The sequence below is a fragment of the Escherichia sp. E2586 genome (assembly GCF_005781105.1).
Classification (GTDB): domain Bacteria; phylum Pseudomonadota; class Gammaproteobacteria; order Enterobacterales; family Enterobacteriaceae; genus Escherichia.
The window spans coordinates 1-57,441 of record NZ_VATN01000035.1 but is presented as its reverse complement, the minus strand read 5'-3'; the positions used below and the strand labels follow the sequence as shown (position 1 = coordinate 57,441).

At 42.9% G+C, this 57,441-nt stretch carries 47 protein-coding genes; 30 read left to right on the top strand and 17 right to left on the bottom strand.

Annotated features, from left to right (window positions below):
* From FEK50_RS22855 to FEK50_RS22820, 8 genes are all read right to left on the bottom strand, one after another.
* A partial coding sequence (locus tag FEK50_RS22855; RefSeq protein ID WP_138211682.1) for a hypothetical protein occupies nt 1–2,013 on the bottom strand: 2,013 nt, incomplete at its 3' end.
* 305 nt (nt 2,014–2,318) lie between these two features.
* Complete coding sequence (locus FEK50_RS22850) at nt 2,319–3,227, bottom strand: hypothetical protein (protein WP_131162597.1); 909 nt, start codon at nt 3,225–3,227, stop codon at nt 2,319–2,321.
* Nucleotides 3,228–3,231: 4 nt separating this feature from the next.
* Nucleotides 3,232–5,835 carry a fimbria/pilus outer membrane usher protein gene (locus FEK50_RS22845; RefSeq protein ID WP_130209581.1) on the bottom strand — a complete coding sequence of 868 codons (2,604 nt, stop codon included), beginning with the start codon at nt 5,833–5,835 and terminating at the stop codon, nt 3,232–3,234.
* 2 nt (nt 5,836–5,837) lie between these two features.
* Nucleotides 5,838–6,392 (bottom strand): hypothetical protein, encoded by a 555-nt coding sequence (locus FEK50_RS22840; RefSeq protein WP_130209579.1) that lies wholly within the window; start codon nt 6,390–6,392, stop codon nt 5,838–5,840.
* Between the two features lie 95 nt (nt 6,393–6,487).
* The gene (locus FEK50_RS22835; protein ID WP_130236387.1) at nt 6,488–7,216 is read right to left on the bottom strand and encodes a fimbria/pilus periplasmic chaperone; all 729 of its coding nucleotides are present in this window, start codon (nt 7,214–7,216) and stop codon (nt 6,488–6,490) included.
* A 12-nt stretch (nt 7,217–7,228) separates the two neighbouring features.
* Nucleotides 7,229–7,942, bottom strand: a complete 714-nt coding sequence (locus tag FEK50_RS22830) for a molecular chaperone (RefSeq protein ID WP_130209575.1) — start codon at nt 7,940–7,942, stop codon at nt 7,229–7,231.
* A 1-nt stretch (nt 7,943) separates the two neighbouring features.
* On the bottom strand, nt 7,944–8,666 hold the full coding sequence (locus FEK50_RS22825; protein ID WP_130236386.1) for a molecular chaperone: 723 nt from the start codon (nt 8,664–8,666) through the stop codon (nt 7,944–7,946).
* A gap of 18 nt (nt 8,667–8,684) precedes the next feature.
* Complete coding sequence (locus FEK50_RS22820; RefSeq protein WP_130209571.1) at nt 8,685–9,302, bottom strand: fimbrial protein; 618 nt, start codon at nt 9,300–9,302, stop codon at nt 8,685–8,687.
* A 1,099-nt stretch (nt 9,303–10,401) separates the two neighbouring features.
* Here FEK50_RS22820 and FEK50_RS22815 point away from each other — a divergent pair.
* From FEK50_RS22815 to FEK50_RS22805, 3 genes are all read left to right on the top strand, one after another.
* Nucleotides 10,402–10,773 carry a winged helix-turn-helix domain-containing protein gene (locus FEK50_RS22815; RefSeq protein WP_130209569.1) on the top strand — a complete coding sequence of 124 codons (372 nt, stop codon included), beginning with the start codon at nt 10,402–10,404 and terminating at the stop codon, nt 10,771–10,773.
* An 827-nt stretch (nt 10,774–11,600) separates the two neighbouring features.
* Nucleotides 11,601–12,053, top strand: coding sequence for a hypothetical protein (locus tag FEK50_RS22810; protein WP_130236385.1), 453 nt, complete (start codon nt 11,601–11,603; stop codon nt 12,051–12,053).
* 510 nt (nt 12,054–12,563) lie between these two features.
* The gene (locus tag FEK50_RS22805; RefSeq protein WP_130209565.1) at nt 12,564–12,908 is read left to right on the top strand and encodes a hypothetical protein; all 345 of its coding nucleotides are present in this window, start codon (nt 12,564–12,566) and stop codon (nt 12,906–12,908) included.
* Between the two features lie 418 nt (nt 12,909–13,326).
* Here FEK50_RS22805 and FEK50_RS22800 read toward each other — a convergent pair whose 3' ends face one another.
* Entirely contained in the window at nt 13,327–14,538 is a 1,212-nt protein-coding gene (locus FEK50_RS22800; protein ID WP_167850505.1) for a conjugal transfer protein TraF, read from the bottom strand.
* Between the two features lie 844 nt (nt 14,539–15,382).
* On the opposite strand from FEK50_RS22800, the gene FEK50_RS22795 reads away from it, so the two are divergent.
* The 3 genes from FEK50_RS22795 (at nt 15,383) to FEK50_RS22790 (ending at nt 17,047) form a co-directional block, all read left to right on the top strand.
* A complete protein-coding gene (locus tag FEK50_RS22795) occupies nt 15,383–15,922 on the top strand; it encodes a C40 family peptidase (RefSeq protein WP_130209563.1) in 540 nt (179 codons plus the stop codon).
* A gap of 482 nt (nt 15,923–16,404) precedes the next feature.
* A complete protein-coding gene (locus tag FEK50_RS24620; protein ID WP_240730454.1) occupies nt 16,405–16,665 on the top strand; it encodes an Ig-like domain-containing protein in 261 nt (86 codons plus the stop codon).
* A complete protein-coding gene (locus FEK50_RS22790; protein ID WP_240780290.1) occupies nt 16,625–17,047 on the top strand; it encodes a hypothetical protein in 423 nt (140 codons plus the stop codon). Before FEK50_RS24620 ends, FEK50_RS22790 begins: the two co-directional genes overlap by 41 nt.
* 334 nt (nt 17,048–17,381) lie before the next feature.
* Here FEK50_RS22790 and FEK50_RS22785 read toward each other — a convergent pair whose 3' ends face one another.
* From FEK50_RS22785 to FEK50_RS22775, 3 genes are all read right to left on the bottom strand, one after another.
* The gene (locus tag FEK50_RS22785; protein ID WP_165382768.1) at nt 17,382–17,909 is read right to left on the bottom strand and encodes a polymer-forming cytoskeletal protein; all 528 of its coding nucleotides are present in this window, start codon (nt 17,907–17,909) and stop codon (nt 17,382–17,384) included.
* 1,187 nt (nt 17,910–19,096) lie between these two features.
* Complete coding sequence (locus tag FEK50_RS22780; protein WP_130236384.1) at nt 19,097–20,518, bottom strand: hypothetical protein; 1,422 nt, start codon at nt 20,516–20,518, stop codon at nt 19,097–19,099.
* Between the two features lie 2,362 nt (nt 20,519–22,880).
* Nucleotides 22,881–23,873, bottom strand: coding sequence for a RepB family plasmid replication initiator protein (locus FEK50_RS22775; RefSeq protein ID WP_130236391.1), 993 nt, complete (start codon nt 23,871–23,873; stop codon nt 22,881–22,883).
* 1,018 nt (nt 23,874–24,891) lie between these two features.
* Between FEK50_RS22775 and FEK50_RS22770 the strand changes: the two genes are divergently transcribed.
* The 3 genes from FEK50_RS22770 (at nt 24,892) to flhC (ending at nt 27,543) form a co-directional block, all read left to right on the top strand.
* Nucleotides 24,892–25,524: a response regulator transcription factor gene (locus FEK50_RS22770; RefSeq protein ID WP_130209557.1), complete on the top strand. Its 633-nt coding sequence runs from the start codon at nt 24,892–24,894 to the stop codon at nt 25,522–25,524.
* Between the two features lie 1,109 nt (nt 25,525–26,633).
* On the top strand, nt 26,634–26,981 hold the full coding sequence (gene flhD, locus FEK50_RS22765; protein WP_130209555.1) for a flagellar transcriptional regulator FlhD: 348 nt from the start codon (nt 26,634–26,636) through the stop codon (nt 26,979–26,981).
* A gap of 10 nt (nt 26,982–26,991) precedes the next feature.
* A complete protein-coding gene (gene flhC, locus FEK50_RS22760; protein WP_130209553.1) occupies nt 26,992–27,543 on the top strand; it encodes a flagellar transcriptional regulator FlhC in 552 nt (183 codons plus the stop codon).
* A 122-nt stretch (nt 27,544–27,665) separates the two neighbouring features.
* Here the strand turns inward: flhC and flgN are convergent, their stop codons facing one another.
* From flgN to flgA, 3 genes are all read right to left on the bottom strand, one after another.
* Complete coding sequence (gene flgN / locus FEK50_RS22755; RefSeq protein ID WP_130236383.1) at nt 27,666–28,112, bottom strand: flagellar export chaperone FlgN; 447 nt, start codon at nt 28,110–28,112, stop codon at nt 27,666–27,668.
* Between the two features lie 15 nt (nt 28,113–28,127).
* Nucleotides 28,128–28,421 carry a flagellar biosynthesis anti-sigma factor FlgM gene (flgM, locus tag FEK50_RS22750; RefSeq protein ID WP_130209549.1) on the bottom strand — a complete coding sequence of 98 codons (294 nt, stop codon included), beginning with the start codon at nt 28,419–28,421 and terminating at the stop codon, nt 28,128–28,130.
* Nucleotides 28,422–28,489: 68 nt separating this feature from the next.
* On the bottom strand, nt 28,490–29,188 hold the full coding sequence (gene flgA, locus FEK50_RS22745) for a flagellar basal body P-ring formation chaperone FlgA (protein ID WP_130209547.1): 699 nt from the start codon (nt 29,186–29,188) through the stop codon (nt 28,490–28,492).
* 277 nt (nt 29,189–29,465) lie between these two features.
* Here flgA and flgB point away from each other — a divergent pair, with 277 nt between their 5' ends.
* From flgB to cadA, 21 genes are all read left to right on the top strand, one after another.
* Nucleotides 29,466–29,879 carry a flagellar basal body rod protein FlgB gene (gene flgB, locus FEK50_RS22740; RefSeq protein ID WP_130209651.1) on the top strand — a complete coding sequence of 138 codons (414 nt, stop codon included), beginning with the start codon at nt 29,466–29,468 and terminating at the stop codon, nt 29,877–29,879.
* 8 nt (nt 29,880–29,887) lie between these two features.
* Entirely contained in the window at nt 29,888–30,292 is a 405-nt protein-coding gene (gene flgC / locus FEK50_RS22735) for a flagellar basal body rod protein FlgC (RefSeq protein ID WP_130209545.1), read from the top strand.
* A 10-nt stretch (nt 30,293–30,302) separates the two neighbouring features.
* Nucleotides 30,303–31,016, top strand: coding sequence for a flagellar hook capping FlgD N-terminal domain-containing protein (locus FEK50_RS22730; protein ID WP_130209543.1), 714 nt, complete (start codon nt 30,303–30,305; stop codon nt 31,014–31,016).
* Nucleotides 31,017–31,049: 33 nt separating this feature from the next.
* Nucleotides 31,050–32,258 carry a flagellar hook protein FlgE gene (gene flgE, locus FEK50_RS22725; protein ID WP_130209541.1) on the top strand — a complete coding sequence of 403 codons (1,209 nt, stop codon included), beginning with the start codon at nt 31,050–31,052 and terminating at the stop codon, nt 32,256–32,258.
* Between the two features lie 9 nt (nt 32,259–32,267).
* The gene (locus FEK50_RS22720) at nt 32,268–33,005 is read left to right on the top strand and encodes a flagellar basal body rod protein FlgF (protein ID WP_130236382.1); all 738 of its coding nucleotides are present in this window, start codon (nt 32,268–32,270) and stop codon (nt 33,003–33,005) included.
* Between the two features lie 23 nt (nt 33,006–33,028).
* A complete protein-coding gene (flgG, locus tag FEK50_RS22715; RefSeq protein ID WP_130209537.1) occupies nt 33,029–33,811 on the top strand; it encodes a flagellar basal-body rod protein FlgG in 783 nt (260 codons plus the stop codon).
* A gap of 55 nt (nt 33,812–33,866) precedes the next feature.
* A complete protein-coding gene (locus tag FEK50_RS22710; RefSeq protein WP_130209535.1) occupies nt 33,867–34,580 on the top strand; it encodes a flagellar basal body L-ring protein FlgH in 714 nt (237 codons plus the stop codon).
* Between the two features lie 68 nt (nt 34,581–34,648).
* Nucleotides 34,649–35,710: a flagellar basal body P-ring protein FlgI gene (locus tag FEK50_RS22705; protein WP_276319617.1), complete on the top strand. Its 1,062-nt coding sequence runs from the start codon at nt 34,649–34,651 to the stop codon at nt 35,708–35,710.
* Complete coding sequence (gene flgJ / locus FEK50_RS22700; protein ID WP_165382767.1) at nt 35,710–36,660, top strand: flagellar assembly peptidoglycan hydrolase FlgJ; 951 nt, start codon at nt 35,710–35,712, stop codon at nt 36,658–36,660. The genes FEK50_RS22705 and flgJ overlap by 1 nt, the downstream gene beginning before the upstream one ends.
* Nucleotides 36,661–36,758: 98 nt before the next feature.
* A complete protein-coding gene (flgK, locus tag FEK50_RS22695; protein ID WP_130209531.1) occupies nt 36,759–38,396 on the top strand; it encodes a flagellar hook-associated protein FlgK in 1,638 nt (545 codons plus the stop codon).
* Nucleotides 38,397–38,432: 36 nt separating this feature from the next.
* Nucleotides 38,433–39,368 carry a flagellar hook-associated protein FlgL gene (gene flgL, locus FEK50_RS22690; protein WP_130236381.1) on the top strand — a complete coding sequence of 312 codons (936 nt, stop codon included), beginning with the start codon at nt 38,433–38,435 and terminating at the stop codon, nt 39,366–39,368.
* Between the two features lie 96 nt (nt 39,369–39,464).
* Nucleotides 39,465–41,117: a methyl-accepting chemotaxis protein gene (locus FEK50_RS22685; RefSeq protein ID WP_130209527.1), complete on the top strand. Its 1,653-nt coding sequence runs from the start codon at nt 39,465–39,467 to the stop codon at nt 41,115–41,117.
* Between the two features lie 175 nt (nt 41,118–41,292).
* On the top strand, nt 41,293–42,030 hold the full coding sequence (locus FEK50_RS22680; RefSeq protein ID WP_130209525.1) for an RNA polymerase sigma factor FliA: 738 nt from the start codon (nt 41,293–41,295) through the stop codon (nt 42,028–42,030).
* A 237-nt stretch (nt 42,031–42,267) separates the two neighbouring features.
* Complete coding sequence (gene motA, locus FEK50_RS22675; RefSeq protein ID WP_130209523.1) at nt 42,268–43,161, top strand: flagellar motor stator protein MotA; 894 nt, start codon at nt 42,268–42,270, stop codon at nt 43,159–43,161.
* Nucleotides 43,158–44,117: a flagellar motor protein MotB gene (motB, locus tag FEK50_RS22670; protein ID WP_130236380.1), complete on the top strand. Its 960-nt coding sequence runs from the start codon at nt 43,158–43,160 to the stop codon at nt 44,115–44,117. Before motA ends, motB begins: the two co-directional genes overlap by 4 nt.
* A gap of 1 nt (nt 44,118) precedes the next feature.
* Entirely contained in the window at nt 44,119–46,137 is a 2,019-nt protein-coding gene (gene cheA / locus FEK50_RS22665) for a chemotaxis protein CheA (protein WP_130209519.1), read from the top strand.
* Nucleotides 46,138–46,147: 10 nt separating this feature from the next.
* Nucleotides 46,148–46,657, top strand: coding sequence for a chemotaxis protein CheW (locus FEK50_RS22660; RefSeq protein ID WP_130209517.1), 510 nt, complete (start codon nt 46,148–46,150; stop codon nt 46,655–46,657).
* A gap of 43 nt (nt 46,658–46,700) precedes the next feature.
* Nucleotides 46,701–48,221, top strand: coding sequence for a methyl-accepting chemotaxis protein (locus FEK50_RS22655; protein WP_130236379.1), 1,521 nt, complete (start codon nt 46,701–46,703; stop codon nt 48,219–48,221).
* Between the two features lie 338 nt (nt 48,222–48,559).
* Complete coding sequence (gene cadC, locus FEK50_RS22650; RefSeq protein ID WP_130236390.1) at nt 48,560–50,077, top strand: lysine decarboxylation/transport transcriptional activator CadC; 1,518 nt, start codon at nt 48,560–48,562, stop codon at nt 50,075–50,077.
* Nucleotides 50,078–50,440: 363 nt separating this feature from the next.
* Entirely contained in the window at nt 50,441–51,772 is a 1,332-nt protein-coding gene (gene cadB, locus FEK50_RS22645) for a cadaverine/lysine antiporter (protein ID WP_130236378.1), read from the top strand.
* A gap of 77 nt (nt 51,773–51,849) precedes the next feature.
* The gene (cadA, locus tag FEK50_RS22640) at nt 51,850–53,982 is read left to right on the top strand and encodes a lysine decarboxylase CadA (protein ID WP_130209511.1); all 2,133 of its coding nucleotides are present in this window, start codon (nt 51,850–51,852) and stop codon (nt 53,980–53,982) included.
* 788 nt (nt 53,983–54,770) lie between these two features.
* Here cadA and FEK50_RS22635 read toward each other — a convergent pair.
* Complete coding sequence (locus FEK50_RS22635) at nt 54,771–55,742, bottom strand: ParB family protein (RefSeq protein WP_240725565.1); 972 nt, start codon at nt 55,740–55,742, stop codon at nt 54,771–54,773.
* Nucleotides 55,739–56,944, bottom strand: a complete 1,206-nt coding sequence (locus FEK50_RS22630) for an AAA family ATPase (protein WP_130236377.1) — start codon at nt 56,942–56,944, stop codon at nt 55,739–55,741. The genes FEK50_RS22635 and FEK50_RS22630 overlap by 4 nt, the downstream gene beginning before the upstream one ends.
* Nucleotides 56,945–57,441: the final 497 nt, after the last annotated feature.

Genomic DNA, 57,441 nt, shown 5'->3' with positions numbered 1-57,441 from the left:
AACCGCGCCGTCTTTACAGACAAATTCCGGTGCACGATAGGTCCGCTTCACCCCGTCCGGTGCGGCAGGCTGGTCCTGCGGAATTTCAAATTTGATTTCCTGCAGACGGAGATAATTCACCCCTTTGTGCAGATAGGCATTTTCGACAAGACAGGCATGGATGTAATAAGTCTTTCCGGCCTCGAAATTAGATTCGGTAAAATACAGGGCGATATCGGGTGCGCCACCACTGGCTTTAAGCGGGATCTGCGTTTTTCCCAGTAACGTCAGTGGCGTGTAGTGGTTCTTTTTCTGTATCTCTTTTCCGGCAAACAGATACACCGCGCCGCCGAGCAGGTCGTGCTCCTTCACCGCCTCCCAGTTAGAAAGCAGCGGAAATGTCGCCAGGCCATAGCTGTCATCACCGGGGCGCGCCTGAGGGTTCTGCCCTTCTGCCACGCTGACAGCTGGCGCCGTCGCAGCCTCCCAGGCACTGTTGATAAAAAAGTTCGCGGTGTTGACCATCGTCCCGACGCCATAAATCCCGGCGCTGAACGCGGTAAGCAGCGTGCGGTTTTCCCGGGGCTGCACGTTAATGACAGCGCTCCCCAGGTCGTCCAGCATGACGTAAAAATAATCCCCACTGGTTCTGTCTGCCGCACAGGGGACAATTTCACTGAACGAGGCGTCGCTGATGATGGCATCTTCAGTAATGCGGGTCACGAGGGGATAAAAACAGGCCTGGGTGTTTCTGAGTCCCGGCACGGTCAGTCGCCAGGTCATGGTGGGACGAGAAGATAATGGTCGCGTGCTGTCATTGCTGTAATCAATTAACACCGGTGTATCGGCAGCAAAAGTGACGTCAACATCAATATCGGCATCCCAGGCTACATTCCAGGTCACGGTTTCAGAGGCAAGCGGAATGCCGCTATTGTCCAGGCAGCAGGAAACCGTCCACGACAATTGGTCACCTTTCTTCAGGCTGTCATTCACAGTCAGTAAGCAGCCGCCATATAAGGTATTGCCGTCCTGCCACCAGTAGATATCAGGAGGATAAAAATTCCCCCGGTTTAATTTAAATGGACATTCGGTTCCGGAAAAACTTTCACCGGTTTTCAGTTGATACTGGAAAGTGGCATAAACCGTCTGCCCGGGAAAGATATTACTGTTATTTTGCGGGCTGATTATAATTTCGGATTTGGGTTGAGAATTAGCCTCCCGACAACGTAACGGTGCAGATAAAAAACCAGATGTATTAGCTCCATAAGCCCAGACAGCTCGATTATTAATTTCACTCTCAGTAAATGGCATTTTAGCTCGATTATTTTCATCTACCGAAACCCCGACCAGATCTTTTGCCTCATGTATGTAAATAGCATCTTCACGAAACCCAAAATACACTTTTTTACTTAACTGTGGGTATTCAAGATCATAAACTGATGGATAGTAAATTACTGTATCAGTGATATCTCTATAGTTACCTGTGGAATTAGTTACCACTGGATAATCATACAGCGGTGAAAGATTTAGTGGTTCGAAAGTGTCATCAATATTCATTACGGCTCGAATATCAACATCATCAACAATAAAAACCAATTCAACGACTGCATAAGTATATGGTCCAACTGTATTTCGTTTAGTTTGGCTGTTCCCTTTTTTTATCAGACAAGGGAGCAAGCCAGCGAGATACTCACCATTGCTGTCAATGTTTACATTAGTCCAGACACTAACCTCAGGATTACTTTGCTTCAAATCTCCAGAGTAGTTTATTACTGGTTCAAAACCGTTATAATCAGAGACTGTATGAAATGTAATAGCATCTACACATAGCTTTATTTGTTTTCCAGAAACAGGATTACCATATTTATCAGTTACCTTCAAAAGATAATAAATATGATATTTTTCGATATCCCCAAGATACCCAAGGTCAGCACTGTCGAAGTATAAGCCTCCTCTATAAACACCTTTACGCATGCTTAATGTGACTGTTAACCCATCATGCGTGGTTTTTTTTTCATATACTGTTGAAGTCATATCAAAACCTTGATCCTTTGCTCTCTGATTAGATTCAACAAGATTAATAAAAATCAAAATAAATAAAAAACCATAAAACAGTTATAATAAACAGTAATAAGTATTACAGGCTATCGTTTAAATTAATCATTAAAATATAATTGAAAACACCCACATATAAACTGGTTAGAAATGGTGCTTTAAAGGGGAATAATTTTAATTGGAATAATGGCAGTAAAATAATATAAAACATAGTATCAGCCGTGCATATGCATAATGCTATGGATTTAATCCTGAAGAGAGTGTTGATATAAAAAAACTAAATTCTAATAATAATATATATCCACATATGCTTTAGCCGAAATATCTCTGGGGTTTCCGCTGTTATCTCTGATTTTCCATAACGTGGTATAGTTTTTTGTATTCGTCGTCTGACCATTTTTAAACTGCATAACATCATTCATAGTAAAACCGGTTTGCGGATCATCGCCGGGATCGGCAACACTGCCAGGATAAGGAACATATTCACCCAGTAACGAACAATCAGTAGAACAATTAAATTTACTAAATCGCACAGAATAGCCCAGTTCAGTATCCATCGAAGGGGTTGCCCCAGAACAATTAACCCCAACATCAATGCTCATCTGTTTTGACTCACTATTCGGTTTTATAATCCCCATATCTATAGTGTTTTGAGGAGTAATAAGATAACAGTAAACAGAACCAGTATCTTGTGGTACGGTCTTATTATTGATTGCGACATAACCATCCAATTCCCATGCGTCTGGCTGGCCCTGATAATCACTAAATAACCCGGCAACGTATAATCCAGGCTTCACTATTTGGTTGGAATTATTAAAAAATATCTGACATAAAATTTGTCCTGCTCCTGCATTAAACAAATATCCCAAAGGGTAATAAGAGCTCATATCTGTTCCTGTAGGGGACAACACTTTTCCCAATGGTGAAGGAGGCGTGTTCAGAAGTCCGTTACAGCTCACGGAAATATCGACAGTAATGGAACTCCCAATGGACAGTGCAAATTTTCGATTATTTTGTGTTTGGTAACTACAGCGAACACCAAGCGCAACAGGAAAAACAGCACCTTGTGTATGACTTATGCCAGTAATTTCGCATTGCGCCTGGCTGCCATCAGAGACAGATGTTGCTAAGAATGATGCTGCGTGGGAACAAGAACAGACCATAAGGAACAGCAGGAACATAAATCTGAACATAAGTTTATCTCGAGGAAAGGGGGTGTTGATGACAAGTCAGGGTTAATTCATCTAAATAACGGTCGGAATCGTGCGGTAGTTTGAAAGATGTACTGCACTGTTTATTTATTTCACTACCCCATATAACGTGTAAGTATCCTTCATCAGTTAATCCGGATAAGTAAACTTCACCATTTTCACCAACAATTCCCGCATTCCCTTTATTATGATCCGTCGCTAGACTTACTATCGCACCAAAAGGGACAACACCTCGCTGATAATGCAACGTTATAATGGCCTGCCTTCCGGTGCGTACGGGATATTCTGCAACAACAACAGCACCTTTTGTCGGCACAACGCGTCTTCCGGTTTCCGTTAACATAACGTGGCTATCCAGACCATCAGGATCGAGATTAATAGCGTTATAGCGATAATTAGTGAGTGATGGAACCACGGCATAACCTCGCCAATCAGTATTTTCGTGAGTATTAACGATATGAACCCCGGAAGCGCCGGGGGCGCGGATCAGAGCAATACTATCCCCTAAAACAGGTGCCAGCGTCACTCCCCAAGGATGGATGACAACGCCGCCAGTAGCACTGGCGCTCGCCGTCTTCTGATGATGACTCCAGTCATAGGCAAATTGCGCATTACCCGTACTTCCGTCATACCCCATGTTTAACATTGTCATCGCATCCTGGCCTTGTGACGATGACTGTCCAAACTCATAATTCCAGTTGTCATTTAACATTCCGGAAAGGCTGGCCATTTGACTAAAATCCCCCCGAGGGTCGCGAATTGCCTGATAACTGAGATCACCATAACGGGAATTTGAATTGGATGAGAAGGTATCCAGCGGTACTGAAAGGTTAAAAGAAACCTCACAATTCTTTTTCTGCCCTGGCATGGTGAGCTGATTTTTATTAACGGAGATGTTTAACGACAGAGAAACCGAACTAACAGACAATCCATATCCAAAACTAAAACGGTTATCAGTTTCACTTGAATTCCAGTAATCCTCATGAATTGCGCTAAGATTCAAATTTCCCCAATGACTAAAATTTTGTCGCAAAATGATTTGTTGTAAATTCCGGCGACGCCTTCTGTTTCTGTATAATGCACCTAATACCTGACTCCCCATTAAAGAAGTTATAACAGGTAAAGTCTGACTATCCATGAAGGACATATAACCACGCGACGCATAACGAAAATCGTAGATATCAATAGTTGTACCCGTAGTAAGAAGATTTTTTGAGTACTTAAGTCGCCATGCATTACCCGATACCGTAGAACTATGAGGTTGGCTTGCATGAGACCAGGTATTATCAATCGATACAGCGCCCAATTCTCCCAGTGAAACGCCAGCACCTGCCGTCATGGCTACATAATTTCGAGAAAGCAAAAAGCCACCATAGCCAGTAGTGTTTGCAGGTAAACCATAAATAAGAGTTCCCTGTTCGAATGCTGGTTTAACATCCTTATGATAAGAGTTAAATATAGCTTTCCCCATCTCAAACTCATATTCAGCATGGCCATTTCGCTGCATGACGGGGAGTCCGGTATAGGGTTGAACCCACTGCTGGGTATTACCATTTGCTTCCCGGACAATTACCGTCAACTCACCGCTATTCATTGTCTGTGGGATATCTGTTAGCCGGAAATCTCCAGCAGCAACGGATGTCTGATAGATGAGATTATGATTCTGATAAATACTAACCTGCGCACGCGAGCTGGCAATACCAGAAATAACAGGAGCAAAACCACGTTGATTGTCAGGTTTCATGTCATCACTGGATCTCAACTTAAGACCTGTAAAATTAATACTGTCCAGTATGTCATTTTGTGTCCAGGTTTCTCCCAGAGTAAGTTCACTCTTTAATTGTTTTAGATCTCTCGCAATATATCGGTTAGAGAATGTCGGTGAATTTGCCTGTTGCGACCATGTAATGGAACTGCGTAACCGCCATGGTCCCCAATTTGCACCACCTTGTGATGAAAGAAAAAAAGAACGCATTCTTGCATGTCTGTTGGAGAAATCAGCATCACTTTGCATACCACTGAACATATAGTTAAACATCAGAGCGGGTATGCCGTCATCCCATTTGTCAACTGCAGGAAGCTGAGAGGATTCAGATGATTTCATTACTATTTGAGGAATCTCAACATTAAGTTTTAGTTTCTGCTGTTCAAAACGAAGCGTTGCGCCAGGAATAACACGTGACAAATCATCAATGTATTCACCGTTTTTTAAAGCTGCAAGTGCGTCATTACTATTAGTATTAACGCCCCAACGACTAAGTTGTTCGCGGTTTAACTGCGCAGTCAGTTTTTCTCCGTGGGGAGATACCTTAAACTTAACCATTTCTGAAGATATCCATACAGTATTAACAATAACATCAACCAGATATGTTCCTTCAGCAAGTGATGATTCCTTTTCAAACTGACTAAGGTCTATTTTTTCTATGCTGCCCTGCTGGTCTGTCACCAGTAGATCAGGATCGAAATAATCTTCAGCATGACACGATTTCTGGGAAAAAAATGGCCCAACAATCATTAATATTAATGATAATCTGAGAAGGTTTGTTTCGACTCTGGATAAGAGCAGATCAATAAGTTTCTTATGATTCATGATTAGATGAAGAATAATGTGATATCTAATGCAGCGTGAAATTGACCATTTCCGGAATCACCATCAGGCGGAACACAAATGCCTGTGAATAGTTTTGCCTTGCTATCATTCAATGAGTGGAGTTCACCTGAAGGAGCTGGCGTTACTGGCCAGGGAAGTAAATTTGCAGTAAGATTATTATAATTAATCACATTACCCTGGTTACAATGTGCAATGTTGGGTGCCGTAAATTGATCGGTAAAATTAAAAACAGCGGATAACTTAACATTTTTCGAATCTGCTGCACGGAAAGTGCGATCAGTATCTGCCACCTGCCCGCTAAAACCAACCATCACATTCTTTCCCGCATCAATGAGGCCTGTGCAGTTATTCAGAGTTAGTTCGAGAATATCAAGCGGATAGACATTATTTGGACCTACAGCAGCCAGTACCGATTTATTTATCGTCGTTTCAACCTCTGTTTTATCCAGAGAGATATCGCATGTTGTGGCTTCAACAACTGCATGAAAGTTTAAATATGCATATTCCTCTAAAGGAGCAGATGTCGGAGTTGGCATCGTAATTGCCTGCGTAACAACAGGGGCAAAAAAAATCAGAATGCTACAAAAAATATAGGGGAATTTTCTTATCAAAACATTCATATCACAACTCGCTAAAAATCCATTTGATATAAATCAGATGGCACACCAGAGTCATCCCGAAAACGCCATGAAACCTGATGCACGCCAGGTGAGCAATGTTGAACAGAAGTATTTATTTCCAATTTACCATAAGGTGGTACGGGTCTAATAAGTAGAGACTTTTTTATCTTATACTTATCAATAAATAGCTGCGTCACTTCCCTGTAATAACCCGAGCGATTTAAAATATTTAATTCACCATTATTGCAAGAAAAATAAATATCTTTTTCCTTAATTGAATCAAACATCGGGCGCCAGTAGACCCTGATGTTATAAGCAGTGACTAAGCGTAACTTAACCGAATTATACATTTTAATTTCAGATGGTATTAGTCTTAGCGTCAAATAGTATAAACTTTCTCTGCTTGATGGTAAGAGAATCGCGCGTGACGGCACTGCAAGTAAAGACACTAAGGTATCATCACCGGCACGTAGTTCGTGGACAGGAGGAGAAACTATAAAGGGTGAGACTTGATTATCATTAGCTGCCATACCCGTTTTAGGATCGTAACTTTGAATTACTGCCTGTAATAAATAATGCTCGGCTGTATGGTTAACCACCCTGAGCACGATTTTATTTAAATGTGAAGAGAAGACCAGTTTAGTTTTATTAATGAAAATACCCTGTGTAGTCTCATCGCACAACCCTTTGTTTGTTATTACTATTATAAGAAACACAACTATCTTGCGCAGAAAGGGCATAGATATCCTTTGTTATAATAAATTGTACGTCATCATTCTGGTTTCACCGCCCTGACCATTGATGAGGGTCCATTTAATTTCATCCCCTGACGATGTTATTACCTTATCAAGTGTAATTTTACTAAAAGGGGTTATTGTTCTCTGTTTACCATCTAATGCTATTTCTGTTCCATTGACAAAAACTCTGCTAAGCGTCATAAAATACGGACTGGTATTGCTGATCGTCAACGCATGTTCTTTTTTCGTAAATGATAATAATGAAACAGACTTCTCCCACGATACATTAAGGTCAGCGGGACGTGAAAGAAGTTTAATAATTAAACTCAGTGATACCGATAGCTGCTGTTTGACTTTGTTCAGTTCAAAAAATTTTTTATCAATTGCAGGTATGCTCTTGAAAACAATGTATTGTAATGTTTCTTGATTATGTTGCCATACCGGTTGCCGACGAATTATCTGTACTGTTTGCGACTGACCTGATGGCAATTTGAAAATCGGTGGCAAAATGTAAAAATTTTCCGAGGGTGTTAGTTTCTCTGTACTGCCGAGAGAATGAACAATTCCGCTCTGCACAAGCCAGGTATATTTACTGGTATTGCTAATCACTATCTCTGTGCTGTGCAATGTAGAGCTCATAATGACCCTGGTATGATCAATACTTAACCCATCAGCATGACTTTTTACAGGTAAACATAAGATAATGAACAAAAAGTACAGGGTGCGCATATTAATGAACTTTTCCCTGATGCATTTCTGCCATACCAAGATCGTTGAGAGTGACCCATGACACCTGTCGGTTGTTCCCAATTTTTGTGGACGTTAGGTCTATAGACTCAAAGGGAGAGATCATCCCCATATTTTTCAGAGTAATAGTAGCTATACTATTATGACCAAAAAAGAGGTCATGAAGCGAAATGTAATACGGACTATTATTCATAATTTTGACGCCCGTAGCAGTACGATTAAATACAATTTCTTTGGCTGCTTCATCAGCCCCCTCTTCCGTCAATCCAACTGGACGGTAAAACATTTTTATTTGTGAGGATAAAGAAAATATAATTCCAGCCTGAGTTTCAGGTAGTATCACATCTTGTAATGGTTCTGATGTGATAATACCACGAGAGATAAAATAAAAAACTGACTCTCTATCACGGGGAAGTTTGTCAACATTTTCCAACGCAATCATTTTGACTATTGATTCATTTCTTGGCGAAACTTTTTCAATTCCAGGAAGTACTTTAAAGTACTGACTATCCGGTTTACCGGCACTAACTCTGGTAATATAACTTTGCATCAACCAGGTATTGTCAGTATTATTTCTCAAACTTACCGAAACTGATGTCTTTCCTGCTGGATAAATTATCCTTAACGCATTAATTCCAATCCCATCTGCCCATGCAGATGGCAATAAAAAAAGAAACAACAAACTCAGTGAAAATTTAATCAACATAACCCTTTTACCGTATGCTTATTGGTAAATCATCATAAAATCCACAGGCACTTTAATATGCTGAGCAGACGCAGTATTCGCATTTATCGCCTGTAATGATGCGGTCAACGTTGTTTGTTTTCCATCAATTGAACTTATCACATCGCCTTTAGACACGTTGGCCAACTGAATATAATCATTGTTTTTAATTTCTGTCATAGTGGATGTATTGGCCGCAAAATCATACACACGACCTTTGAGAACCACGCCAACATCGTTTATCCCGGTATTACTCCATAATGTTGGCTCACCAGGAATACCCATTCCTGGACTAAATAATACTTCAGCATAAACCCCTCCATCACCCGGAACAGTTCCTTGTGAACTACCGGACTCGGTACAATTAGAGGCCCTTAAGTCAAAAGATTTTGTTCCCACATCTGTTTTTGACTTTGCAAAATCATTTTTTGAGAACGTACCTAATACTATGCTTTCATTTGATACACTAATATCGCATGTTGTTTCCGAAATTTCTGCATAGACATCAATATGAGCTGGTTTGCCAATTGCTATAGCGTTATTCCATACTCCCATTGTAACTATAGCCGTCAGAATACTTAGCGAATACCAATATTTCACAATAATTACCTTACTCATTATTTACAACAATAGCTAAATTCCCTTGTCATTCCTGAATCCAGTTACAAAACTAAAACTCACTTTCAGGAAAATATATCGCTAACAATCAAAAAATCTCGTAATTGAGTATATACAGCTCTGTAAATCAGAAATAGTATCAGAAACAAGATAAAAAAAGAAAAAAACAAGATATATTTCAAAACAATAATTACGCCTTTTAGCTAAATTCCTGGATTAAAATTGTTCACTAAAAAAAATAAAACACTATACCTGTACTCATTGAAGCTATTTGATTTTATCCTTTCTGAGGATCATGCTACGCAACATGAAGTTGTCATCATCCATCAACAATAAGTCGGGCCAGGAACACCGGTACATCAGGAGGTGTGGTAAATGAGCTGGCGATGGTATTGACGACTTCTGAACGATGAAGCTCCATTATGATTGCCAGAGCTCAGCGCCAGCATAAACCACCGTAGATTGGTCACCTTATCCACGAGTTGATGAATAAAGGCTGTAAACGGTAGTTCTGCGGTAGACTGGTTATGGTCGTGGACGAAATCTGAAGCATCGATAACAGCTAATCATTTGTTGGTATGCACCCATCTATGTGTTTCATATCCCTCACTTAATCAATGAGATAAAAAAGATCAGCCTGATATTGTCAATATCAGGCTCATGTATCATCACTGTACAGTCTTCATATGAATCCGATACGGTAAATATGAAAATTAATGAATGGGCATACTTGCAACAACCTGCATTTCGTCAGTGTACAAGAATTCAGGGATTCGATGTCGCCCCCCCCCCTTCCTGATATAGCGACGCTGATGGCATCCCGAATTATTACTTATTTTAAGATAGTGAATAAATCACCTTAGGTTCTTTGTGTATAGTTCATTTCGTTAAGTAATTTTATCTTGCTTATTAAACTTTTGATTTACATAAGTGCCTGCCAAAATTCACATAAGAAATCACCAGGGACATAAAAAACAATTATGACAGTATCAGAATTCTGTTATCAGGTGGTTATTAATCATTATGTTTTAACCAGTTTCACGTATTGATAATAGATTAATGTTTATATGGTAATACATATTTGGCAAGGAGATATAATATGAACCCTGAATTGAATTTTGATGATGAAACCGGTGTGCTTATGTTTGGAAAAAAATCGACCAGATTAAGCCCAAAAGAAGCGGCGTTGTTTTCGTTGCTGCTGCATAAGCAGCAGTCAGATAGTATTCTACCACGAAATGAGCTTGCTCAATCTGTTTGGGGAGAACGATGGGAGGTGATCAGTAATAATAATATTCAGCAGCTTATTCTTCAGCTTCGTAGAAAAATTGATGCTGTCGGTGGACCAGTGATAATTGAAAACATTTACAAACGAGGTTATAAAATGACCATTCATGCACAAGGAGCTGGAAATACGATAAGACGTAATTTAATCACTCGATTTGTTTCACTAATATTAAATTTTATTTGAGTTCACGCTACACACACTATACCTATAATTATTTATGTAGCCTAATAGTTTAATTCCTTATTAGTGACATTAGAATAATTAAATTTCAATATTATGCAATGCTTTAGCTATTGTTCCTCTGTGCATCCAGATGGCAGGGGAATATTTTTTATTAACACTGCAATATAGCAACCACAGTATCATTTCTGACAAAACGCTTACAGGTCATATAATTAACATACAAATCATTTATTAACTAATTTGACAAAACTATAATTGAAGAAACAAGCTACCATTGGCATAAACGTTCTTCTTCATTTTTATTTATAAATCACTGAAATGTTATTTTTTAACTAATAATCAAGAATAATTGTAGTTACTCTCTATATTCCACAATCTTTTGATTATCGGCGTTATTGTTTTTTTAAATTTTTACTCAGCTAATTTGTCAACAGGAAATGTAGCACTATTGAGCCTTTCATTTGCTTTAATAACCAGGTTGTATCACAACCTTACCTTTGAATATTAACAAGTTCAGGTCAATGACGAGGCTCACCTTGCATGATTCCTCAGCTCCCCTCGTTATCTTTGGCTACGTCCAGAGTTACATGGTAAATTTTAAACATGTTCCTTTATATGGTTTGGTACCCGATCATAATGTGCACTTTCAATAAGTTATAACCAAAACCACATTCTTCAGTAACTTGTTATTCTTAATTGATACAATCAAATGACAGGTGATGCCAGATTTCATAATTATCATCAAGATTTTATTTTTTTTCGTGTGAAAATGAATGTATCTGATAGATCAATAACCCTGGATTTTATTGTTTTTAATGGAGAATTATATGATAACAAAGATGACAACCAGGTTACTTTTTGCCGGCACACTAATTCTTCCCGCTTTTGCTTTTTCTTCAGTTCTTACGGCACAGCAAAAAAATTATCTTGAAGAAATTATGGCGGCACAAATCAGTAATGAACAAGATAGAACAGCGATCAAAAATGAGTGGACCGAAGCACATCAGGTAGCAGAATTCCTGTGCCTCCCCGTTGCAATGACTGTTATACAAAAACATGAATCTCTCGTCGAGAAAGTCACACTCAGTGACGGGGAACAAAATAGTTTAATATTACATACTCCTATCAGACTAACTGGCAATGGCCAATACCTTATTTACGGGTCGAAATGGATCCCATTTTATTTCCGCTGTGATCTATCTTCTATCACTGGCAAAGTGACCCGCTTTGTAATTGATCATCATACTCCATATCCTCATAGAAATGCCGTTTTACAATAGCCCCCCCCGCCAACTTCACATTTATCATAGATAAATCATTCCTGTTACCAGGCAGGAATGAGTATTATTCCTGCTCACTCTCTGATGATATATACCTTTTTTTGTTACAGTAACTTCAGGTTACCCGCCCCCACGATTTCCGCCGTATATGCCACTGTTGTTCCTCTTATTTTTCTATGTCCATTTCATACTCAGCCATAACTGAGTTTACGATCTGAACTATCGTAGCCTAGTTTTCGTCATCATTTCGCAGCCAGGATGATAAACAGCAGTCTTATGCCAGTTAGCATCTAAGCGCCAGAGGATTATGACACGTTTAACCACCTTCAATGATCACAGACATAAGTAATCAACTGTATTGAATATCTGATATAAATCTTCTATTTTTATATTATTTTTATTACACTGGTCAATAATAAGTATTTCGCTTCGACAATACTGTTCAGTTAGACAAACGTAGTGTGTGTGATATAAGAAGTAGATACTCAAGCAGAACATAAGGAACATGATATGAAAAAAATACACGTCCTACTACTAGTCTCATTCATATTATCAGGATGCACAACAGAATGGCAACGCACTCGCTCTGATGCCCAGGATCTTTCAACTGCACAATATGAATGCGGAACATTGGCTGAAGAGAAATATCCCGTTAAGAATAGAGTAGCGGAAAGAACAGTTTATGAAGCACACGTCGAAAAATGTCGCAACAACAGGCACTGCAAAAAAAAGTATGATAGCTCACCAACCTTACGAAGTTATGTGATTGATGTCAATGAACATACTCGTTATGAGTGGATAGAACTTTGTATGCAACAAAGGGGATGGATATCCAAAGTTAAAGTGCTTATGTAAGGTAAGTGATAAGAATAATTATCAGGCAATGGCCCTATATACACAATTTTTAATCCTGTTAATAATGATTCTTGTGTGAGGTAATTCCTGCTACAACCGTCCTACTCATTGTTCGATTTTCCCACCATGTATCATGGTGGGTATTTTTTATCTCAAAAGAAAATATCATCTAAATATGATTACGCTCGATTATCTTTATCGTTAGAATTTTAGTCAGTGCGCATTTTGTATTCTTCAATATATCCCTGTTCATTACCGATACATTATTGTATTGCTATATAATTCCCCCCTACTGACATCATACATCGACAGCTGCCACAAAAACTACGGGCATACGCTTCACTATATTTGTCACAGCGCCGCTATATGCCCGTACTAAAACAGTAATATGTTACTGTAAGCCGGATTCTGTTTTCTGTCAGAAAGTCTCGCTTAATTGAGCCACAGCACCATATGTCCGATCAGTGCCCACCAGGCCTGCCAGATCCAGATGTACCATATTAAAAGGTGAAATGCCGATACCGGCAGTAAAGGCGCTACCCTCTGAAGAAGCGATGTTCTGACGATAGCCCGCACGTAGTTGCACCCAATTCCAGGCGTTAACTTCAGCCCCCATAGCCGCAAACTGGCGCTTTGTATCATGGGTAAAACCACTGGCCGGCGTCAGATCTACATCCAATGCAGTCGTCACGATTCCGTTATGCCATGAGCCCCCGGCAGTTACCTGTGGGCGAATCCTGAAGGTTTCTTTCAGCCCGTTAACTTCTTTCGTATCAATACTACGGGGAACAATATTTTGCCCAGCCAGACCCAGCATCCAGTGTTCATTCAGCTCAGTAGCAAAACCAATGTCGGCATTAATACCGGGAGTATTATTACGGTATTCATGGCTACGGAAATCGTGGCTGTCGTAATTCTGTACCGTGGTATTGTAATTAAACAGATCCACACGCTGATATTTCGGAGTTACGCCAAGAGAATACCTGAGCCCGTTCGTCTCAAACGTCCTAGCAATAGCAATCCCGACATCACTCACTGCCGCCGCACGACCATAGGCCCGCGATGTCAACGTATCAGTATCGCTCGCTGTTGGAATAATTTTGCCCTTAGTCACATCATCCAGATATTGCAGATCGTGGTCGCTGACCTTTCCTTCCACCGTTGCCGTCCCCCATGACTTCAGTATCAGGGCAAAAGGTAATTGACTGTTCGGAACTGTCGCGACCATGCCTACACTCGCCAGCACATTCACCTGTGTATTTTTAAATTTCTCCAGTTGATGTTGCAGATCGGTCGCGGCCCCCAAAGGCGCGACTGCACCAGATAGAGCTGCATCATAGCGATCCCAGGCATCTTTCACGGCATCCACATCGCTCTGCAAATGGTCGGGATCCGATACCTGTACTCCGACTGACGGCAGAATCATGCTGAAATCATCGGAAGCGGTGGCACTCGTCATCAGTGCCGGATTAGCGAGTGCTGCCGCACAATAATGAGACGATGCAACTCCCGTCCCTCCCATAGCATCATTACTGGCTTCCATATAGGTCGTAGACGACTGAGCATTACCAGACAGAGCAGTAAAAAAAGCACAGGTCAGCAGAGAATACTGACTTAGCGTAAATTTCATTTTTATTTTCCTGGCCAAAAGAATGAATTGTTTTTAATAAAAATCCCACCGAAGCTATATACAGGCATCGCCCCCAAAAAATAGTGCGTAGTTATCACGAAGGGAGATTCTGATATTTAATCGATGCCGAAACAGATTGTTTCCTATAACTCAAGACACCTAACCAATCGGTAAGTTCACGGATATTAATCGCAGTAACTAATAATCTTTTTTTAATACTCTGAGGCTGGTTCAGCACTACCATGTCCAGCATCAGACAATGCTTACTTATTGATTTTAATGAATATAACTTACATAAACGACAATGTGTATTTAATTTACGACTTACAAGCACGCCATTCCTGTGTTACGCAGGACTCTCATATTTTCCGTATTTTGCACATTATTTTATTTATGTTTATTTAAATTCATTCAGTTATGATTTTTTATCAAACATCATATTTTAGCCTTATGTAAAATAAAATCACCACCACCGTACAATTCATTAACAAATAAACCATTGATGATATACAAAAATAGTCACACCAAACAGTAAATTACTTTAAGAAAACACAATTCGTATTTCACGTTCTAATCCATCACTGAATAGGAAAGCAGATTCATTGTAACAGCTCCTGCTTTATGACTTCCCATCAGAATTTCATCACGACACCATCAGGATATTCCAGTCTCCCGTTGCAATGATAGACGAACAAAATCCGATCTTTTCTACCCGTTCAAAAGCCGGTCCAGAGTTAACAGTTTTTCACATCGTGCCAACTCCCGGGTTCAAAGAGATCTTAAAGAAATCATCGGATGAATTTACAGCATCGGAATTTCTACATATTAACGAGAGGTCTACATTATGTATCGACATCATCGTTCTTTATTGTTTTTACTGATGTTAGGTTACCATGCCTCAACACTGGCATCGCCGGTACACCACATCAGACACACTCCTGTCGTCAATCATCATCGCAAAACAAAAACATCCCACTCGACAAGACAGCATAAATTGTCGCCCAATACAGTCTTCATTAATACGCTGATGGCACAACTGGGTAAGCCATATCGCTGGGGAGGCGCTTCCCCTGAAACCGGATTTGATTGCAGTGGTCTTATCTGGTACGCGTGGCGTAAGAATTTTCACATTACCCTTCCCAGGACCGCCGCCGGCATGTATTCCATGCCACAGGCACACCATGTTCCTTATATGCTTCTACAACCTGGTGACATGGTATTTTTCTCAATACATGGGGAACGTGTCGATCATGTCGGTGTTTATGTGGGAAATGGACATTTCATAGAAGCGCCACATACAGGGCAAAATGTCAAAATTGTCAGCCTGGAAAAAGATTTTTACCGCCGTCATTATCTGGGAGCAAGACGTCTGATGATTTCCTGAGGCGTTCCGATTCCGTATGCTGACCACACAAAAGCAGGGAGGACTTCAGTACATCCTTATACTGGACGGACTGGAGTTCTCCCTCCAATGGATATGTGCTTAGAAAGCGTCATATATATCCATCATTCTCTCTGGAGAGAGACCGCCCGGAAACGGGGAACACTTATGCGATCATCGAGAAGAACAATTCACCAGACATATCAAATTATTTCTATATCGCACACCACTTTATACCTATCAAATTAATTAACCAAATGATTTAAAACGATATTTATAGACTTCACCATAAGGATATAATAATTATTATTCCTATGGTAATAAATTATACAGTACATAAGATTGAATGAACGATAAGATAACCATAAACAGGTTAGTATATAAGCCATAAATAACATCGGATTTCATTTAATTTTATTAATATCCATAGTGTTCCATTCTACAGGAATAAAAATATTAATTTTACCAGCAATGAGGGGTTGTTTATGAATGCAATTACCGGTGTTTTAGTGGATGGATATATTTTTGATATTAAAAATTATATGATTGATGATTATCATTTTCCTAACACTCTGTTCCCTGGTGCTACCTTTAAGATGGTCATTGATGATGACCCGGCCAACAATACTAACGTAGCCTGGAAGTGTATTCCTGATAAAATACTGACTGTTAGTCAGGATGGCACAGTGACCTTTCCGAACGTGGATGAAAGTTGTTGTAGTAAATCGTTTTATATTTTTGCTTAGTGAATTTTTGTCAGGATATACCTTTACTGTAAAACGTTATTTTAAATATAGCAATAAAATTTATCACACAAAAGAAGGGGCTTTAACATGGATTGCAAGTGTAAAGGGACAACTTCCAGCACGGCGCGATATTAATGATTCCGATTTGAACAATTATGAACAATATAACAGGCGCGAGGTTAATACCGGCCTTTATCAGGAATGGGGCACATTGGCTAATGTTGGATGGAAATTAGAACCACAGTTAGATGGTTACTGTCGCATTTATACGGCTGAAAACGATGAATTTTATTGTGCAGAGAATAATAGACTAGATCAGCTCACTGATTCTGGGTATATCGTTCAGGCAGTAGCATTCTATGGCGAGCCTATAGCCAAGTAGTGAGAAAGGTTAAATTCCTTTGCTCACTGTCATTTTCATTATTGTAAAGTAAACAACCACTAAAATTATCAAAATACACGCAGTAAAAAAGGATCTTATAAAGATCCTTTCTTGCGCTATCCATACAGTCCTTATCCTTACCAAACCTGTCTGCAACACCAGACCGTACGAATGAGGACGTTTGAGGTACAATCTTACTGCATTTCGCTCGTTTTTATGCTCCAGGAAATCTGAAGCGTTTAACGTTCATAGCAGGAATCGATTACCTGTCTGTTGTAAATCCTGACCAGGCACTTTCACCAGTTACAGTTCTTAAATTGCAACCATGTGCAGATTATCGCTTCTCGCGTGATGCACATTTTTCTGGAACAACAGTGACGCTCTCACTTTTTAGCTCGACAATTTTTTGTTTTACGGGAGCCTGAGTTAATACTTCAGCTTTACCTGTAAAAACACCACCTTTCTTAATAGATAAAGAAATATAAACCAATGTTCCATCCAGACGGCCATTTTCATAAATATCAACAGAATCAGACTGACAATGCCCTTTTATATTACCATCCACAATTAACTCCCGGCTGGTAATATTTCCTTCCACGACACCATTGCGCATTATTTTCACCAACCCATCCTTAGCAATTACGTTCCCATTCACACAACCATAGATGTATATTTGTTTATTAGAATTTATATTGCCATCAAAGACGACATCACTGGCAATAACCGTGCTATCTGTCCCTGTCTCATTAGCTGAATTTCTGTTTTCCATTTTTTTTACAGTACTACCGACGTCTACAACACTTTCCGGTGTTGAAAGTATTTCTAATTTATCTTTTGCTGCCTTAGATTTGTTAAACATCATGAGTATCCTTTTCTGTAAAAAATGCGTTGAGAAAGAAAAAATTATGAGAAAAAACAATATCACTGCGATAAAAAACTTTCCTGAATACCAGAAAAATAATGCCAGACTCCAGGAAATGATTCCCGCATTCAGAAACATGTTGTTCGCTGTATAATTATGAGAAATAGAGTTCATCGGTGAAATCATCTGTAAACGATATCTTCGGGAAGATGCTTATCCCAAATGATGTTAAGGCAAGGTAACTTCCCCATAAATACAGTCGCCATTACTGTGATTGTGTACGCTACCTCATCCCACAATAACTGTGATGTATTGCTTCTCATCTCAACATATTTACTTTGATTTACAATAATCATGGACCGGGACATAACATACCTTCTTCAGTGGTTATACGACTGCAATGAGGATCGCTGCCGCAATGTACATTGACTCACTGTACAAATCGGCCCAGGGGGAAAATTCTAAAGGGTTGAGGTCATGCGCTAAACGGTAGGTAACCAGAAAGTGTCGTTGGCCATCTGAACAGAGATAATATGCTCTCCACAGAACATGACAGCCGATGGCGTAAAAAGTATCGCAACAATAACAACCATGAAGGGTGTAATGATGGGACTATAGCCTGATGGCGGCTCACGAAAGAACAGGGGTAGTTAGTTGCCAGCTGCCCACCATGGGTATAAACGCGGTGGTCCTGGATACACGCTATCTTGAATCACCTTAACTGGTTGAGAGATGGCCAGTTTTAGTTAATCAATACAAATCCACGTTAAGCGTTATGTGTTGATATCGATGCGAAGGTATTGAGAAAGTAGTGAGCCGTACAGGGTTAGCCTACCGGACATCATGAAACCGGCGCGAATGCCTTCGCCCCTGTACACCCATCATATGCGAAAGTGACCATGCTTAGGGCATAAAAAAACCGCTAATGCGGTATATGGCACGATGATTGTCGGGAGGCTAATCCCGGCCGCAGATTTACTACAGCACTGGAATATTCTACCAATGGCACATTTATGTCAATTCGGGTAATTACCGGGGAGTTATTCAAATGGTTAATGAGTCAACGCTAAGTCAGGCATTGCCCATGAGCCCCTGATCAGCAAGTCATCCATAACATCAGGAATAGAGAAAGATATGAGCCAGACATTAGCTGCTCGGGTTCTTATAAATAATCAGTAACAGCCAAATCAACCTGAGCTAATAGACCTTATAAGTTCAGAAGCACTATTCTTATAATTAGTTACTAACTCAATGATCTGTTTAACTTCAAAATAAAGAGAAGGATCAACTACAGGAATAACATCATTACTCTTACATATAAATTTAGTTTTCTCACTACCTGAATAACAACGTTCAGCCTCAGCAAGAATAGATATTACTGAACCGCATTCAATATTGTATTCTATTAAATTTCCATTTAATGAGATAGCAGGGATCCTGAATTTTGATTTGATTTTATCATTACCATCTATTATCAAACCTTTTGATTCAAGATATTTTTCCATTACTGTAACATAATCAGTACCCAATGCTTCCAACCCTGCAACTATCGCAAAGATGTTCTGTATATTATTCTGTATAATCAATGTGTTATCTAATAATTTTTTCGCATATTCTATATATTGCAAGGATGATTTTTGCCACTTTTGATACTCTTCGTTTCTGTTTTCATTTTCCTTTTTTACAACATCTATATATTGATAAATTTCCCTAAAATCCCCCTCTCCCCCATTCAGTTCGAAAATACCAGAAATGCCTCGCGTTATATCGTGCAGTAATATTTTAATTGCTTCATTGAGCTTATCATTTGCTTTCTGGTAACGTTTTGAACGTATTAAAGCTTGTTGGCGAGTTTTCTCTAATTTTTCTGCGATTCGAGCATTAACAACAAAATCACCTTCAATTGTGGATTCAGGGAAGGCCGGATAATGATATTTTTTGATAAGTGACAGAGCGTAAGGTTCTTTGCTTACATCTACCACCTGAACAGGAAATTGAACCAGTATTGGCAGGTCATCGCAATAATGTGATGACGTCTCACTACGAAAAGCTAATGTCCCGTTAATCCCTAATTTTTTTACACAATGGTCATCAACGCTACACATAGTAAAGTATGCGTCTACTAACTGAAACCTCTTCAACAACCGCTGTCGGCAATCAGAATTTTTTGCTATATCCAGCAATCGGCATAATAGCCGGTAGTTGCCGTAACCAGACTTATCATTTGTAGATACCAATAAACTCAAACTGAGACAGGCCTGTGAGACCAGGTGACGCAATGCTTCAACATAGTTTTGTTGAGCAAGTTCTTTTTCTGCGCTTTCAGATAGTTTTGCTATTTGCGAAGATACCATTAATAAACCAGCAATTACCTTCGCTTCTTTTTTCTGCGCCTTGCCAAAATCAGGGCTAATTGTACGCATGATAATATTGAGACAGTTATGAATTGCATAATCAGCAATAGCATCAGCCCTGCTAAAATCGACGTTTACCCCTGCAACATCCAGCTGATATTTTGTCGAATACGTTTCAATTCCATCCAATGCAGCGGTTTCTAAATGACTCATCGCACATACAGTAGAGCATACCTGGACATATTTTTCTGACATATGCGATTTTCTCCCTTCAAAAGGATCGGCACACTAAGCTGATATGTCTTAACACGACTTAACAAGCACAGAACACATCATCAGTTGCGATCCCGACGCTTAATCCTTACGGTTCTTTTATTCAGATTTTCCAACGTTAACGTTAATAAAATAAAAACTGGGTCAAACAGCCATCATGGCAATACTGTCGCAAGGTGAACAGTTCAGTATTTATCTAAACGTTTTTTGCCTACATACCTGAAAAGTACATGAAGGATTATTGGTACATAGTAGCCATTACATTCCGAAATAAAGCTCTTTTCTATCAGGTTGTTGCCTTACTGTAATCTGCCATTTAGTCATGCTGACTTATACAAAGCGATTTCATGTTCTACTGAACCGCCTTTTTCATTCATGATGATTAAAATCTTTCGCCAACCTTCAGTGTAAGCAATCCATTGATTTACTGATTTTTTTCAAAAAATTTCAGGTTGAAATCGTCAACATTAGCATTCGTGTACTTAAGGTTCCTCTGTCAGTCATTAACCATACGTTGGTCCACACCTTTAACAGATACGTTTTATAACAACGTTTCATCATTTAACAATGTTAAGTGAGATTTTTATTGATAAAGCGACCAGGTAGCTATTTGCAGGCAGTAAGAAAAGCGCATCAACAGACTTTATAGCCCAAAAATTTGAGGTCAGAACTCAATCCGTAATTTCCACTTTCAGTTCCGGCGCCAATGAGTCGAGAGTCACAATAGGTATAATGTGTTAACAATCACTGAATGATATTTCAGCCCTCTTCACCCTGGTGATTTCGCCATAGAGAAAACACAAATAAAGCTTTGATTTATAGCGTTTTTTACTACCGATTTCAGGGTGAAATCGACACACGGTTACTCAGTGCAAACTATTATTTCATACATAACTTTATAATTTTTTTTACCAATGAGAAATATGGCAGAAATGGATACTACGTCCACATATCAGCCATATTAAATGGAGTACCTTTCCACATATGACATAAAAAAAGGACTAAGCATCTCGATCAAAGAAAAGCTATCTTCATACAGCGGGCTAAGAACGTAAGGAATGAATTAATAATGACAAGAAGAAAACAATTAAATAGCCTGCTAAAAATCGGGCGACATCATGGGGGAAGCTTTTCAACTTACAGACTGATATGAATCAAAAAAGAATAACACACATATGAATAACAGAATTAAAGGGTAATTAGCCAGAAAAGACGGTTCAAGTTTTGATGTCATTTCTATAAAAGACCAATTCAAATTAATACTATAGATAGTAATCTTATACTCTGGCTGACCAGGATAATGAAGGATTGTCCTTATGATAAACTATAGACAGAACATACTTATTAAGGATAAATAAGCTACAGTGAGTAATAAGCATCTTTAATATGCATGAGCATAAGTATGATCATCACCAGGCTCTAACCTAGAATGCCAGGATATAGTTATCGTTTTGAATTATTTATTGTTTATTCATATATTGATTTTAAATTGCACAAACATTCGTACGCTCAAAAGAGCAAGAAGCCAGAGCTATCAAAGCAATCTGAACCAGATCATGATGCATAAGCTATAGAGAGAACAGATGTTGTAAGAGATATCTTCAGATTAGCTCTGTTATTTTGAAATAACATATAGATATAAAAATACATATGATAAATGATACAGATATAACAGGCACTTTCGTTAATCAGACAACATTATATCCTCATCGCTCAAACCAATATAACAGTGTGTCATAAGCACTTTATCAGCTTTCTTACACTCTTACATGATAACCACGTCCCGAACTTTGGCCTCTGAGCTTTCCTGTCTTTATCTTTTCTTTAGCTGATGTTTCTCAGCATATCAGTACGTTAGTTTCATTTAAATAAACTATAGGCAGCAATATAAACTATAGAGAGTAACATATACTATAGGTAGTAACATAAACTATAGAGAGGGAGTAGTGTCGATTTTTAAGATTAATATAAGCTATAGCGAGTATAAGCACTAAGGCAAAAAACAAGTAACTATCTGATTTATATTGCATTAATAGCATTTGTGTTTACTTTTTAATCTGCTTATTACTTATTATATTTAAATCAGTAATCCTTAACTTGATGCAAACACCATTGAGCAGAGCAAAGGTCGTCAAAATCCTATGTAAAACCAGGCTTAAAAGAAATCAATAGTGATGCAGAACAGCACCACTATTGATGTAAGAATGAGAGGGGATGTATAAAACACATTAATTTTCAGCTAGTTATATAAAAAACTGAAGATATCAGCGTTGCAAAATCGAAAGACACTATCCGATTAAACATAAACTATAGTGAGTATTCAGTCCATTCTACTGACTACAGCTTATGTTTTACGAAGGTTCAAAAGAGCTTCCAAATCTTTGAGATCAATCCCCAGCTTTTCTAGTAACTTAACTTTTTCAATCAGAGAAGGATCAACCGAGTCATTTGTATGCTCAGGTTGTTCATAGGCTTCACTATCAGAGCGGGGAGCTTTTAACTTAGGCCTGCGATAATGCACGTTAAAATACACACTCCGTCCACGTTGCAGCTCCGTGTAATCCAGATATCCGATCTCTTTCAGCTGCTCCATTGCCCTGCGAACCGTCTGATTTTGCGAAAAAACAGGCGATTTCAGGTTTAGCCTGGCGCGCAAACGCGCTATTGAGATAGGTGCAGGATTTTTGGGCAAGCTTTCGATATAGGTGTACAGAGCCTGCGCGGACTCACGCCGCTTAAGCGCGTTTATCGCTTTTAACTGCAACAGAACTTTTCGGTCAAACTGATAAAGCTCAAATAATCGGGGGTCAGCCTGGAGTATGACGATATCTTTAGCTGTGTCGTAGTACGCGGATTGAACCAAATGCGTCGTATATTCTTTAGTCTGGCTGGTAAACGAAATGACTGTCCCGGCAATCCGTTTTAAGGAAGGGCTGATACGTTCACGAAGCTTTTTAGACGATCGGCTTGACGGGATCCCGCAAAGCTTTACAAATTCAACAAACGAAAGCTGAACCTTATCACCTATAACTTTATGTTTTGCAAAAGAATGTATGATTCCCACCCAGGTTTTGAAATCATTGTCCATATCCAGTCGCGGGCCAATGATTTCCACTTTGTCAAAACCCTCAGCCTTAGCAAGTGAGAGTCTGGTCAACTCTTCAGTGGCATCTGTCGTTGAGAGTGTATTTTTTTTACTGTTTTTAAGCGATTTGAGGGTAGGCACAAATACCCCCAGGCGCATTAGCGCAACAGGCTGTACAGTGTTATTAGCGTTCGGAGTAAGAGATACAACTTCTCCTGTTCGCTTATCTACTTCATCAAAAAAATCTTTAATATCAATATCTTTTTCCAAAATCAGCTCCAAGTTTGGGCACCCAGTCCATATAACCGAGCTAATAGCACAAGAAAACAGCTGTTGATATGCTGTGCGTAACCTGTGTATACACCTGTATGAATCTATAAGGGCATCCGTATGTCATTATAAAATAAAGAAAAAATACATTATCGCTATCGTTTAATTTTATAGAGAGTGCTCACTATAGCTTATACAGACTGCAAACTACAGCCTGGGTTTATCTCGCTACAGCATATATGAATGCAGGCTATAGTTTATAATTTACAAACTATAGCTTATCAAGATCGCCCGGAAGTCAATGTTGACGCAGGCTACAGCGATCTGGGATCTATTTAGGATCTTAAAAGGATCTACTTAGGATCAACTACTGTGATCTAAACGAATAAAGTAATTATGAGTAATGAGCAGAAAAGTTCATCGCCAGAACCCGGGAATGACAAGAGACATCAGCTGATTATCTGAAGGTAAAGTGTGCCAGGCAATCATCATCAACCTGAGGCCACATACGATTACTACCGGTACGCATCATCTCGTACGACGGGAAGACGTCCTGTAATACCCTGTAAATAGCGCTGTAGAGATGTGAGAGGCCTCAAAACGTCACAGTACACTGATGTGGTAGCCAATACGGTTCAACTGACTATCAGGCGCTGCTGGAGCAGCATAATCTGTACAGACGAATGAGCACTGTGTGAAGAAAAGTCACAATTGGAAGGTATTAAACAACAAATAAACATCATAAAAAATAACTCAATAGCATTGAACGAATAACAACAACAAAAATTGAGATCATATATTTATAAAAATAAAAACAGAGCTTATTACATTAAGCACATAGTTAGTCATTAATAAATTATCAGAAAAATATAAAAGTAGTTATGAACTATAAATCATATTTCCATCATGACTATATAACTAGTCCTATTTACAATCAATAGGGTTAATCACCTAAAATTTATAAGGTGATCCAGGGATTTGCCGGAAAAGGAAGAAGACAATGAAGAAAATTAGTGTGGTGGTAGCTGATAAATATCCACTGATGTTAAAGGGAATAGTAACATTCTTATCAAAGTATCCATCTATTTATGAAGTATCATCTACCTTCACTGATGCTCTGAGTGCAGCTGAGTATTGTTCACAATATCAGCCAGATGTATTGATTCTTGGTGAGTTCTCTGACGGTCTGGGGGGCATTGAACTTATACGCTGGATACACTCTATGAGAATAAAATCAAAATTAATATCATATATGGAAAAAAAACCATATATAGATGCAAACAAATTCATTGATGCCGGTGCTATGGGGGTTGTCTGGAAGACCAGTCCTCCTGAAAATTTAAACCACGCGATTGAAAATATTTATAATAATACTCATTATTTCGATGATGGTTTGCTTCAGACATCGCCCGTCACAAGAAAACCCGTCCCTTGTAATTTTCTGACTATGCGTGAAAGACAAATTCTGCAACTTATTGCAGATGGGCAAACAAATAAACATATCGCAAAAATTTTGGACGTCAGTAATAAAACTGTTGAAACACACCGCTTAAATCTGATGAAAAAAATGGATGTTCATAGTGGAATTGAACTTCTAAAAGTAGGTCTGAGAATGGGTGTATGTACCATATAGTGTATAAGGGAAAGGTATAGCGCCTGGTAGTTAGTATAAATTTCGCTCGTTTCGGGTGTTTTTAGCTCTATAGGAGTAAGAGCCTGTCCAGGAAAGCGTTGTCAGAATACTGTCACTGTAGTGGTCATATGATTGTGACCACTATTCTACGGCAAGAGCAATAACCGCACTCTGATTCTTCACATGTCAGCCCGCCGTTGGAAAAAGAGAGAGCCGACACAATAGTCGTCGCCCACTACATAACCTCTGTTTTACTGCCAGACCTTGTCTTTAGTCGCTTAACCATTTACGGGACCCCATTTTGTTTCCAGACGTCTGAAGAGCTCTTCATGGCGCTTTTCGTCCTGCTATTCCCTGCTGACTGGTGATGCAGCCCCTGACGTTTTCGTCTGAGATACTCCAGCCAACGTTTATCACTTCACTGTCTTTCCTGTCTGAATAACCTGATATCAACGAAAATCGGCAATGCATACAAAAATGGGTATTTGTCTGATAACTCAACTGAAAGGTGGATGACAGCTTTTAAGAATGAAATCTCTCTAAGCCAGTTGAATTTACTGTAAAGTATCATTTGTTAGTACAAGATACTTAATTACAACTTAAATATCATTAGGAATGTTTTTATAGTACACACGTAACATCTTGTTTATATTAGAATAATATTTTATCATGAAATGATTCCTAAGGTATTTTGATAGCGAGATCATTTGTTTAAAATCTAACTCATGAAATAACTCAACGGCATTTTGCTTTTCTGGAAATAACCCATAGTTATCACCATTCATAAGAGTTATGACATTTTATGTAAAATTGAAATCATCCTCACAGTGCTGTGATGCCATCTCGACCTATCATAAGAGTGGCATGTCTGCGTATATACTATGATTTTTTTCTTTTAAAATAATATGTTAGATGATTTTTTGCACTTAATAGCAGAAAACCATAGGTTTCCCAACACCAGGATATTATTTTGAAGCAGTCATCTTTAAATATTTATCAGTAAGCCAACCTGATGTGTTCAGTAGAATCAGGCGATAATATAATGTTTTATTTTGTGTCTAAATATTAATAGCTGGGCTCAATAAGAGTCTGTCTGGAGAAATAACATAATGAATGCGATTGAACTTTCTGAACAATCACAAGCAATCCATGATTTGAATCTGACTTACCTTTTATTGGCACAACGATTAATTTTGGAGGATAAAATATCTGCCGGCTTCAGACTGGGACTAAATGAAGCGACAATGGAATCTCTGGTGGGATTATCTCTTCCTCAGTTGATTAAATTATCGTCTACCGGACAATTAATTTGTCGTTTACGTATAGACAGTGAAATGATACTTAATTGTTTAACCAGAGATTCAAGGATTGATGCTCTGCAACGTATTCACACTGGAATTATTCTTTCCACAGAATTACTGGATTCATTGTCCGAACAGAAAAACATTGCCATCTGAGGGTACGATTATGAGTGATAAAAGCATTATTAATGAAGTTAAGGATGCTCAAATTGCAATGGAACTGATTAATCTTGGCGCAAGAATGCAGGTTCTTGAAAGTGAAACGAATCTGAGTCGTCGGTGGTTATTAAGACTTTATAAAGAAATTAAAGGGTGTTCGCCTGCAAAAGGTATGCTGCCATTTTCTGCTGACTGGTATATGTCATGGGAACAGAACATTCATTCTTCGATTTTCTATAACATCTATCGCTTTTTGCAAAAGAAAAACTTTGGCCGTCCAGTCGAAGTCATGCTTAAAGCTTACCGACTGTATCTGGACCAGATTCAGAAGGAATCCGGTGAGAAGTCTATCCTGAGCTTAACCAGAGCCTGGACGCTGTTACGCTTCATTGACTGCGGAATGGTAGAATTGACGCGTTGTTGCGGTTGCGGTGGCAGTTTTGTCACAACACCAGGATACAGTTTGCACACCTTTACCTGTAGCCTGTGTTTTCCACCTTCTCGCGCAAGCAAAAAAATGAAAGAACAATCAATTGAACATGTAAGCCATGAGATTTAATGAAAACTAATACGCATATCTTCCTGCCATCTGTGGATTTCAAATGCACAGAATGGCAGGGATGGGGGCGATTATAAAGACGTGGAGTGACAGAGGTTTTCTGGCTGCTATCTTCACCAGACTCATACAGAAATCCGGTAACTATTTCCAACGTGATGATGAGAATGATCGCCGTCTTCTCCATAAAGTGATGGCATATTTCCAGTCTGAACTATTAATTTTCGCAGAGTGGTTACTCTTTCCATATGGATTTCGAGTAATTGATTACTCCTTTGATTCAAATCACTTGCACGACGTAGCACCAAAGTAATCCCTTCCCAACGAGTGGCAAGTCTGGCATTATTTTTATAAGGAATATAAAGCTGTGCATTTTTTTCTGCATGCTTACGTTCTTCATCATAAAAATTAATTGCAGCCAACAAACGACTTTTATTATCAGAGATAACCTGAAGCGAGACTGGATTTATTCTCGCGCGGCTGAGCTGGGAAACTTCTTCCAGCAAGGTACCTTCCAGTTCATCAAGAAGTGTTTGCAATTTAATAAGATTTTTTTCTAACTGATCTTTCACTTTGTTACTCCTGGTTTATGAAAATCGAATAATCTCATCAACCAACCGGGCGGCGATATGATCACTGTCCAGGGTTAATTCACCGGCGGCTATTTGCGCAGAGATTTTGGCGAGGCGGGCGTGGTCTACATCGTTGGAATCATCTGAGGTAAATCTGTCAGACAGATGACTTAATTCAACATGCACACTGGCATCTTGATCGTCGGATCGCAGTGATCCACCCTGCGGTTGAGGCTGACGTGAATCCGTTGATTGTCGGATGTCAGCTCCCTGTACAGGAGAGGTCTGGCAAATACGCTCGATACTCATAGTTATCCTGATTCGAAATAATAATGAATGGGTACTATGTATATCGGCGTACAGGGAAATAACTGAAGTCAGTCGTTCTGGCTGATAAATGCCTTACCGTTACCTACGGCTGTCGCCAGCAGGGTTTGCCCGGAGTGCATTTGTACGCGAAATGACTCTCTGAGGGTTGCATTGTCTAATGCTTTTCCGGTGGTATGAATCTCATAATCATCGCCTTTGGTCATCACATCAACTTTTTCACCTGTGTGGATCACCCATTGCTGGCGTAGTTCGCTGAAAGTCAGAGGATGATTTGGTTGTATCCATCGGGTTGGCGTTGCACCAATAATCTTCTGTGGGTCGAGGATGAGATCGGCTGGAAGATGGTCAATATTCCCTCGTTGTGACTGGATATCATTCTGACTTACCGTTTGCCCAGGTGTAAGTTCATGTGCTGCCAGCCAGTATGTCGCCGTGGCACTTACAGAAACCTGGATGAATTTCTGATGTGTTCCGCAAGAGGCAATAATGCTGTGATTGCCGCTTAGTTTTTTTGTATGGCCAGGTAAACGTAATGCCGGGTTTCCACAAAGTGTTGCCAGTTGAGTGGTAGGGGTCAGGATCGTAACCTGTAATTGTGGCATTCCCTGACTATAAGGGGCCAGCAGCAATGCGATACGCGACGACAGCGACTGACCGGTTGACTGTGAGGCATGAGCCAGGATTGTCAGATTAAGATAAACGATCAGGAAAAGTAATAAAACGAGGGGTAAACGTTTAAATAACATTTGTTATCGACCTTTCGTCAGAAAAGCTTTCGACTTAAGACATGCACAATAATATATCCTGAGAAGCAATTTTTTTACTCGCTAATGTGATGCCGTAAAAGCGTTTGTTTGCAGGATAGACATTTCAAAATATATCAAAGTGTTTTTTGTATGCCATTTTGGGGAACAATCTGGTTAATTGACGTCATTGCTGTCGCATATTTGCGTTATGGTTTTTTCGACCTCTCACCATAAAATGCACCGCAATATTGTTAATAAACAAGAAAGGTTTTATCTCATGCTGGATAAACTCGACAGTGAATTCCGGTTTCAGCAGCATGCGTTGAGTCTGCTGACGCAACGCCAGGGCATCCTTGCTTCTAATATCGCGAATGCTGATACACCAGGATATCTCGCACGGGATATCGATTTTTCGCAACAGTTAAAGGAAGCCGTTAACCGCAGTCAGGCGACTGACAATAATATGAGTCTGACGGTCACCTCTGAAAGACATATTGCTGACAGTACGCATTTAATGACTGATCCACGACCTCTTTATCGTATACCCGATCAACCCAGCGCTGATGGTAATACCGTAGATATGGATCGCGAGCGTGTTAATTTTGCAGATAACTCAGTGAAATATCAGTCCAGTTTAACGTTTCTGACATCACAGATTAAAAACATGATGACGGTTGTTAGTCAGGGATAAATAAAATTATGTCACTTTTAAGTATTTTTGATATTTCCGGTTCAGCGATGGCCGCCCAGTCTCAGCGTCTGAACGTCAGCGCCAGTAATATGGCTAATGCCGACAGTATCGCCGGGCCGGACGGTAAACCATATAAAGCCAAACAGGTCATTTTTAGCGTTGATCATGCTGCGGATCAGGAGATCGGCGGAGTGAAAGTCAGTGATGTGGTGGAAAGCGATGCGCCGGATCGTCTGGTCTATGACCCTGACAACCCTCAGTCAGATAACAAAGGCTATCTCCATATGCCGAATGTCGATGTGGTGGGCGAAATGGTTAATACCATCTCAGCTTCCCGCAGTTATCAGGCCAATGTCGACGTAATGAATACCGCGAAAACCATGATGCTCAAAACACTGACTTTGGGTCAGTAAGGAAATAGTAATGTCGGTTTTACCCGTCATGACACAACGCAGTTCTGCCGCAGTTAATAAAGCCAGTCAAGCAGCAACCAGTAATAGCGCGGCCTCCGCCACCAATGGCAGCAGCGCCGAAGATATTATGAATAACTTTATGCAGTTGCTGGTTGCGCAAATGCAGAATCAGGACCCCACCAATCCGATGGATAACAACCAGCTTACGACTCAGCTGGCGCAGTTTAATACGGCGGCGGGTGTGCAGCAGTTGAACGGCACAGTGAATAGCGTCGGGATGCTGGTCACCAGTATGCAGCAGATGAATGCTGCCGAATGGGTAGGGCGCCAGGTATTGGTAGAAGGTGATACCACTGTTTCTACCGCACAGGGTGGCAATAATCAGTTTGCGCTCTCTGTCAATCAGGATGCGAGCGACGTCACTGTCACGCTGACTGATGATGCAGGAAATGCTTACACCGGAAAATTGAAAGATGTTAAAGCCGGCGTGCATGAATATACCCTGGACGATCTCAGTGATTTCGAGCCTTCCGATCCACGCACAGTAAGCGATACGAATTTTACCGTTTCGTATTCCGCTACCAACCCGGACGGCAGCACTCCTGACATCGTGTCGCTGAAAAAATCAAAAGTAGACAGTGTTTCTTTCACCCAGACAGGGGCTGTTCTGCAGTTAGGTAATGATGAGACGGCCACGCTGGCCAATGTCTATCTCATTGAATAATCAATTTCATTATGTTGTTTTTCGGGAAATAAAATGAGTTTTTCACAAGGTCTTAGCGGGTTAAACGCCGCATCACAGGCGCTGGACGTCGTCGGCAACAATATTGCCAACTCGCAAACTGTCGGGTTTAAGTCCGGCTCTATTTCATTTGCCGACGTGTTTGCAGGTTCGCAAATCGGTATGGGCGTTCAGGTCGCTGGCGTTGATCAGAATTTCAGCGATGGTGTTCTTGGCGCTGGCGCCAGCCCGCTGGATATGGGTATTCAGGGCAATGGCTTCTTCCGTATGGAAACCGAAGCGGGGAAAATATTCTATAGCCGTAACGGTCAGTTTAAGACCGATGCCAATGGCTATATCGTGAACAGTCAGGGGATGCGCCTGAGCGGTTATATGGCCATTGGTACACCGCCAACTGTCCAGGCTGGTTCACCGGTCGGGCCTTTGCAGATCCCAACGGGCGCGATGCCGGCAAAAGCCTCTAATGCAGGTAGCCTGAGCGGTAACCTGGATTCCGGAAATACAAAAATTGATACAGTAACGCATCCGTTTAAAACGACTGATGGCGATTCCTATAACTATTCTACCCAAGTGAATGCGTATGACAGCCAGGGTAATGAGCATGCCATTAATGTTTATTTTGTCAAAACGGCAGATAACACATGGTCCGTCTACTCTAATGACTCTACCGCTCCGGGCGCTACACCGCAAAAACTTGACATAACATTTGATTCCAGCGGAAAGCTCGTTACGACCCCCGCAAATCTGAAAGTCGATGGCGCTTCGTACAACGGTGCCGCAGCACTTAACTTCGATCTCGATTTATCCAAACTGTCGCAGCAGGCTTCCGATAACTCGATGGATAGCCCGGAAACTACGGGTTATGCGCCGGGTACGATGACGGGTTATGTCGTTGGCGATAACGGCCAGATTGTTGCTTCTTACAGCAACGGGCAGCAGCAGTTACTGGGCCAGGTTGTTCTGGCTAACTTCAATAACCCAGGCGGGCTGCAGCCAGCAGGGAACAACTGTTGGTCTGCGAGCCCGGAATCCGGCCAGCCGGTCGTTGGGATTTCTGATACCGGGAACCTCGGTACGCTGCGCGGTAACGCACTGGAAGCCTCAAACGTGGATCTGAGTAAAGAGATGGTCAACATGATCGTCTACCAACGCAACTATCAGTCCAACTCTCAGACCATCAAAACACAGTCTGAAGTCCTGCAAACGCTGGTTAACCTGGGTTAATAGCAAAACATGGATCACGCGATATATACCGCTATGGGGGCCGCAACGGCGGCCCTCGATCGCCAGGCCGTGGTGTCTGATAACCTGGCTAATGCCTCGACGCCGGGGTTTCGCGCACAGATTGCCGCTTATCGTGCCGTTCCGGTAGACGGCCCGTCAATGGCGACCCGCACGCTGGTGACCGAATCGACTCCTGGTAGTGACTACTCCTCGGGAACAGTCGAAAAAACCGACCGCACGCTGGATGTCGCGCTGCCAAAAGAAGGGTGGCTGGCAGTACAACTGCCGGATGGTACCGAAGGTTACACCAAAAACGGCAATATCCAGATGACGGCGGACGGGCAACTGCAAGTCCGTGGTCTGCCACTGATAGGCGATGGTGGTCCGCTGACCGTACCTACTCAGGCAAAGTTAACTATCGCGCCAGACGGCACCATTTCTGCGTTGGGTGCCGGTGAAGAACCGTCAGCCGTAGCGCAAACCGGGCGCATCAAGATTGTCAATGCGCTACCAGGCGAACTACAGCACGGCGATGACGGTGTATTCCATACCCGTGATGCCAGTTCGCTGGCGGCGGATACGAGTCTGCAGCTTATGCCGGGGATGCTGGAAGGCAGCAATGTCAGCCCCGTCAATTCAATGGTGAACATGATCACCACCGCGCGCAGCTTTGAAATGAATATGAAGGTCATCACAACCGTTGATGACAATGAACGTAACGCTAATCAGTTATTGAGCGCCAGCTAATCACTGGTAAGGAGTAATAACGCATGATCCGTTCCCTGTGGATTGCAAAAACGGGCCTGGAAGCACAACAGACCAATATGGATGTTATATCCAACAACCTGGCTAACGTAAGTACCAATGGTTTTAAACGTCAGCGAGCTGTATTTGAAGATCTGTTGTACCAGACGCTACGCCAGCCGGGCGCTCAGTCATCTGAACAAACCACTATTCCTTCCGGTTTACAGTTAGGAACAGGGGTAAGACCGGTGGCCACTGAGCGAATTCATAGCCAGGGCAGCCTGGCCCAGACCAACAACTCGAAAGATGTGGCTATTGAAGGGGATGGATTCCTGCAAGTTATGATGCCGGATGGCACCACAGCGTATACCCGTGATGGTTCGTTCCAGCTTGATCAGAACGGTCAACTGGTGACTTCCAGCGGTTATCCGGTTCAGCCGGCGATAAACGTACCGCAGGATGCAAAATCTATCACCATCGGCAACGACGGTATTGTCAGCGTCACCATTGCCGGGCAGGCGCAGCCACAACAGGTTGGGCAGCTTACCCTGAGTACTTTTATCAATGATACCGGTCTGGAAAGCATTGGTGAAAACCTGTACCGGGAGACGCAATCTTCCGGTGCACCGAATGAAACAACACCTGGTCAGAATGGCGCAGGTACGCTGCGACAGGGCTACGTGGAAACGTCGAACGTCAACGTGGCCGAGGAACTGGTCAACATGATTCAGACTCAGCGTGCCTATGAGATTAACAGCAAAGCTGTCTCTACTTCGGACCAGATGCTGCAGCGTTTAACGCAGCTTTGATTTGTGCCTTTGAGCCGCAGGTGGTTTCGCGGCTTTTTTTTATTATGTGATCGTTATGACCTATCCGATAGATTCTGGCCGCTTACTGCGGCGTCTGTTAACGCATGTTGCCCTGGTCGCGCTTCTTTCAGGATGCGCGTATATCCCTCATAAACCGTTGGTCGAAGGTGCAACATCTGTGACGCCGCAGATCCCGTATCAGCCTGCTAATAATGGCGCGATTTTTCAGCCTGGCGGCACGATGAACTATGGCTTTCAGCCGATGTTTGAAGATCGTCGCCCAAGAAATGTGGGTGATACATTGACCATCGTGTTGCAGGAAAATGTCAGCGCCAGCAAAAGTTCGTCTGCCAATGCTTCTCATGGCGGTTCGACAGGGCTTTCATTCAAGACAATCCCGCACTTTATCGAAGGATTGTTTGGTGGCGATCGGGCTAATACGGAGATCAGCGGTAAAAATGAATTCTCGGGTAAAGGCGGTGCGGCTGCTCGAAATACTTTCAGCGGTACGCTCACCGTCACGGTCAGCGATGTCCTCGCTAACGGCAACCTGCGCGTGGTCGGGGAAAAGCAAATAGCGATAAACCAGGGGACTGAGTTTATCCGTTTCACCGGTGTGGTTAACCCACGGACAATCAGTGGTAGCAATACAGTGGTTTCCACGCAGGTTGCCGATGCGCGTATCGAATATGTTGGTAACGGTTATATCAACGAAGCCGAACAAATGGGCTGGTTACAGCGTCTGTTCCTGAATCTTTCTCCGTTCTAAAGGTGTCGGTGATGAATCGTTATTTTTGGCATAAATTTACCCGTCTGACCGGCCTGTTATTGTTAATTATGCTCTCCCTGTCGGTCAGGGCAGAGCGTATCCGCGATTTGGCTTCGTTGTCAGGTGTGCGTGGTAACTCTCTGATGGGGTACGGTCTGGTCGTTGGTCTGGATGGTACAGGCGACCAGACCATGCAAACACCGTTTACGACGCAGACGCTAAACAACATGCTTTCGCAGCTGGGGATCACCGTCCCGCCTGGGTCGAGTATGCAGTTGAAAAACGTTGCTGCAGTAATGGTAACGGCAGAACTGCCGCCTTTTGCCCGTGCGGGTGAAAAATTCGATGTGGTCGTCTCGTCTATGGGTAACGCCAAAAGTTTGCGTGGCGGCACATTGCTGATGACGCCGCTGAAAGGCGCGGATAATCAGATCTATGCGCTGGCGCAGGGCAATTTGCTGGTTTCCGGCGCCGGAGCTCAGAGCCGCGGAAGCAGCGTACAGGTGAATCAGCTCAACGGCGCACGTATTACCGACGGCGCAACCGTTGAACGTGAAGTACCGATGGATTACGCCAACCAGCGCCCGTTAAAACTGTTGCTTAACGCGAGTGATTTCTCTGTTGCCCAGAAGATTAGCGACACCATTAATCGCCGTTTCTATTCCGCAGCTGTGGCTGAAGATGCGCGGACAGTAAAACTGTATGCGCCAAATGGCGAGGCTGCCAGAGTCCGTTTTCTGGCTGCGGTGATGGATTTGTCACTGAATGTTGGTTCCGGAGATGCTCGCGTCATTATTAACTCGCGTACCGGGTCGGTGGTCATAAACCGCCATGTCACGCTTGATACCTGTGCTGTTGCCCAGGGAGATCTGAGCGTGGATATCGCCCATTCCAGTCAGGTGAGTCAACCGGACACGCCATTGGCTGGCGGACAGACGGTAGTTGTGCCGCAAACTCAAGTCTCTGTTCGTGAGCAGGGCGGTTCTTTGCAACGCGTCAGCACCAGTGCCGATTTAAGCCATGTAGTACGGGCGCTGAACAGTCTCGGTGCGACGCCGAATGATTTGATGGCGATCCTGCAAGCGATGAATGACGCCGGTTGCCTGCACGCACGCCTGGAGATCAATTAATGAACAGCCTGTCAATGATATCTAATGGTGCCGCATTTGATGAACATAGCCTTGACGGGCTTAAGCGGGACGTAAAAAGTAATTCGGCAAACGGTCTGAGAGCCGCGGCACAACAACTCGAAGGGTTGTTTGTACAGATGATGCTGAAGAGTATGCGCGATGCCTCGTTGGGAAGCGGGGCGATGGATTCACAACAGTCCTCGATGTTTACTTCGATGTTCGATCAGCAAATTTCGCAGAACATCGCGCAAACGGGGAAACTTGGCTTTGCGGATCAGATGGTCGCCCAGATGGGCGGTGGTGTTCATCCGCATACCGCCACTTCTCAGCCGTATGTCCCGTCCACGTCGCATTTTAATGCGGCGCTGCCTCATTTACCGGCGCATTCTTTCTCGCTATCGCAATTAGTGCCTCGTTCTGTTCGGGAGCTACCCGAAACGGCACTACGGGAAGGGGGCGGTTTTATTTCACGCCTGCTGCAACCTGCTCTGGCCGTTGCCCGCAAAAGTGGGATCCCGCATCAGCTTATTATTGCGCAGGCCGCGCTTGAATCAGGCTGGGGAAATCGTGAAATCCCAACACAAAGCGGCAAACCCAGCCATAACCTGTTTGGCATAAAAGCCGCATCTGACTGGCACGGTGAAACGACGGAAATAACCACCACCGAATATAAACATGGGGTGGCGAATAAGACCAAAGCGCGATTTAAGGTTTATCCGTCTTATACAGCGGCGCTGGAGGATTACGCGTCATTACTGGTTAATAACCCGCGTTACCGACATGTCTGCAATGCCGTAAAACCAGAGGCGGCGGCAAAAGCGCTTCAGTCAGCCGGTTATGCTACCGATCCTGCATACGCACATAAATTAATTAACATTATTCAACAAGTTAAAGGTCGGGCTGAGCATGCTGTGAATGCCTATAACACGGACCTTTCATCAATATTTTAAATACAGTCTTTAGGGAATTTCACTCAGGCCGATTTATTAGTAAAGCAGCGTTTTTATAACCTAAAGATTTCAATCAGCGTCGACATGGCGGGTACTTTATGAATTTATTATATCTGGCTCAGAATGGATTAAGCGCGGCGCAGTGTGCCCTTAACGTCGTCGGAAACAACCTGACGAATGCCGTAACGGCAGGGTATAGCCGTCAAAACATTATGCTTGGAGAAGCGGGCGGCCAGTCTACTAATTATGGTTTTTTTGGTTATGGTGTCGCCGTGGATGACGTTCAGCGCATGTATGACGGATTCCTGAATAATCAGGTACGTGGTGCAACAACAGAATTTACCACCATGCAGGGCCGTTACCAGCAGGTCAGCCAGATTGATGACATGTTAGGGGATGATACCAATAACATCTCCACGACGCTTGGCAATATGTTTACGGCAATGGAAGCGGTCAGTGATAACCCGCTCGATCCTGCTGCGCGTCAGGGTGTATTGTCGCAATTTGAAGCGCTGGCGAATCAGTATCGTTCTAACAGCAAGACTCTGAATGGCCTTGATAAAAATACCAACACGCAAATCAGTCAAAGCGTTGAAGATATCAACTCCTGTACCACTCAGTTAGCAAATCTGAATGCGGAGATCGACAAGATTCATGGCCAGACGGGCGGAATGCCTTCCGATTTACTCGATAAACGCGATCAACTGTTAAATAAACTGAGTACGCAGATCGGCATTAATGTCACGGAAAATAAAGACACGGGCAGTGTGAATGTCTCAATGCAAAACGGCATGTCACTGGTCAATGGCAGTAAGTCTTACAATTTAAAAGCGACTCCGTCAGATAAAAATCCGTCTCAGATGCAGGTTGCTTACATCGATGCCACCGGTAATCCCCAGTTGCTGGATGAAAATGCCACGACAGGTAATCTCGGCGGTTTGTTTAAATTCCGTAATACCGATCTGGTCGATGCCCGTAATCAGCTTAATCAGTTAGCGCTGAAAATGGCGTCGAGATTTAATGAGGTCAATAAAGGTGGCTATGATCATAACGGTAATCACGGTGGCGATATTTTCAGTCTCGATGCTCCGCAGGCAACAGGCTATAACTCTAATAGCGGCAGTGCTTCCCTGGGAGTGACCATAGATAACGCCTCAGCGGTTAATGCCGAAGATTATACTATCACCTGGAATGGCACATCTAATGCCTGGGAAGTGAAAAACAGCGAGGGTAAAGCCGTTACGCCAACCGTTAATCCTGGTGGTTCACTCTCATTTGACGGCATCACCGTGACACCGACAGGTACACCCAATGATGGTGACAGCTTTACGCTGAATCCTGCTTCCGGCGCGGCAGATAGCATTAAAGTGGCGATTACCGATGGTGATGGAATTGCTGCCTCCGACTCGCAAGATGTGACAGACCAAAGCAACAACAAAAATATTGCGATACTGCTCGGTCTTAAGGATGAAAAGATTGTCGGAGATATGACCCTGACCGGTGCTTATGCCAACCTGGTAAGTTCTGTGGGATCGACGGTCAGCACCCTTCAGGCAGAACAGGATACCGCCGGAAAAGCCTGCGACCAGTGGGCAATGCAACAGCAGGCGGTTTCAGGGGTAGATATGAATGAGGAATACGTCAACTTACAGATGTTTTCTCAATATTATCAGGCCAATGCCGAAGTGCTTAAAACAGCTAACAGTCTTTTTGACACACTGTTAAGCCTTAAATAATACGTCACTGACATATTCTATTTTGAGATAATCGCTATGCGCCTTAGCACCAGTTTTATGTATCAGCGTCAGTTAGACAGTATGTCTAAAGCCATGACCAATTATAACGATCTCTCCGTGCGCCTTTCTGCCGGTCAGACTCTGTTGAAACCGTCTGACGATCCAGGTCAGGCATCACAGGCGGTGATGTATCAAAATGCGCTTTCACGTCTGGGCGAGTTTGATACTGCAAGAAAATATGCTCAGGATGCCCTCGGGCAGGAAGATAACACGCTGACGTCTATATCCGGCTTACTGACCGAAGACCTTGCTGGCAAAATTGTTCAGGCGGGATCTGAAACGTACAGCAAAGCGGACCGCGAAGCGCTGGCGACAGAATTATCCGGGATCCGCAGCCGTTTGCTCGACCTGGCGAACAGCAAAAACAGCGATGGACAGTACATTTTTGCGGGCTATAAAACAGGTGCTGCACCGTTTCAGGCCGATGGCACCTACGTTGGCGGTACGACGCCAATGACACAGAATGTGTCAGACAGTACGGAAATGCAGACCGGTACGACAGGTGATGCGCTTTTCCCGACTGATGCGGTAACGGGCGATAATATCCTGCAATCCTTACAGAAGACCATTGACGCGTTAAATAATCTGCCGGAAAACCCGAACGACGCTGAACGTAAAACGTTTGAAGAAACCATTGGGCAAACCAATACTGATGTACATAAAGCCATTGATAACCTGGGAAAAATCCAGGCGCGTGTAGGCTCAAGTCTGCAACAGCTGGAAACGCTGGGAAGCAGTGCTGATACTCAGGCGATTACCGTACAGAGTCGACTGCAGGAATCAACCGGTTCTGACTGGGACACCATGATCAGCGTATTATCTGAATCGAAAATGTCTGAATTTGCTTTAAATTCATCCATGAGCGTTTTTCAGGCAATGCAGCAGCTTTCTATATTCAAAACGCTTGGGTAAATATTGAACCCTGACCTGATTCAGGGAAGGGGAAATATATCTATTATTAGGGTAATCACTTACCAGTAGGGTATTTTTTACTTTGGTTAAGAAATCATGTTAAAACACTTTAATATTTCGACCTGGATGAATATCCTGCTGGGTATGTTCATCTTATTTCTCGTGTTGGTATCCGGTTTGAGTTATGTGAACTCAAATAACGCATCAAGGAATTTTGACAGAGCCATCTTATCTCTGGATAAGAATGAATCTCTGATGATGGCGGCTATCTATACGCTTGACAGTTTCAGCGGAATTAATTCGCTGATGATGCACAATATTACCAAACAAGAAATTACTCAGGATGAAATAGATACTTATCGTGATGTGTTAAATAAATCACGTAAGCTAATCAGCCAGTTTATGGATAAGCCGTTCACCACCCAGGAAGAACATAACCGGGCGCTGGTTGTCAAAAAAAGCTTTGAGGATGCTCTGGACAGAGAAACCAATAAAATGGGATTCATCACGCATCCGGAAGATTATCCAGGCAATATCGTTGCTGACGATATGGACGTGCAACATGCATTACGCACTAGTATTGACGCTTATCTGGACGAAGCCGCTCGTGTTACCAACAAATTTAATGTCGAGTCAGACATAGAAACGCAAAGAATAACCACCATCTCGGTGATTACGCTATTGCTGGGCTTTGTAATATTTTTAGTTTCGCGGATCTGGTTGAAACGCAATCTTTTTCAACGACTTGAGATGGCAAAAGAGGCGTTCAGGGCAATAGCCAGCGGCGACCTGAGCCATCAGACAAAAATTGGTAATCTGAATGAAATCGGCTTAATGCTGGCTGAAGTTGAAAAAATGCGTTTGTCGCTGACGGAAACGGTTAATGGCATCCGTGGCGGCGTGAAGCAGATTTACCATAATGTTCATGAAATTGCTAGTAGCAACAATGACTTGTCATCACGCACGGAAGAACAGGCTTCTGCACTGCAGCAAACTGCTGCCAGTATGGAAGAGCTAAAAATCACCGTTCGTCAGAACGCCGATAACGCCCACAGCGCCAGACAACTTGCAGAAAGCGCCAGCATTAGCGCACGCAACGGCGGTGATGTGATGAGTAATCTTGACGGAATTATGCGTGAAATATCAGACAGTTCCCGCCAGATTGCAGATATCAACGGCGTTATCGACAGCATTGCTAATCAGACCAATATTCTGGCGTTGAACGCGGCAGTAGAAGCGGCGCGTGCAGGTGAACAGGGGCGCGGGTTTGCCGTTGTTGCCGGTGAAGTTCGCAACCTGGCTAAACGTAGCGCAGATGCAGCAAAAGAGATTCGTTTGCTGATTAATACTTGTGTCGCCAACATGAATACCGGTTCTCAGGAGATGGTTGTCGCCGGGGAATCGATGAAGGAGATCGTCAAATCTGTCATTCAGGTTACTGATATCATGGCAGAAATTACCTCAGCTTCTGATGAGCAAAGTATCGGCATAAGCCAGATTGCGCAGGCAATCAATGAAATGGATCTGGTTACGCAACAAAATGCTGCGATGGTAGAGCAGGCCGCTAAAACCACCAGTGATGTCGAAACGAATGCCGGGGAATTGGATAATATGGTTTCTTCTTTTGTTGTCGAAGAAGAAAAAGATAAACGTTCCTGGAATGTTAAAAAACAAACCAGAAAACATGTATTACCTGATGTATCGAAAAAAACACCAATTCAGTCAGATGATGAGTGGGAATCATTCTAAATTAAAATAATAGTAAGATACATATCAGGATAATTATTAGGTATATAAAAGATGAATTTACCTTTGATTATTGAAGTCCTGATATGTTTCACTTTAATCGCTTTTATCAGGCTATGTGATTACCCGGGAATGCCGAATAATAAGCCTTCATTGTAATAATACGGAATATGGTAAAGTGAAGGGGTTATATAATCTGGCTGTAACATATAATAAGAGTGATTTATGGGCGCAATTTGGCGGATTGGTCCGCCACGAAGCCCTTAAATTGCAAGCTCGACTCCCTGCCGGGGTTGAACTGGATGACCTGATGCAGGCTGGTGCAATAGCAGTGATGAACGCAGTCGATCAGTTTGATCCCAGTATGGGGGTGAAACTGAAAGTTTTTCTGGCGCAGCGTGTTCGCTGGGCATTCATTGATGAACTGCGTGAAAATGACTGGGCGCCGCGCCGCATAAGGCGAAAATCGCGTGAAGTTAGCGCAGCGATAGCTCGCGTGGAACAGCGAACCGGCAATGCAGCGACAGAACAAGAAGTCGCAGCGGAACTGGAAATGTCGCTGCAGGATTACCAGACTGTTTTACAGGAAACAAACTCAAGCCTGATATGTTCGCTTGATGAGCTGATGGAAGATGGGGTTGAAGGGTTCGAACTTTCTGAATTTCAAACTGATGAGGAAAATCCTTTAAACGATATTCTGCGTAAAGATCTTATGCAGAAAATTAGTGAAGAAATTCAGCAGTTACCCGAGCGAGAGCAGTTTCTATTAAATCTGTATTATCAGCAGGATCTTAATATGAAAGAGATTGGCCTCTTGTTATCTGTGACAGAAACACGCATCAGCCAATTACACAGTCAGACAATCAAAAGATTAAGAGCAAGGCTTGAAATGCATGCAGATATTAATCTGCAATAACTTGATGTCCTGAGGTTGGTCATTCAGTTACAGATATTATTATCTAATATGTGATTGTCGTACCTCCTGTACAGATATGCAACCATGAGCATTCGCCTTCGTGATTTTATTATCACGATAGAGATTTCTCTTTGTCGTTGTTTACGCTGCCGTCGGGATGTTCGGTAGTTTTTCATCGTAGTGAACATCTCTGTCAGCCTTTTTTATACCAGGCATGACCGATGGTAAGGAGCGAACATGCTTGTTTTATTAGGATATTTTGTAGTTTTTGTGACTGTGTTTGGTGGTTATGTCCTCGCCGGAGGATATCTGATGTCATTATATCAGCCAACCGAATTTTTGATTATCGCTGGCGCAGGTCTGGGTGCATTTATCGTTGGTAATAATGGCAAGGCTATTCGTTCAACTATAAAAACATTTCCTGTCTTATTCCGGGCTAAGGCACTTTACTCAAAAGAAATGTACATGGATTTACTGGCCATGATGTTTTTACTGCTAAGTAAAGGACGTCAAAAAGGGCTAATGTCACTGGAAAATGATATTGAAGATCCTGAAAGCAGTGATATTTTTTCTTCTTATCCCCGCTTATTGAAAGATAAAAGCGTGATGAATTTTATGGTTGATTACCTGCGACTGATGATCAGTGGCAGTATGAACGCCTTTGAAATGGAATCTTTAATGGATGAGGAAATTGAAACCTGCGAAATGGAATATGAAACAACGGTTCACAGTTTGCAGACTGCAGGTGATGCTTTACCGGCATTCGGTATTGTGGCGGCCGTTATGGGGGTCGTAAACGCCCTTAGCGCAGTAGATAAACCCGCCGCTGAACTTGGTGCTTTGATAGCCCATGCGATGGTGGGAACCTTTTTAGGGATCCTACTGGCCTATGGTTTGGTGCTTCCGCTGGCGTCTCTGTTACGGCAGAAAAGTGCCGAGCAAATAAAAATGCTTCAGTGTATTAAAACTACGTTGCTGTCATGTATTCATGGTTCTGCGCCGCAAATTGCGGTTGAGTTCGGTCGAAAAACCCTCTTTACCAGCGAACGTCCGGGCTTTGCCGAGCTTGAGGAACATGTTCGCCAGGCGAAATATTCGGCCAATAATTCTTCCACAGGTGAGGCCCCATGAAGAACAACGGGACCGGCAACATTGTTGTTGTAAGACGCTCAGGTAATAAAAAAGAAGGTTTACATGGTGGTTCGTGGAAAATTGCTTATGCCGATTTTATGACTGCCATGATGTCCTTTTTTTTGGTTATGTGGCTGGTTTCTTCCTCCACGCCAGAGCAGCGTCATCAGCTTGCAGAGTATTTCAAAATCCCCATCGGCGTACCTATGGCCGAACATGGCGACAAAGATACTCAGAGCCAAAGTATTATTCCCGGCGGTGGCGAGGATGTTGTTCATCAGAATGGGGAAGTTCAGAAAACTGTTTTGCAAAAGCAGGAAGATCATTTCTATTCGGGAAATAAAACGCTGAAGCATGCAGAGTCAAAGCTGCACGACATCATGAAGACGGATGCCCGTCTGAACAAATTCCGTTCAAATTTACGTTTATCGTTGACCCCGAATGGACTGTTGATACAGATAACGGACAGCCAGGAACGCCCGATGTTTAAAGTTGGTAGCTGGACACCGGAAACCTATATGGTCGGAATTCTGGAGGCATTAGTGCCTGTTTTGAACCAATTACCGAATCACATAATGGTAACCGGACATACTGATTCGTTGCCTTATGCCGGCGGCGACGCAGGCTATAGCAACTGGGAACTTTCCGTTGATCGTGCTAACGCGGCGAGAAGAATACTTATTAATCATGGTCTGGAAGTTGGCAAATTCTTACAGGTTATCGGTGATGCTGACAGTATGAATCAGACCGGTACAGCGAAAGACGATCCCGTCAACCGTCGTATCAGTATCCTCGTGCTGAGTGAAGAGAAAGAACAAGAAATTATGAACGAGGATAAGTTGCTTAACAGTGATGTGACAGAACAAAAACTCTCTGCGCCATCCAGCACACTTGGCACCGCTAACCCGCCGTTACACCCCGCGTCCGAAATTCCTGTTCAGGAGAAGACGAAATAAGATGGATATCAGCGATTTTTATCAGACTTTCTTTGATGAAGCCGATGAGCTATTGGCAGATATGGAAGGGCATTTGCTTGAGCTTAATCCGCGAACGCCTGATAAGGAAAGCCTGAACGCTATCTTCCGAGCCGCTCATTCGATTAAAGGCGGCGCGGGGACATTTGGTTTTACCATATTGCAGGAAACAACGCATATTCTGGAAAATATTCTGGATGATGCCCGCAGCGGAAAACTCCAGCTCAATGAAGGCATCATTAATCTTTTTTTAGAAAGTAAGGATATTATGCAGGATCAACTTGATGCATATAAATCTTCCCGCTCGCCGGATGAGGACAGCTACCGGTATATTTGCGAGGCACTGAGACAGATGGCCCTGGAATCCAGGGAGGGCACTGTTAATAACAACACTCAGTCCGAGCCGATAAAAGAAAGTAAAAAAGATACAGGAACGGGAGAAGATATTTTAAAGATTACCCTCAGGGATCTGGGAGAAAAGGATTTCGAACCTCTTGTTGAGGAACTTAAAAATCTTGGCGAGTTGCAGGATCTTAAAATTGAGAAAAGCAGCCTGCAGGCTCGTATGTTTACCACTACCGCTGCGGATGATATTCTGGCGGTATTATGTTTTATTCTGGAACCAGAACAAATCACAATTGATGTTTGTGATGACGATTTTGTAGAAAATACCTGTCCGGATACAGGCGGTGTTGCGGGAGAAACAAACGATAGTGGATTTTCTGCAACAGCCAGTTCCCCGACTGGCGCTGCGCCAGCAAGAAAACTGCGTGGTGCCAGCGAATCCCGTAAACAAGGTACTGAATCCGGTAGTATTCGTGTCGCCGTAGAAAAAGTAGATCAGATAATTAACCAGGTCGGTGAACTTATTATCACCCAGACCATGCTTACACAGTTATCTGCGGGGCTGGATCCTGCTCAGTACGATTCGCTGATTAACAGTATTGCGCAACTCGAACGTAATGCACGGGATTTGCAGGCATCGGTGATGTCGATCCGTATGATGCCGATGGAATATGTCTTCAGCCGTTTTCCGCGTTTAGTTCATGATCTTGCTAATAAATTAAATAAACAGGTAGAACTGACGCTGTGGGGCGGTTCTGCTGAACTGGATAAAAGTTTAATCGAACGCATTATCGACCCTCTTACACATCTGGTACGTAATAGTCTGGATCACGGTATTGAGCCGATTGATGTCAGGCTCGCTAATGGTAAACCTGCTACCGGTAGCCTGACGCTATCGGCAGAGCACCACGGCGGTAATATTGTTATCGAAGTCGTGGATGATGGCGCCGGCCTCAACAGAGAAAAAATCCTTAATCGCGCTCATGCGCAGGGCGTCGCTATTAGTGATAACCCCAGCGATGAAGAAGTCTGGATGCTCATTTTTGCAGCGGGTTTCTCCACCGCAGAGAAAGTTACCGATGTCTCCGGTCGTGGTGTTGGTATGGATGTCGTGAAACGAAACATTCAGGATATGGGCGGCCATGTGACAATCCATTCAGAGCAGGGGCGTGGAACCACTATCCGGATAATATTACCTCTGACGCTGGCAATTCTGGACGGTATGTCTGTACGCGTTGGGTCAGAAATTTATGTTCTTCCGCTTGGCGCAGTGATGGAATCGCTGATGTTACTGGAAATGCCGTTAAACAGAATGTCCGGCGGTGAGCTGGTATTGAAAGTCAGAGAGGAATATCTGGCCCTCATAGAGCTGAATAATCTTTTCGGTATCCAGAGTGATTTACAGAGTGTAAATGAAGGTATTGCGGTCGTCGTGCAAAGTGCTGGCGTTCGTTATGCGCTACTGGTTGATCAACTGATTGGTCAGCATCAGGTTGTCGTCAAAAATCTCGAACAAAACTATCGTAAGGTGCCGGGAATTGCTGCTGCCACTATTCTGGGGGACGGCAGCGTAGCTATGATCCTGGATGTTGCTGCGCTTTATTCCAGAACAGCAATGACGCCTGCAATAGTGGATTCCGGCAAGGTTCTCAATTAAGGAATACATTATGAAACTCACAGATAACGATAAGCAGTCGGCAAAAGAAAATGTCGGTAATGAATATTTAATTTTTACTCTTGGACAAGAAGAGTATGGGATCGAGATATTAAAGGTTCAGGAAATTCGCGGCTATGAACGTGTTACACGCATTGCGAATACCCCTGATTTTATTGCCGGTGTGACAAACCTTCGCGGCGTTATTGTACCTGTAGTTGACTTTCGCGTTAAATTTCATCTCGACACTGTCGCATTTGATGAAAACACAGTCGTTATCGTGTTAAGTTTTTCTAATAAAATAGTTGGGATAGTGGTCGATGGTGTCTCTGATGTGCTCTCCTTGTCACCCGAACAAATTCGCCCGGCACCTGATTTTAGTGGCGCAAAATTAGCTACGGATTACTTGCTTGGCTTAGGTACGCTTGATTCCAGAATGCTTATTCTCGTAGATATTGAAAAATTGCTTAACAGTGAAGAAATGCAATTGGTTGAGCGTACAGCAGAAATATCAGTTGACTAAAATGTTGCTTTAGTAATTTTCATGCTTACAGGTCAGGTGAATAATGATTTTTTCATCAAAAATCAGCGAGAAGCTCAGGTTCTTACCTGACTCATTATCTCTAAAAACAACTTTTATTATTGCCGTTTCTTTTGTTGTTTTGCTCTTCACTATGTCAAATATTATAACATTATATCATTTTATTGAGATTAAGAATAACGTTTTCAGGCTAACGACAGGTTTAGATCAGATCAATAAATTGTCAAAGACACGGCAAGCGCTTGAACTTGTCTTTGAAGAATGGGATTACCGTGACAATAGTAAATCCATGCATAACATGGAATCTGCTAAAAATTATTTCCATGAGTATCTGAATGTAATTTCTGATGATGCTAAAGTTGGTTCGAAATCCACTCAGGCAGTCAGTAATGCTTTTGCAAATGTTGAAAAGGCGTTTAGTTCGGGTCGACTGAGTGAAGTGCAAAAAGAGGTCGATAATTTTGTTATTCAGGAAAATGCTCTGGATGATTATGTCTATAAATATGATGAGCCTGAAGCTAAGGATATTATTAACTGTCTGTTAACTGACTCTTATTATGTTAGTATATTCTCTTTCGGTTTTTGGATAATATTATCGGTTGTTGGCTGGCTATGGTTAAAAAATAAAGTATTCTCACGATTTGAATACATTAAAGAATGCTTTTCTTTAATTTCTAATGGCGAACTTAACCATACCTTAGACATCGGTCAGAAAAACGAAATTGGCGAAGTTATTGAGCAACTGGATACTATGCGGCTCAATTTAAGCGAAATCCTTACAACGTTTAAAAGTTCAATTGAATTAATCAGTGACAGTACTGATGAAATGGCGCATGGCAACAGCGACCTGTCAACTCGTACAGAGGAGCAGGCGGGGGCATTACAGCTTACGGCTGCCAATATGGAAGAGATTAGTACGACAGTCGCGCATAATGCTGACAACGCAAAAAAAGCGAATGAATTTGCCAGCGCGGCAAATACGACGGCACAGGAAGGGCTGACGGCGGCGCAGGCGGTTACGGAAACCATCCGTACTATTGAGCAAAGTGTTAAAAAGATATCGGAAATTAACAAAGTTGTGGATGACATCGCTCGCCAGACATATATCCTGGCGCTTAATGCTGCTGTTGAAGCGGCAAGAGCCGGAGATCATGGACGTGGATTTGCTGTCGTTGCCAGTGAAGTACGGCATCTGGCTCAAAACAGCGCCAGTGCGGCAAAAGAAATCAATGAATTGATAACCACAGCCGTTGAACATGTTAATACAGGCAATGCGCTGGCTTCCAATGCGGGTAAGACGATTAATGAAATGGTAGATGCCATTTATGATGTCAACAGCATTATGAATGATATCTCACAGGCGTCTGAAGAGCAGAGCAAGGGAATTCAGCAGGTTGCGTATGCACTGACTGAAATGGATAGCGTGACGCAGCGTAATAGCATATTGGTCGGCGAATCGGAAACCATCGCACTGAGTCTGCATGATCAGGTCAGACAATTACAGGAAATGATCGCCTTCTTTAAATTACCGATTAATGATCTTTGATTATCCCCGATGCACATCAGATATAGCACCCTACCAGGGTGTTATATCTGCCATCGTTGTCGATAACTACGATTACTATTCCTGTTTTTCTCGTTACTACTCCTGGTTTGGACTGGTTAATTTTTAGTAGTAGGCTTAATCTATTTATATAGGATTAATATAAATGCCTTTATATTAGCCAGGGTAAACACCTGAGTTAATCTCATTAAATATCTTAAGTTGGTTTATTTTTGCTACAGATTTAACTTATTTTATGGTTAATAATATGGAAACAGATGCAACAATTGAAGAGGGTGTTAATATCTGCATATAACAAGCCGTTTTTTGGAGCTAATTTTATGCAGCAACCTGTCGTTCGAGTGGGCGAATGGTTAGTCAGTCCCGATGTTAATCAAATCAGCTGCAACGGGCGGCGGACAACACTCGAACCGCGATTAATCGATCTTCTGGTTTTTCTTGCTCATCACCCCGGAGAGGTGCTTACGCGCGATGAGTTGATTGACCATGTGTGGAAGCGTAATATCGTTACCAGCCACGTTGTAACACAATCTATTTCTGAATTACGCAAGTCATTAAAAAATGGCGATGATGATGAAAATAATGAATATATCGTTACTATCCCCAAGCGTGGATATAAACTCACCGCGCCGGTAATATGGTGTGCTGAAGAAATGGAATTGACGCCTGAACAATCCGATATTATGTCTGATACTCCGCCACCGACCAATGCCCCCACCATTACCGCACCTCAATTAACGGATAATCAGCCGCGTAAATATCATCATTTCCGTGTTGTTATCGTTTGGGCTATATTTTTACTAGCCGTGCTCAGTTGTGTATTTATGGTTGCAAAAACAGCAATTAAATCTAATTTAACGACGACCAATACTCAGCTTCTGCTGAATCCACTTGATATTGATATACACCTCGTTAATGGAAATGCATGTAATAACTGGAATTTACAGCTTTTTTATGCCGTTGGCTTAGGAAGCCTGGTGACATCCACGCTTAACACATTTTCTAATTATATGGTGCATGACAAAATAAACTACAGTGGCCATGTTTCGGGAAATTCAGGGAAAACGTTAACGCTGGAGTTTCTCAATCAACGTCACTATCGCGCACAGCAATGTTTTATGTCTGTCCGCCTGGTCGATCATGCGAACGGCGAGGTTATGCTGGATAAACGTTACTTCATTACGGGGTCTAATGAGGTTGCGATCCAGAATGATTTACTGAGCAATTTATCATCGGCGCTCTCGCTATCCTGGTCAGACAAAATGACGGAAATGATGAACCATTATCAACCCATTAAAAGTCAGTCTCTGGCACATTTTTTTGAAGCACATCAGTTGTTAATGCAGGGGGATGCTGCATCGCTAAACAAAGCCAGTGAAATCCTCGAAGACGTGGCGAAACAGTCCCCGGAATTTACCTATGTTAATGCTGAAAAAGCATTGATCGATATTTTTCGCCATACGCAGCAGTTGCTTGATGACAAACAGCTTAAAACGTTATATGCCTCGATGGAGAAAATTCGTAACAGCCCAGGGATCAAGGATTCAGCGATTTACTATCAGATTAAAACTGTCGATTTGTTAGATCGTGGCAACGTGGAGGAGGCGTATCAGGCAATTAATCTTGGTATCCGAAATGAGCTCTCCTGGCTAAACTATATCCTGCTGGGAAAAGTCTACGAAATGAAAGGCGAAAACCGTCTTGCTGCTGATGCCTATATTACCGCATTTAATTTGCGTCCTGGTGAAAACACGCTGTACTGGATTAAAAACGGAATATTCCAGACATCACTAAACCGCATCGTACCCTACCTTGAAAATTATTCTTCAGCAGAATAAATGAAGCCTTATCATATTTTTTCTTAAATAATATGATAAGGCGTTTTTTTCATGTCATCAGTCACCGTATTTATATTTTACGTAATCCATCATAAGTCAGATGAACTACGGTTTTATTCTTAAGAAAGTTACTTTAATTTGTTGATATTCAACAAGATTTATCTTTTCATGATAACCGTAGATAATCCAGATAACCTTTATGGTTCTCTAAAAAACATCATTTATATATCGTTTATTGTTTATTCATTTTATCTTTAGGACTTCATTCTCCTGAATTAGTACTCTTTTCTGTAGTCGGCCAGTCTGCAGCGTTGTTTACATGTTGACTAGTGCCTTGAATATTAAATCCAGGAGATTGAAAATATGAGTTCTGCCAAACAGATCGGGCTATTTGCCTGTACTGGCGTGGTAGCCGGTAATATGATGGGCAGCGGGATTGCATTATTACCCGCGAATCTTGCCAGCATTGGTGGTATTGCAATCTGGGGATGGATTATCTCTATTATTGGCGCGATGTCGCTGGCCTATGTTTATGCCCGCCTGGCGACCAAAAACCCGCAACAAGGTGGTCCAATTGCTTATGCGGGGGAAATATCTCCGGCATTCGGTTTCCAGACCGGTGTTCTTTATTACCATGCGAACTGGATCGGTAACCTTGCTATTGGTATTACCGCAGTCTCTTATCTTTCTACTTTCTTCCCTGTATTAAATAGCCCAATTCCAGCCGGCATTGCCTGTATTGCTATCGTCTGGATCTTTACGTTCGTCAACATGCTTGGCGGTACCTGGGTGAGTCGTTTGACGACGATTGGCCTGATACTGGTACTGATTCCTGTCGCGCTGACTGCTGTTATTGGCTGGCACTGGTTTGATCTGGCGACTTACCAGGCGAACTGGAACACCTCCGGTACGACTGACAGCCGCGCTGTGATTAACAGTATTCTGCTCTGCCTGTGGGCTTTCGTTGGCGTTGAATCTGCTGCGGTGAGCAGCGGCATGGTGAAGAATCCAAAACGCACCGTTCCGCTGGCAACCATGCTTGGCACGGCAATGGCCGGTATTGTTTATATTGCCGCAACCCAGGTGCTTTCCGGGATGTTCCCTGCCGACCGTATGGCTGCTTCTGGTGCTCCGTTCGCCGTTAGCGCCGCGACGATGTTTGGCGGCTGGGCCGCACCGGTGGTTTCTGCTTTTACCGCTTTCGCCTGTCTGACTTCCCTCGGTTCCTGGATGATGCTGGTTGGCCAGGCGGGTGTCCGTGCGGCAAACGACGGCAACTTCCCGAAAGTTTATGGTGATGTTGACAGTAATAACATCCCTAAAAAAGGCCTGCTGCTTGCAGCGGTGAAAATGACAGCCCTGATGGTGTTGATCACGGTGATGAACTCTACCGGTGGTAAAGCTTCTGACCTGTTTGGTGTGCTAACCGGGATCGCCGTGCTGTTAACCATGCTTCCTTACTTCTACTCCTGTGTTGATCTGATTCGTTTCGAAGGCGTCAACCTGCGTAACAGCGCCAGCCTGGTTTGTTCAGTGCTGGGTTGTGTCTTCTGCTTCATCGCTCTGTCAGGCGCCACGTCCTTCGAGCTGACCGGGACATTTATCGTCAGCCTGATAATCCTGATGTTTTACGGTCGTAAATTGCACCAGCGCGAACATGCTGCTGACGACGTTAGCAGCGTAGACACCCACTAATTCCCTTCGTTTCTCTGCGTTCCTCTCGTTCTCCCACAACGAGACGGGAGGAGCCAGCTCTATCAGGAGATATAAATATGAACGTTATCGCGATAATGAATCAGATGGGTGTTTACTTTAAAGAAGAGCCTATCCGTGAATTGCATTGCGCCCTTGAAAAACGGGGCTTCCACGTTGTCTATCCAAACGACCGCGAAGATCTGCTGAAGCTGATTGAAAATAATGCTCAACTTTGCGGCGTGATCTTCGACTGGGATAAGTACAATCTTGCTCTGTGCGAAGAAATCAGCGCCATGAATGAGTACATGCCACTGTATGCGTTTGCAAATACTCACTCTACCCTGGATGTCAGCCTTAACGAGCTGCGTATGCAGGTGCGTTTCTTCGAATACGCGCTGGGCGCGGCAGAAGATATCGCCTTAAAAATCAAGCAAAATACTGACGAATATATCGATACCATTCTGCCGCCACTGACCAAAGCCCTGTTCAAATATGTTCGTGAAGGTAAGTACACATTCTGTACCCCTGGTCATATGAGCGGTACGGCATTCCTGAAAAGCCCTGTCGGTAGCATTTTCTATGACTTCTTTGGTGCAAACACCATGAAATCAGACATCTCCATCTCGGTATCTGAGCTGGGATCTCTGCTGGATCACTCTGGTCCGCACAAAGAAGCGGAAGAGTATATTGCTCGCGTGTTCAACGCTGAACGCAGCTATATGGTCACCAACGGTACGTCAACCGCTAACAAAATCGTCGGTATGTATTCCGCTCCGGCGGGCAGCACTGTGCTGATTGACCGTAACTGCCACAAATCGCTGACCCATCTGATGATGATGAGCGATATTACGCCGATCTACTTCCGCCCGACCCGTAATGCTTACGGTATTTTAGGCGGTATTCCGCAGAGCGAATTTCAGCATGAAACCATCGCCAAACGCGTGCAAGAAACTCCGAATGCCACCTGGCCTGTACATGCTGTTATTACCAACTCGACTTATGACGGCCTGCTGTACAACACCGACTACATCAAGAAAACGCTGGACGTAAAATCCATCCACTTTGATTCCGCCTGGGTGCCTTACACCAATTTCTCGCCAATTTACAAAGGTAAATGCGGGATGAGCGGTGGTCGTGTTGAAGGTAAAGTGATTTACGAAACTCAGTCTACGCATAAATTGCTCGCAGCGTTTTCTCAGGCATCCATGATCCATGTGAAAGGGGATGTCAACGAAGAGACGTTCAGCGAAGCCTATATGATGCACACCACGACTTCACCGCACTACGGTATTGTCGCATCGACTGAAACGGCTGCGGCAATGATGAAAGGTAATGCCGGTAAGCGTCTGATTGATGGCTCTATTAATCGTGCAATCAGGTTCCGTAAAGAGATTAAACGCTTAAAAGGTGAATCAGAAGGTTGGTTCTTTGATGTCTGGCAGCCAGAGCAGATTGACCAGGTTGAATGCTGGCCGCTCAATTCTGACAACGGCTGGCATGGTTTCCAGAACATTGACAACGAGCATATGTATCTGGACCCGATCAAAGTCACTCTGCTGACGCCGGGTATGACGAAAGACGGCACGATGGACGATTTCGGTATTCCAGCGAGCATTGTGGCGAAATACCTTGATGAGCATGGCATTATCGTTGAGAAAACCGGTCCTTATAACCTGCTCTTCCTCTTCAGCATTGGTATCGATAAAACCAAAGCTCTGAGCCTGTTGCGTGGTCTGACCGAGTTCAAACGCGCCTTTGATTTAAACCTGCGTGTGAAAAACATGCTGCCGTCACTGTATCAGGAAGATCCTGAATTCTATGAAGACATGCGTATTCAGGAACTGGCACAGAATATTCATAAACTGATTTCTCACCATAATTTGCCGGATCTGATGTATCGCGCGTTCGAAGTTCTGCCTGAAATGGTGGTAACGCCGTATCGTGCATTCCAGAAAGAACTGCATAGCGAAGTGGAAGAAGTTTATCTGGATGACATGGTCGGTCGCGTGAACGCCAATATGATCCTGCCGTATCCTCCGGGTGTACCGCTGGTGATGCCTGGCGAAATGATCACCGCTGAAAGCCGTCCGGTACTGGAGTTCCTGCAGATGCTGTGTGAAATTGGCGCGCATTATCCGGGCTTTGAAACCGATATTCATGGTGCGTATCGCCAGGCCGATGGCCGTTATACCGTGAAAGTACTTAAGTAATTAAAGTAGTAAATTGATATAACAGTTTATTTCCTTCTGTCTTATATCGATCTATTGGAAGGGGCCGGTGAATACATGCTGTCGTTCACCGGCTTTATTTTTTTCCGCTGCTCATTCCTCTTTAGCAATATTCTCAACATCTCCTGGCCGTTAAACTAAGGCCAAATCCTGATGGTTTTCTCTTACGCTGAGTGTCAGTATGTGATAGTGCGCATACTACAAAAAAGTTAATTTCGAGAAGAAAATTAAACATAATTAAGAAATAAGATAAAAACTTTCTTTTCACCCAGAAAAGTATTGTAGATAAATGTTGCTCTGTAAAATATATACCTGCTATTAACCAGCACAGAAAAAGGAGAAGCAAGATGGAAGGATATGAGATTATGTTCAGTAACCGAAAAATTAAGTTTAGTCATCAGGTATCGATCAGTTTGTTACTCGGCGTTATCGGTTTTTTTGTTGTCATCGCAGGAATAGTTCTGTTGTGGCACAATTATAATTCATAGGTAATGCCTGAGTATTTCGTTTCACCATCAGGTATTTGACTGCTGATATAGCTGATGTGAAGGGTAATTCATTTTCCTGCACGTCAGCTCGTTGAATTATCTGATGTTAACGGGATATTTTTTGTTGAAATTGTCAGCAATATCAGGTTATTACATGAAGTAAGCGCTTACATTTACATAAATCTGTAGGCCGGATAAGGCGTTTACGCCGCATCCGGCAAGAAACTACGTCGGGCTAAATAGCCATTACCGCGCACATTCATGATGTCCGCGCGAAAACACCTACTCAAGATGTCTGGCGAGTACGTCATTAATTGACTGCTCCAACTCGTCCATAACTTCTTTTGTCAGACGATTAAATTCAAAAGAGATTGTTCGGCCATTAACGCGTTTACGCGCGTATCGGTCTTTGTCATCAAAAGCCCACAGCGAAACGACCTTCGCTTTCTCTTTTTTAGGCAGCGAGATCAGCAAAGACGATTTTTTCTGAATAAGCTTCAGCAGCTTATTTTTAATCTCATCTTCCGCAAGGCCACCTTCGCTCAGAATAAGATCAATATCTTCTGAAATTTGTTCGATCAGCGTGCTCAGTTCGACATTTTTCTCGGCGAGACTTTCGTCTACCGCAGCCAGTAATTTGTAATCGGAAAAATGAAGCTCCGACTGCACTGGGAACAGTGAAACCAGCTCCTGCGGAACGGAGGCCGCCTGCATGGCGCGGGAGACTTTGGCCGGTGACAGTTTTTCCTGTGCGGCTATCTGTTTCTGATTCAGCCCTGATGCCTTAAGCGCCATCAGGCGTAACCCAACTTCACGCAGGTTATGTTCTTTCGCCGTCTGAATATCTGCCGCCAGTTTACGAGCCTCATCGGCAGACACCGTTGAAGTGGTGACCAGTACTTTCAGCGGGGTATGGCACAAAATTGCCGCCGCGCGTCTGCGGGAACCATCAATAATTTCCACACCATCTTCCCGCTCAATACCGATGCAAGGGAAAAACTGTTGCAGGCGGAGCGTGCGGGTAATGTCTTTCAGGGACTCGCTGGTCAGCGAGGTCTGATCGCGACCGTTTATCTCCTGAATGACATAGGTTCCTTTTTCGACCTCATTGGCCGGGATTGTGCGCAACGAAAAAGTAACATGACGCCCAGTGGAGAGAGTAAAGATTTGCTCCTGAGACGGTCCGCCATCATCCTCGTGCAGCGCAGGGGTTTTGAAGGTACGGCCTATGGTGACTCTCTTGGCGCTCATCATACAACTCCGTTGGTTCTGATAAATTCAATGCGGTCGAATACTGCCCGGGCGAAATCTTCAGCGGCGTGGCGGGCATTTTTCAACGCTTCGCTGCTGCCGATATAGGTGGCTGGGTTTGCCGAGACAACGGTGTCGAAGGACTCGCCGCAACGCTCAAAGCCATCCAGTCGCGGTAACGCGACATCGAGCATATCGCCGCCAAAAATCTCTTTTGCCAGGCTATGGCAAAGCTTATGGTCGGATTTATTTGACAGTTTTGACATGAAGCCGATATTGCCCCGTAGATTACACTTCATGCCGGATTCATTAATAATTTCAACCAGTTCAGGGAGTCTGGTTAAATATTTCAGCGTCGAGTGGAAATCGACCTGTGCAGGCGGAACCGGCGTTAACAGCAGATCGGCTGAGGCGATGGCATTTTTGAGAAACGCGTCAAGGTGTGGGCCGCTGTCGATAAAGATGAAATCGTAATCCTTGCGCAGTTTATCAATCACATTCTCTTTCAGCACAGCGTGAACATTTTGCCCCGGCAGGTGTTCGGCGCATAACTCATCCCAGCGTGAGGCGATAAACGCATCTTCAATTGAGGCTGGCAGTACATCTACGCCCGGCACAATGGAAGGCACGATAAATTCTGAGAGTAACTCCTCGCGCGACACATTTTGCAGCATGGCCTGTGCGGAGGTGGCCTCCACCATGCCAATGGCCCGGGTGTGGTTGAGGAACATGGTTGCCGAAGACTGCGGATCGAGATCAACCACCAGGATGCGTAAGTCTTCATAAAGCAGGTGAGGGTGGGTGCGTAGCGCATGGGCCAGAGAAACGGTAGAGACCGTTTTAGACACGCCACCTTTCAGGTTGCCGATGAAAACGGCGAATGCCGATGGATAGCGGTCGCGATATTTAGGAACGCCACGGTGATGGTAAATGTCGATAATATTCTGAATCGACATGGCGTACTTGGTGGAGCTACCAGCGGGGCGCTTATCAAACACATAGCCGCTTTCTTCCATCTCGTTGACGGCGTAGTCCACGCTGGCGCGCGTGAGACGGGGCAGCCGGGCAAGCGCCGCCTTGGCATAGACCTGATAAAACTTGTTTTCCTGCAACTCTTCTTTCTGTGACTGAATTTGTTCGGTAAGAGAAAACAGCATTTTCTCTGAACGTTGCGCAACTTTTAACAGATGGACAGGCGTATCCATGATTTTCTGCCTTTATGCTGAAATGATGAATTTCGTCAAGAATGCTACATACAAGTGGCAAAGTAAACATTTCAGATGCAATAAGGTAAAAATAGCGGGTAGCGGCTCACTTATCTGTTGAGTTGTGAGCATCTTTGGGCGTTATTCGCCAGATCGGAGTGGGGCAGAAGGCCGGGTTATGTCGTGCTGATGACGTACATAAAGCGCCTGTCTGGATAATATCGTTGTTGTATTGCGTTCAACTTGATGGAACTCTGATAGCACTATTTTCAGTCAATACGCGTCAGGGCTATAGTCCAAAAACATCGGTAATATCAGGGTATTTTTGATAAAAAAAGCCTACGCAATAGATGTTGCTCAGGCTATTGGTGGTTGTTCAGATCCCACTACCGACAGAGGGGGCTGGATCTGCTACGTATGAAAGTGGAAGACGGTGATGTTATCCTGGTGAAGAAGCTAAAACGTCTTGGTCGTGGTGATCTCCTCCCTGAAAACAG

Coding starts and splice junctions, on each gene's coding strand:
- cadA (WP_130209511.1), top strand. CDS start 51,850: ATGAACGTTATCGCGATAATGAATCAGATGGGTGTTTACTTTAAAGAA.
- FEK50_RS22720 (WP_130236382.1), top strand. CDS start 32,268: ATGGATCACGCGATATATACCGCTATGGGGGCCGCAACGGCGGCCCTC.
- FEK50_RS22655 (WP_130236379.1), top strand. CDS start 46,701: ATGATTTTTTCATCAAAAATCAGCGAGAAGCTCAGGTTCTTACCTGAC.
- flgJ (WP_165382767.1), top strand. CDS start 35,710: ATGAACAGCCTGTCAATGATATCTAATGGTGCCGCATTTGATGAACAT.
- FEK50_RS22845 (WP_130209581.1), bottom strand. CDS start 5,835: ATGAATCATAAGAAACTTATTGATCTGCTCTTATCCAGAGTCGAAACA.
- motA (WP_130209523.1), top strand. CDS start 42,268: ATGCTTGTTTTATTAGGATATTTTGTAGTTTTTGTGACTGTGTTTGGT.
- FEK50_RS22800 (WP_167850505.1), bottom strand. CDS start 14,538: ATGAAATTTACGCTAAGTCAGTATTCTCTGCTGACCTGTGCTTTTTTT.
- flhD (WP_130209555.1), top strand. CDS start 26,634: ATGAATGCGATTGAACTTTCTGAACAATCACAAGCAATCCATGATTTG.
- FEK50_RS22780 (WP_130236384.1), bottom strand. CDS start 20,518: ATGTCAGAAAAATATGTCCAGGTATGCTCTACTGTATGTGCGATGAGT.
- FEK50_RS22685 (WP_130209527.1), top strand. CDS start 39,465: ATGTTAAAACACTTTAATATTTCGACCTGGATGAATATCCTGCTGGGT.
- FEK50_RS22835 (WP_130236387.1), bottom strand. CDS start 7,216: ATGCCCTTTCTGCGCAAGATAGTTGTGTTTCTTATAATAGTAATAACA.
- FEK50_RS22795 (WP_130209563.1), top strand. CDS start 15,383: ATGTATCGACATCATCGTTCTTTATTGTTTTTACTGATGTTAGGTTAC.
- flgL (WP_130236381.1), top strand. CDS start 38,433: ATGCGCCTTAGCACCAGTTTTATGTATCAGCGTCAGTTAGACAGTATG.
- flgE (WP_130209541.1), top strand. CDS start 31,050: ATGAGTTTTTCACAAGGTCTTAGCGGGTTAAACGCCGCATCACAGGCG.
- cadB (WP_130236378.1), top strand. CDS start 50,441: ATGAGTTCTGCCAAACAGATCGGGCTATTTGCCTGTACTGGCGTGGTA.
- FEK50_RS22660 (WP_130209517.1), top strand. CDS start 46,148: ATGAAACTCACAGATAACGATAAGCAGTCGGCAAAAGAAAATGTCGGT.
- FEK50_RS22830 (WP_130209575.1), bottom strand. CDS start 7,942: ATGCGCACCCTGTACTTTTTGTTCATTATCTTATGTTTACCTGTAAAA.
- FEK50_RS22805 (WP_130209565.1), top strand. CDS start 12,564: ATGAAAAAAATACACGTCCTACTACTAGTCTCATTCATATTATCAGGA.
- flgK (WP_130209531.1), top strand. CDS start 36,759: ATGAATTTATTATATCTGGCTCAGAATGGATTAAGCGCGGCGCAGTGT.
- flgG (WP_130209537.1), top strand. CDS start 33,029: ATGATCCGTTCCCTGTGGATTGCAAAAACGGGCCTGGAAGCACAACAG.
- FEK50_RS22635 (WP_240725565.1), bottom strand. CDS start 55,742: ATGATGAGCGCCAAGAGAGTCACCATAGGCCGTACCTTCAAAACCCCT.
- FEK50_RS22730 (WP_130209543.1), top strand. CDS start 30,303: ATGTCGGTTTTACCCGTCATGACACAACGCAGTTCTGCCGCAGTTAAT.
- FEK50_RS22820 (WP_130209571.1), bottom strand. CDS start 9,302: ATGAGTAAGGTAATTATTGTGAAATATTGGTATTCGCTAAGTATTCTG.
- FEK50_RS22810 (WP_130236385.1), top strand. CDS start 11,601: ATGATAACAAAGATGACAACCAGGTTACTTTTTGCCGGCACACTAATT.
- FEK50_RS22790 (WP_240780290.1), top strand. CDS start 16,625: ATGAAAGTTGTTGTAGTAAATCGTTTTATATTTTTGCTTAGTGAATTT.
- flgA (WP_130209547.1), bottom strand. CDS start 29,188: ATGTTATTTAAACGTTTACCCCTCGTTTTATTACTTTTCCTGATCGTT.
- FEK50_RS22840 (WP_130209579.1), bottom strand. CDS start 6,392: ATGCCAACTCCGACATCTGCTCCTTTAGAGGAATATGCATATTTAAAC.
- FEK50_RS22710 (WP_130209535.1), top strand. CDS start 33,867: ATGACCTATCCGATAGATTCTGGCCGCTTACTGCGGCGTCTGTTAACG.
- flgC (WP_130209545.1), top strand. CDS start 29,888: ATGTCACTTTTAAGTATTTTTGATATTTCCGGTTCAGCGATGGCCGCC.
- cheA (WP_130209519.1), top strand. CDS start 44,119: ATGGATATCAGCGATTTTTATCAGACTTTCTTTGATGAAGCCGATGAG.
- flgM (WP_130209549.1), bottom strand. CDS start 28,421: ATGAGTATCGAGCGTATTTGCCAGACCTCTCCTGTACAGGGAGCTGAC.
- FEK50_RS24620 (WP_240730454.1), top strand. CDS start 16,405: ATGAATGCAATTACCGGTGTTTTAGTGGATGGATATATTTTTGATATT.
- FEK50_RS22815 (WP_130209569.1), top strand. CDS start 10,402: ATGAACCCTGAATTGAATTTTGATGATGAAACCGGTGTGCTTATGTTT.
- cadC (WP_130236390.1), top strand. CDS start 48,560: ATGCAGCAACCTGTCGTTCGAGTGGGCGAATGGTTAGTCAGTCCCGAT.
- FEK50_RS22825 (WP_130236386.1), bottom strand. CDS start 8,666: ATGTTGATTAAATTTTCACTGAGTTTGTTGTTTCTTTTTTTATTGCCA.
- flhC (WP_130209553.1), top strand. CDS start 26,992: ATGAGTGATAAAAGCATTATTAATGAAGTTAAGGATGCTCAAATTGCA.
- FEK50_RS22705 (WP_276319617.1), top strand. CDS start 34,649: ATGCTCTCCCTGTCGGTCAGGGCAGAGCGTATCCGCGATTTGGCTTCG.
- FEK50_RS22770 (WP_130209557.1), top strand. CDS start 24,892: ATGAAGAAAATTAGTGTGGTGGTAGCTGATAAATATCCACTGATGTTA.
- FEK50_RS22785 (WP_165382768.1), bottom strand. CDS start 17,909: ATGATGTTTAACAAATCTAAGGCAGCAAAAGATAAATTAGAAATACTT.
- motB (WP_130236380.1), top strand. CDS start 43,158: ATGAAGAACAACGGGACCGGCAACATTGTTGTTGTAAGACGCTCAGGT.
- flgB (WP_130209651.1), top strand. CDS start 29,466: ATGCTGGATAAACTCGACAGTGAATTCCGGTTTCAGCAGCATGCGTTG.
- FEK50_RS22850 (WP_131162597.1), bottom strand. CDS start 3,227: ATGTTCAGATTTATGTTCCTGCTGTTCCTTATGGTCTGTTCTTGTTCC.
- FEK50_RS22630 (WP_130236377.1), bottom strand. CDS start 56,944: ATGGATACGCCTGTCCATCTGTTAAAAGTTGCGCAACGTTCAGAGAAA.